Genomic DNA, 57,671 nt, shown 5'->3' with positions numbered 1-57,671 from the left:
GCGAGTGCCGCGACGGATAGGGAATCTGGGAGGCCGTTTGTGAGGGCCCATCCTCCCCGGGGTGGCCCCTCGGGGAGCGGCGCAGGACACCCGCCTGTGTCCGGAGGGACGCCGCGTGACGTGGGACGGGAGCGCGCTACTCCGCGCCGCCAGCGCCCTGGGCGACCTTGCGCTTCGGTCGCGCCTCCAGCACGCCCTTCACCTTCAGGTCGTCGAACGAGCACTCCAGGTTGCGGCACCCGAGCGCCACCTTGCCCACGCGGTTCTCCAGCCCGGGCAGGAGCTTGCGCGCGAAGCGCTCGTTGTTCAGGAAGGCCTCCACCAGGACGCCACCGTTCTTCATGCGCTGCATCTGCAGGCGCACCAGATAGGGGCCATGCACGGGCAGCGGCATCTCGTCCTCGACGAGGTTGTCCGTGTCCAGCGCGCTGTTGCCCACCACCTCCTGGCCGTCGTCCGTGAAGTAGCGCCACGCCAGCCGCATCCCCGCCTCGGGGATGGCGAAGGCCGACAGCTGCAGGTCCTTGATGCGGAACGCCAGCTCGCCGTAGTGCTGCGCGTTCGGCTCCTCGGAGTACTGCTTCCCGAGGGGCTTCACATTCATCAGCACCTCGGCCCGGAAGTCGTTGATGGAGAAGTAGCGGTGCGCCACGTATGCGCGAGGCACCAGCCGCTGCCCATCCGATTGCTTCCCGCCCTGGATGGCCTGGAGCTGCCCGTCCACCAGCTTCCACTGGCCGCTGTGGACGTTGATCTCCTCCTCGCCCTTGTCGAAGCCCACCTCGAAGCGCGACAGCCCGCCGGGCTTCGCCGCGTCCACCAGGTTCACCGAGGCGAAGACCTCGCCGTAGGTATTCGGAGGCCAGTGCTGCTCGCCGGGCGTCACCTGCCCACCGTGGGTGCCGACGACGCCCCGGTCGTCCTCGCCCGACTCCAGGCCCACCGACCCCACGAACCCGCGCACCGCGAAGCCCAGCAGCGCCAGGCCGCCCACCACCGACAGGCCGGTGCGCACCCGCCGCCAGCCCAGCTTCACCCGGCGCGACAGCTGGCTCCTGGCACGCGGGCCCGTCGGCACCACGCGCCCCTCCACCTCGCCGTCCGCCATCCCCGGCGCGGACGAGTTGGAGGTCATCGCCTCCAGCGCCGTGCACAGCTCGCCCGCCGTCGCGTAGCGGGCCGCGGGGTCCGTCTCCAGCAGCCGCTCCACCACCGCGTCCACGCGCGGGTCCAACCCCGGCACCTTCACGGACGGCAGCTTGAAGCGCCCCAGCGGCAGCTCGCCGGTGAGCACCTCGTACAGCATGACGCCAAGGGAGAAGAGGTCCGCGCGCCCGTCCACGTTCTTCGCGTCGCGCCGCTGCTCCGGGGCCATGTAGTTCAGCGTGCCCATGGCCACCGCCGTCGCGGTGAGCTGCAGGCGCGTGTTCGGCCCCTGGATGCCGGCCAACCCGAAGTCCGCCACCTTCACGTGGCCGCGCCCGTCCAGGAGGATGTTCTCCGGCTTCAGGTCGCGGTGGATGATGCCCTTGTCGTGCGCGCACTCGATGGCGCGCGCCACCGACAGGAGAATCCTCAGCGCCCGCTCCGGCGTGACGCCAGCCGCCATCGCCTCGCGCAGCGAGCGGCCCTCCACGTACTCCATGACGAAGAAGTAGTGCTCGCCCGCCACGCCCCGGTCGATGATCTGGATGATGTGCGGGTGGTTGAGGGCGGCCAGCGCCGTGGCCTCCTTCTCGAACCGGGTGACGAACTCCGGGTCCTTCGCCAGCCGCGGCGGCAACAGCTTCACCGCCACCGTGCGCCCCAGCGACTGCTGCCGCGCGAGCCACACCTCGCCCATGCCGCCCCGGCCCAGCACCTCCATCAGCTCGAAGCCCGGCAGGTCCACCTTCTTGCCCGTCAGGAACGTGCTCACCTCGTGCACGTTCACATCCGAGTGCGCGGTGCCAACCCCCGTCTTCACCGATGAACGCACCACCGTCGCCTCCACCGGCCCGTCCCCGCCCGCGAAGTCGGAGGGCAGCGCCACCCCGCTCGCCACGTCCGAGGGCACGGCCACACCTGGCAGCGGCAGTGCGCTCGGAGGCAGCGGCGTCTGGCCGAGGGCTTCCGCCCGCACGGCGTCGGACTCCGGCTCGTCCGGGGAAGAAGCCATCGCCTCATGAGAGGCCACCGCCGACGGGGCCGGCGAGACGCTGCCCGGCGCGGGCGTCGCCTGCCGCGAGGCCACCACCGACGCCGGCGCGGCGACTCCCGGCGGTGTCTCCCGCGAAGCCACCATCGAGGCCGGCGCGGCGACTCCCGGCGGTGTCTCCCGCGAAGCCACCATCGAGGCCGGAGCCGCGACTCCCGGCGGTGTCTCCCGCGAGGCCACCACAGACGCCGGAGCGGCGATTCCCGGCGGTGTCTCCCGCGAGGCCACCACCGAAGCCGGCGCAGCGACACCCGGCGCGGGCGTCGCCCGCCGCGAGGCCACCACCGACGCCGGAGCCGCGACTCCCATGGCAGACGACGCCTGCCGCGAGGCCACCATCGACGCCGGCGCGGCGACACCCACCGGCTCCGCACCCGGAACGAAGGTGATGTTCTCCGCCGGGCGCGCGGCCCCGTTCGCCGCCATGCCCGAGCCCGGCACCGCCGTCACGGCAGGGCCGACGCGCGACTGCCGCTCGAAGACACCGCTGCCGCCCGGCACCACCGTGTTGCGCAGGGCCCCGGCTGCTCCGGCGGAGTCGCCGCGACGCACCTCGAACCGGATGCCGCAGCGGCAGGTCACCTTCTGCCCGCTGACGTACACCCGGATGTCGTGTTGCGTCCCGCAGTTGGGACAGGCCTGCGTCGTCATCATGCGCGGCGCGGGGAAGCGGCGGTGGTGTATTCCACGCCGTGGACGCGGTACGTCGGGACGGCCTTCTCCTTCCCCTTCACCTGCATCGCCGGCAGGCCCTCCACGTCGAAGCCATTGCCCGCCTTGCGCACCGTGGACTCGGAGGCGAGCACCTCGCCGCTCTTGGCCATGCCGCACAGGCGCGAGGCCGTGTTCACCGTGTCGCCGATGGCGGTGAACTCGTGCCGCTCGGCGCTGCCCATGTAGCCGACAACCGCCTGGCCGGTGTTCACACCGATGCCCACTTCAATCGGCTGCTTGCCCTCGGACACGCGCGCCCGGTTGAGCGCGGCCACCGCGTCCTGCATCTCCAGCGCCGCGCGCAGCGCCCGCGCCGCGTCGTCCGGGTGCGACAGCGGCGGGCCCCACACGGCCATGACGCAGTCGCCAATGAACTTGTCCAGGTTCCCCTCGTAGCGGAACACCACGTCCGCCATCGCGGTGAAGAAGCCGTTGAGCATGTTCACGACTTCCTGCGGCGACTCGTTCTCCGAAATCGTCGTGAAGCCGCGGATGTCCGCGAACAGGCAGCTCACCTCGGCCAGCCGGCTCTGCGCCAGGTCCTCGGCCTCGCCGGCAATCACCGCGTCCGCCACCGCCTTGGACAAAAAGCGGCTCAGCTCCGCGCGCGTCACCGCCTCGTTGCGGATCTGCTCGGCCAGCACCGAGTTCTCCAGGGCGATGCCCGCCTGCGCGGCGATGCCGGAGAGGATGGCGAGGTCCTTCTCCGAGAAGGCGTTGATCTGCTGCCGGCTGTCCAGGAAGAGCACCGCTTGAATCTTGTCGTTCACCATCAGCGGCACCGCCATGGCGGAGCGGATGCCCTGCGCGACGATGCTCTCCGCAGCGGAGAAGCGCTCGTCGATGATGGCGTCCGCCGTCAGCACCGCCTTGCGCGTCTCCACCACGCGCTTGAGCACGGTGTCGGACAGCATGACGTTGACGGCCTTGCCCGTGCGGTGGTGCACCGCCGCGGGGATGAACTGGCCGTCGTCCGCGACCTTCAGGATGACGCCGTGGTCCGCGGCCAAGAGCTTGAAGGCCACCTTGAGGATCTGCTCGAACAGGCCCGTCTGGTTGCCCTGGAGGCTGACCTCGCGGTGGAACTCGTGGGCGATGCGCAGCTTCTCGTAGTCGCGCTTCAGCGCCTCCACGTCCGTCACCATCTCCACCGGACGGAAGTTCTGCGGCACCTGGTCCATCTGCGCCAGGAAGGCCGGCATGGACACCGACTGCGCCACCACCGTCACCCCGGGCGCGGTGGGCGCGCTGTGGTTCACCGCCGGCTCGCCGCTGTGGAAGATGAGCCGCGAGGAGCCCAGGGCCACCTCGTCCCCGTCCCGCAGCTTCAATTCCTTCACCCGGCGGCCGTTGACGAACGTGCCGTTGGACGAGCCCAGGTCCTTGAGGACGAAGTCCTTGCCCACACGCTCGATGATGGCGTGTTCCTTGGAGACCTCGCGGTCCACCAGCCGGAGCGTGTTGGACGGATGCCGGCCCAGGGACGTCAACGGTCCCAGGGGGAACTCCCCGAGGCTGCCATCCGCGAAGCGTCCCGTCAGGCGGGGGCCGCGGATCTGCCCGGGTTTCGGAGCGAATGGGGCGGGGGCCTGGGTCACGCGCGAATCCTCACCGGGGCGGACAGTACCAGAGCCGCCCGAATCCGGGGAACGCTCGACGCCGCCTCCTCGTTCCACCCGACAACCGGAGGACTGCACGGCCGGTCAGCATCCGGCCCCGGCGAAGGCCACTCAGCGCCCATGCCCCACCCGCTCCCGGTCCGGGCCCCCCGTCCGGACGGCCAGGCCGAAGGCCGGGTAGAAGGTGACGCCACCCAGTTGCCGCTCCGCGCCAAAGAGGTTCGGCTTGCAGAGGACATAGCCCCCCGTCAGCTCCGCGAAGAGGTGGACATACCGGTAGCCCAGGGCCAGCCCCACCGTGGAGCCCACGAAGTGGCTGCCCACCGTGGCCGGAAGCGACGCGTCGAAGCCGGACACCGGCTTGCCCTGCTGGGAGTAGTCCACCAGCCGGGCGTCCAGCCGGGTGTGGCTGTAGACGTACTTGGGGGCACCGTAAAGCTTGAAGATGTCCCCGAAGTCCGCGCTGACGTACAGGGGGACCTCCACGTCGTAGCGGCTGAAGTCGCCCATCTGCACCACCTCCAGCACGTCCAACACCGGGCTGGAGAAGAAGTGTCGCGCCGCGCCCACCCCCAGGGCCACGTCGTAGGAGCGCTGCCCCGGCTCCATCCGCCCCCCGTCCGAGTCCCCGCCGTGGAACAGCAGCACCTTGGCGTCCGCCCGCAGGGAGATGCCGCTGTAGCGCAGCCCCACGTCCACCCGGTCCACCACACCCACCCGCACCATCAACTCCGGGTTGGCGCCCGGGGGGGCGACCATCAGCGCCACCCCCGCCGTGAGGAGCTTCTGCTGGGCCTCCTCGGAGAGCGTGTACGGCCGGTCGTCTTCCACCGCGTCCCGGGCCTCCCGGCCCTGGTCCTTGCCGGTGTCCACCACCCGGATGAGGTTGCCCACGGGGAGGAAGACGCCCATGCCCCCCGAGACCTGCACCTGCCCGGGCGCCAGCGTCCGGGCGGTCTGCATGGTGGAAAGCGTGGTGGCACAGCCGGGGGCGAGGGCGAGCGCCAGGGCGAGCAGCGGGACGGGAAGAAGCCTCATGGCGTCCGACGTTAACCCTTCCTGGCGCTCGCGCTTCAATAAGCGGGCCCACGCTGCTAAGGGGGGCCCGTGAGAATCAAACAGAAGCCCGAAGACTTCTCCGTCAAGGAGTCCTACCGTTTCGACGAGGTCGAGACGGGACGCCACCGCGTCTACCTCATGGACAAGCAGAAGCTGTCCACGTTCGACGCCGTGACGCGACTGAGGGACGCCTTCGGCCTCAAGCCCGGCGCCATCAGCTACTGCGGCCTCAAGGACAAGCAGGGCCGCACCGAGCAGATCATCGCCGTGGACGGCGCCGACGTGGACATGCAGGAGCCGGATTTGCGCCTGAAGTACCTGGGCCGCACGGACAAGCCCCTGTCCTCCGCCAACATCACCTCCAACCGCTTCTCCGTCACCGTGCGCTCGCTGAGCCCCCAGTCGCTGGGGCCGCTCAACGTCGCCACCGCCGAGGTCAACCGCCTGGGCGTGGTGAACTACTTCGACAGCCAGCGCTTCGGCTCGCTGAAGCACGGCCAGGGCTTCATCGCCAAGGACCTCATCCGCGGCGACTTCGAGGCGGCCCTGCACAACTTCCTCGCCGCCCCCTCGGAGCTGGACCGCACCGAGGACGCCAAGGTGAAGGCCTTCTGGCGCGACAACTGGGGCCGCTGGGACGCACGCGTCCCCTACGAGGGCACGCGCAAGTACCACCGCATCCTCAAGTCCCTGCGCGACTACCCGAAGGACTTCGTGCGCGCCTTCATGCAGATCGACTCGGACTACCGGGCGATGCTGCTCTTCACGTACCAGAGCTACCTCTGGAACGAGGGCGTGCGGCGCTACCTCCAGCTGCTGCTGCCGCGCGAGCAGCTCTTCCCGATGCGCTACCAGGCCGGCACGCTGCTGTTCCACCGCGACGCCAGCGCGGAGGTGATGCGCACCCTGCGCGAGGCCACCTTCCCCCTGCTCGCCCCCGACTCCACCTTCACGGACCCGAAGGTGGAGGAGGCCATCACCTGGGTGCTGGGCAAGGAGAAGCTCAAGCTCTCCGACTTGCGCATCGAGGAGGAGCCGCGCCGGCTCTACTTCAAGCACGAGGAGCGGCCGCTGCTCGTCTTCCCGCACAAGCTCGTCGTCGGCCGCACGCAGGCGGACGACATCAACCGCGGGGAGGTGAAGGTCAACGTCGCCTTCACCCTGCCGCCGGGCGCGTACGCCACCCTCGTCATCAAGCGCCTCTTCCACTTCGAGTACACCGAGGACACCCCGGAGGTCATCCGCGCCTCCCAGCGCCCGCGCTTCGTGGAGATGGAGCAGGCCGCGAGTGACGGCGAGCGCGAGGAGCGGGGCTCGGCGCCTCGTGGCCGCGCGCGCCCGCCCGCCGGACGTGACGAGCGCCCGGCCCCGCGAGGCGGCCGCGCCTCCGGGGACCGCGAGGAGCGGGGCGCCCGGGGCTCCCCGGACTCCCGCCGCCGGGGCAGCGAGGCCCGCGAGCCGCGCGCCACGGAGGGGCCGTCCCGCCACCGCGACCTGGCCACCCAGAAGCAGGCGGCCGAGGGGCCGAAGGAGGCCCCGGTGCCCGTGGGCTTCCGCGAGCACCAGCGGCAGCGAAAAGCGGCGCGCGAGGTGGCCCGGGCGGAAACGGCCGCCAAGCAAGCGGCCAAGGCCCCGAAATCACGGAAGAAATAGAGATGTCGCGGCCGGACGCAATGGGCGGACGGGCACGCCGTAGACCAAGGCGTGAACGCTCTTGCCCTCGACGACGTGCCCGGGTCGCTCGCCCATGCCATCGGGATGCTGATGGCTGAGGAGGCTCCCCCGCTTCCCTGGAAGGCGGACGTGCAGGCCGCCCGCCGCGGCGACCCGTCCGCTTTCGAGTCCCTGGTGCGCAGCGTGCAGCGCCCGGTGTACGGCCTGGCGCTGCGGCTGCTGCAGCGCGAGGCCGAGGCCGCGGAGGTGGCGCAGGAGGCCTTGCTGCGCGCCTACCAGAACCTCCACCGCTACGACGACTCGCGCCCGTTCGACCTCTGGGTGCTCGCGATTACGCGCAACCTCTGCCTGGACCTGCTCCGCCGCCGCACCAAGGTGAAGACGGAGGAGCTGGAGCCCATGAAGGAGGTGCTCCCCAGCGGCGACGCGTCGCAGCTGGACCGCGCCATCGCCACCGAGGAGCGGCAGTCGCTCGAGGAGGCGATGGCCACCCTGTCCGCCGAGGACCGGGAAGTGCTCGCGCTCTACTACGTCCAGAAGCGCACGACGAAGGAGATCGCCCAGGTCATGGGGTGTGCCCCCGGCACCATCATGGCCCGCCTGTTCCGGGCCCGCGAGAAGCTCCGCAAGAAGATGACCCCCACCCCCGAGGAGGCCGCCCGATGACGCCGCACCTGTGCCCGGACCTGGAGGTCCTCTTCGCGGAGCTGGAGGCAGGTGAAGGCGCCGCCCTGGACCATGCGGCCGAGTGCGCGGCGTGCAGCGCCGTCCTCGAAGAGCACCGGCTGATGGAGCAGGACCTGTACCGGCTGGCGGATCCGCTCCCGCCCCCCACGCTGGTGGCGAGCGTCATGGCCCGCGTGGCCGCCGAGCCCATCCCCCAGCGGCGCGAGGTCTGGTCCGGCGTCGCCATCCTGCTCACCTCGCTGCTGGGGGGGCTGGGCTACCTGTTGATGAACGACCGGGCGCTCGGCCGCTTCGGCACCGGCGTCGCGTCCTTCGTGGTGGAAGGACGGCTCTTCGCCGAGGGCATCCTCAGCGGGGCGCACGCGCTGTGGTCCACGGCGGGGCTCGCGGTCGCCACCACCCTCGCCTTCCTCCTCCTGACGTCCCTGCTGGGCCTGAAGCGACTCGCCGGCACCGTTCCCACCCCCTCCGAAGCCTGAGCGAACCATGAAGATCTCCTCTCGAATCCTTCTTCCCGCTCTGCTCCTCGGCGCTCCCCTCGCGCTCGGCGCGGAGTCCGCCACCGCCCCCCAGGCCGTCAGCGCGCCGGCCGACCGCACCATCGACGTCAGCTTCCGCGGCAGCCTGCGCGACGCGCTGAAGACCATCGCCGACAAGGGCGGCCTCAACCTCGTCGTCACCGGCGACCTGGACACGCCCGCCGAGGTGCACCTGCGCGGCGTCACCGCGAACCAGGCCCTGCGCACCGTGGCCCGCGCCTACTCGCTGCGCCTGGAGCAGGACGGCTCCATCTTCACCCTGCGCCCCATGACGGCGAAGGAGAAGGACGCTGCCGCCTCGGGTGACAGCGCCCCCGCCGCGGCGCCGGCTCCCGCCGAGGCCCCGCAGGCCGCCGCCGCGCCGACGCCGCCCGTCCCGCCGATGCCGCCCACGCCGGCGGAGCCCTCCGAGGAGGAGGCGGAGGACATGCAGGCGGCACAGGAGGAGGCGCAGGCGGCGCGGGAAGAGGCACAGGCGGCGGCGCACGCGGCGCGGGAAGAGGCGCGCGAGCAGATGGATAGGGCCAAGGAGGAGATGCGCAAGACGCGCGATCAGCTGCGGCGCAACCGCCGCGGCGGCCGCGACGTGGTGGCGCGGGGCCAGTCCCTCGAGGTGAAGGAGGGGCAGGACGTCGAGAGCGCGGTGGTGTACGGCGGCAACCTGGTGGTGAAGGGCCACGTGGAGGATGACGCCGTCGCCTTCGGCGGCAACCTGGAGGTCCATGGCCACGTGGAGGGAGACGCGCACGCCTTCGGCGGCAACGTCATCCTCGGGCCGGACGCTCGCGTGGACGGCGACGTGTCCGCCTTCGGAGGCACCGTGGAGCGCGCGGACGGCGCGCAGGTGGACGGCAGCGTGGAGACCTTCGGCGGCGCCGGCATCGGCCGCCTGGTGGCCGGTGAAATCAAGAACGGGATGCGCGAGGCCCGCAACGAGGGCCGGCACTCGCACGACGAAGGGGACGAGGGCGACGAGGACAACGACGGTGGCGGCCTGGCCGGCTTCATCCTCACCTTCGCGGTGCTCTTCGGCCTGGGCTTCCTGGGGCAGATGTTCTTCCCCGCGCGCATGAAGCAGCTGGGCGACGAGGTCCGCCGCAGGCCCGTGCAGACGGGGCTCACCGGCTTCCTCGGCCTGCTGGCCATGGTGCCCCTGACGGTGGTGTTGTGCGTCACCATCATCGGCATCCCCGCGGCGCTGGTGCTCTGGATGGCGGCGCCCCTCGCGGCGGCGCTGGGCTACGCGGCGGTGGCGAGCGAGCTGGGCACGCACCTTCCGCTGCTGCGCGGCCGCAAGACGCAGGCGGTGGTGCTCGCCCTGGGACTGCTGGTGCTGATGGTGGTGGGCGTCATCCCCGTGCTGGGCACCCTCGTCTCCCTCCTCATCGTCCTGATGGCGCTGGGCGCGGTCATCCGCACCCGGTTCGGCTCCAACCGCCCGCGCGGCATGCCCGAGCCCCTCATCAACTCCACCGAGCAGCCCGTGTAACGGGGCCGTGCCGGGCGGCCTGCCCGGCCGCCCACTCCTTCGGGGACCGCTCGCGAGCCCACACGGCCCGTGACGGTCCCCGAGGTGTTTTCAGGGCCCTTGCGCGTACAAGCCCTTAGAGAAGCTCGCACGCTCCATCACCGGCACTGTCGGCTGACGCGCATGGCCATGGTGCGTCATGCACTGAGAGGCTTTGACCCCCCGGGCGCGGTGCGCCATTTTGGGCGCCCCATGCGACGCCTCCCAGACGCACCCCCGCGCGGCAGGGCCATCACCGTGGACCTCGACGGCGAGAGCATCCCCGCCATCGAAGGCGAGCCGGTGGCGTGCTCCCTGGTCGCCGCGGACGAGCCCGTCCTCGCCCGTTCCATCAAATACCACCGGCCCCGGAGCCCGTACTGCTTCGCCGCCGCCTGCTCCCACTGCCTGATGCGGGTGGACGGCATGCCCAACGTCTACACGTGCCGCACGCCGGCCCGGGACGGCATGCGGCTGGAGCGGCAGAACGCGTACCCCTCCGCGAAGGTGGACGTCTTCGAGACCATCGACTGGTTCTTCCCCAAGGGACTGGACCACCACGAGATGTTCGCCGGCGTGCCGGTGGCCGAGCAGGTGATGGCCAAGGTGGCGCGGCAGCTGGCGGGGCTCGGCTTGCTGCCGAAGGAGGAGGGGCCCGTCACCCCTCCGGCCCGCACGCTGCGCACGCGCGTGGCGGTGGTGGGCGGCGGCGCGGCGGGGCTCGGCGCGGCGCGGGTGCTCGCCGACAAGGGCGTGCCCTTCCTCCTCTTCGAGCGGGACGACCACCTGGGCGGGCGCCTGGCCCACGGCGTGCCGGAGCAGGACGGGCCCGCGGTGCAGGAGGCCGCCTCGTTCCCCAAGGGCAGCATCCTCACCCGCGCGACGGTGCTGGGCCTGTATGACGACGAGGCCGGGCGCTACCTCGCGGTGGGCGCGCTGGAGCCGGAAGGCCCGCGGCTGTTGAAGGTCTACGCGGAGCGCTTCCTGCTCGCGCCGGGCGGCCACCCGCCGATGGTGCCCTTCGAGAACAACGATTTGCCCGGCGTGTACGCGGGCCGCGCGGCCAGCCTGCTGCTGCGCCGCTACGACGTGGCGCCGGAGATGGCGGCGCTGGTGGGCTGGGGCGCGGAGCTGCACGCGCTGGCGAAGCTGATGCAGGAGCGCGGCGTGAGGCTGACGGCGGTGGTGGACCTGAAGGGCCCGCCTCCGAAGGACGCCCACCCGCTGGCGGTGCAGGGCTCGGAGCCCAAGGCGCACGGGCTGCGGCGGGTGAGCGCGTTCAGCTACACGCAGGCGGGTGGCGGCAGGAAGAAGGTGTCCTGTGACGCCGTGCTGGTGTCGGTGCCCGTCAGCCCCAGCTTCGAGCTGGCGCGGCAGGGCGGCGCGAAGGTGACGTTCGACGCGGGGCGCGGCCTCTTCGTGGTGGAGGCGGACGCGGACGGGCGCACCCAGGCGACGGACGTGTTCGCCGCCGGGGACCTCACCGGGGGCGGCACCGCGAGGGAAGCGGAGGCCGCCGGCCGCCGCGTGGCCGAGGCGCTGGTGGGAGGGCTGTCATGAGCAAGGCAATGGTCTGTTCGTGCGAGGACGTCACCGTCGACGACGTCAAGCACGCGGTGTCCCGCGGCTTCTGCGACGTGGAGTCGGTGAAGCGCTACACCGGCTTCGGCACCGGCATCTGCCAGGGCAAGAGCTGCCTGGCCGCGGTGGCCTCGCTGCTGGAGCAGGAGAAGGCCCTGAAGCCCGCGGCCGTGGTGCCCTTCACCCCGCGCCCGCCGCTCTACCCCACCGAATTGCGGCTGCTCGCCTCCGCCCCGGTGGACATGTCCGTGCCGCCCGCGGGCGGCGTGCCCCAGGAGGTGGACGCCTTCCCGCCCTCGCTCCGGCCGGAAGGCCCGGTCCCCGAGAAGGCGAAGGTGGTCATCATCGGCGGCGGCATCATGGGCCTCGCGCTGGCGTACAACCTGGCCCTCGCGGGCGAGACGGACGTGGTGGTGCTGGAGCGCGGCTACCTCTGCGCGGGCGCGTCCGGCCGCAACGGCGGCGGCGTGCGCATGCAGTGGGGCACCCCGGCGCTCGTGGAGCTGGCCAAGCGCTCCATTGATTTGATGAAGAGCTTCGCCAGAGACCTCGGCATCAACGTGTGGCTGCGCCAGGGCGGCTACATCTTCCTCGCGAAGACGAAGCCGGTGGCGGAGCGGTTGGATCGCAACGCGGCGCTGCACAACAAGTTCGGCGTGCCCACCCGCATCATCAGCGCGGACGAGGCGCGCGAAATCGTCCCCGGCCTCACCATGAAGGACTGCCTGACGGCGTCCTACAACCCGGAGGACGGCGTCATCTTCCCCTGGCCCTTCCTCTGGGGCTACGCGCAGGGCTGCAAGAAGAAGGGCGTCCGCGTGGAGACGTACACGGACGTCACCGGCTTCGAGACGAGCAACGGCCAGGTGCGCAAGGTGAAGACCACGCGCGGCGACATCGCCTGCGACACCGTGGTGCTGGCCGCGGGCGCGTGGAGCCCGGAAATCGCCAGGATGGTGGGCGTACAGCTGCCCAACGAGCCGCACCGCCACGAAATCCTCAGCACCGAGCCCCTCAAGCCCTTCCTCGGGCCGCTCGTCTCCGTGCTCGACACGGGCCTGTACTTCAGCCAGTCCATGCGCGGAGAGATTGTCGGCGGCATGGGCGACCCGCTGGAGCCCGCGGGCCTCAACATGGGCAGCACGCTGCGCTTCGTGACGCGCTTCGCCCAGGCCCTCATGGAGCAGCTGCCGCAGGTGGGCCACGTGAAGGTGCTGCGCCAGTGGGCCGGCTGCTACGACGTGACGCCGGACAACAACCCGGTGCTGGGCCGCACGCCGGGCCTGGACAACCTGCTCCAGATGTCCGGCTTCGTGGGCCACGGCTTCATGATGGCCCCCGCCGTCGCCGAGCGGATGGCGAAGTGGATGGCCACCGGCGAGTCCGATGAGCTCTTCACCCGCTTCAGCCTGCGCCGCTTCTCCGAGGGCACCCTCGAGCGCGAGGACATGATCATCGGCTGAAAAGCCCCCTGCTCCCCGCTGCCCCTTCCGGGCCGCGCCCCGGGCCCCTCACCGGCCCGGGCCGCGGCCCTGTACTTTTCCGGAGCCTGTCCTGGCCGGCGACAGGACACGGCCCGGGGCTGCCCGGGGAAGAGACACTCCCAGGAAAACAAGCAAACCACGATTATCACTGCGAGTGCGGGCCGCCGACGTGAAGCGCCTTTACGCGCGCAACCGAGTTGCAGGAGCGGCCGCGCACCACTCCGGGGAGCGCTCCCGGGGAGAGACGCGGTGGCACGGGGCGTGCCTGGGCCCACGCCGCGCAATCCCGCGCGAGGAGGTGGTCCGATGTTCGCGAAGAGCGTTCGTGCGTTGTTCCTGGTGGGTGCCCTGTCTGCCTGCGGTACCGAGGCTCCGCCGGATGTTCCGGACGTGGAGGCCCACGAGCCGCTGGCGTCGCAGGAGTCCAACGTCATCGTGGGCACGGTGAACTGGGTGAGCGCCACGTCGCTGTCGGGCACGCAGCGCACGCGCTCGCTGGCGGTGGGCTACCTGTCCATCCCCGCCGTGGGCACCCGCTGCACCGCGTGGCTGGTGTCGCGCGACGTCATCATCACCAACAACCACTGCATCGGCAGCGCGTCGCAGGCGGTAGGCGCGCGCGCGTCCTTCAACTACGAGGACGGCGTCAGCTCCACCAGCCGCATCTATTACAGCTGCGCCACCTTCATCAAGACGTGGTCCACGGACGACATGACGGCGTTGCGCTGCAGCGCGCTCAACGGCCAGCTCCCCGGTGACGTGTACGGCTGGCTGACGGTCTCCAGCACCAACGCGGCCACCAACGCCAGCATCTACGTCGTCCACCAGAACTGCGACTACTACACGACGAGCGGCTGCGCGCCGACGAAGAAGTCCTCGCCGGGCGTGGTGAAGAACGCCAACTACAGCACCACGGACCTGTCCTACGACGCGGACACGCTGGGCGGCTCGTCGGGCTCGCCGGTGCTGTCCTCCTCCACGCACCAGGTGGTGGGCCTGCACCACATCGGCCTGGGCGGCAACTCGTCCGGCCGCGGCACCGCCAACACCGGCGTGAAGGCCACGCGCGTCAAGGCGCGCCTGGCGGAGATTGGCCTCTAGTCACGCCTCACGCCGTCGAGGGCTCGCCGGCCAGCAGCACCGGCCGTTCGTGCCCCAGCCCGGGGGCCTGTGGCGACAGCAGCGACTCGCGCCGCAGGCCCCGCAGTGCCAGCCGCCCCAGGCTCCGCTTGAGCCCGCGCGGCAAGAGCGGCAGCAGCCGCATCACCCACCGGTGGCCGAAGCCCGGGTACACCAGCGGCTCGCCCCGCTCGAAGCCGGCCAGCGCCTCGCGGGCGCACCGCGCCAGGGAGATGCGGAGGAACGGCGCCACCTCGCCCGTGACGTGCTCCGCGCCCTCGTCCCACAGCGGGCCCGGGGCCACGCGGGTGACGGTGATGCCCTGGCCCTCCACCTCCAGCCGCAGCGCCTCGGTGAAGCCGTCCAGGAAGCGCTGCGTGGCGGCGAAGGTGGTGGAGCCGGGCAGGAAGAGCTGCGCGGCGCCCGAGCCGATGTTGAGGACGCCCCCTCGCCCGCGCGCGAGCATGGGCCCGAGCAACCGGTGCGTCAGCAGCGCGGGCACCCACACGTTCGCCTTCAGCATCTCCTCCACGTGCCCCCAGCCCTCGTCGGCATAGAAGCCCCGGGCGGCCACCGCCGCGTTGTTCACCAGCACGTCCACCCGGATGAAGTGCGCCTCCAGCCAGGCCAGCAGCGCATCCACCTCGCGCGGCCGGGCCACGTCGCAGTGCTGGAGCAGCACGCCGAGCGTGGGGTTGTGCGCGAGCAGCTCGTCCCGCAGCGGCTCCAGACGGTCGGCGCGCCGGTCCACGAGCACCAGGGTGCGCACCCGCCGGGAGAGCAGCCGGGAAAGCTCCCGGCCGATTCCTTCCGTCGCGCCGATGATGAGGACGGTACCTTGATCGATGGGAGGAGGAAGCATGGGGGGGTCCTCGGCTTCGTTAAGTTGCCCATGCTGCGCACGGTCTGCGTCGCATGCCTCCCCTCATGCAAAGTCTGCACGCCCGCGCGCCGGCCGGCCGTGCAGGCGCCGGCACGCTTCTTCCAATGAGGGCGCCCAGACCCCAAGTCAGCAAGCGGGGGGCTCCCCCGCAAGGAGAACACCCGATGTCCGCTCCCACCCGCATCCTCGTCCCCGTGGACCTGTCCGAGGGCTCGCGCGCCGTCATCGACTACGCCGTGCAGCTCGCACGTCCCTTCAACGCCGCCGTGCACGTGGTCCACACGTGGGAGCCGCCGCAATACGTGGCGCCTGACCTGCTCGTGGCCGCGCCCGGGTGGAACTCGCTCTCCCTGGAGCAGGTGGCGGTGGAGACGGCCACCAAGGATTTGACGGCGCTCATCCACGCGCTGGAGAAGCCGCCGGTGCCGCTGACGCACAAGGTGCTGGTGGGCGAGGCCGCGTCCACCATCCTCGACCTCGCCGAGCAGGGGAAGTACGACCTCATCATCATGGGCACGCACGGCCGGCGCGGGCTGCCGCGGCTCCTGCTGGGCAGCGTGGCGCAGAAGGTCGTCTCGCGCTCGCACTGCCCGGTGCTGACGCTGCACGTCGCGCCGGAGAAGTAGCCTCCGCTGTGGAAGCGGCCTGTCCGCCGCTCGATGTCCAGCAACAATCCCTCCGGGGGCCGAATGGCTTGTGGTTGGCGAGGGTTCGGGGACAGAGTGGCCGGGAGTCACCCTCCTCGGCCCCAGGAGCCCCACCATGAGCGTGCGCACCCGTAACAACGTGAAGGTCCTCGGCCAGGGGGACCAGGCGATGCTCTTCGCCCACGGCTACGGCTGCGACCAGAACATGTGGCGGTTCATCACCCCGGCATTCCTGAAGGACTACAAGGTCGTCCTGTTCGACCACGTGGGCGCCGGGCGCTCGGACACCACCGCGTACAACCGGGGCCGCCATGGCAGCCTGAAGGGCTACGCGGACGACGTGCTGGAGCTCTGCCGCGAGCTGGAGCTGACCCGGAGCATCTTCGTGGGCCACTCGGTCAGCGCCATGATTGGCGTGCTGGCCGCCGTCGCCGAGCCGGAGCGGTTCGACAAGCTGGTGCTGATTGGCCCCTCGCCCTGCTACATCAACGACGGCGACTACGTGGGCGGCTTCTCCCGGGGAGACATCGACGGGCTGCTCGACTCGCTCGACAGCAACTACCTGGGGTGGTCCAGCGCGATGGCGCCCGTCATCATGGGCAACCCGGACCGGCCGCAGCTGGGGGAGGAGCTGACCAACAGCTTCTGCCGCACGGACCCCGAGATTGCCCGGCACTTCGCGCACGTCACCTTCCTCTCGGACAACCGGGCGGACCTGCCGAAGGTGAAGGCGCGCTCGCTCGTCCTCCAGTGCTCCCAGGACGTGATTGCCCCGGAGGCGGTCGGGCGGTACGTGCACCGGAACATCGCCGACAGCCAGTTCGTGCTGATGAAGGCGACGGGCCACTGCCCGAACCTCAGTGCGCCCGAGGAGACCATCGCGGCGATGAAGCTCTTCCTGTAGACCCGGGCGCGCTTTGGAAAACACGTCCCGCCCCCTGAGCAGCCCGCCGCAGGACCTGCTCGAGGAGAGCGCCGAGGACCTGTACGAGAACGCGCCCTGTGGCTACATCTCCACGCTGCCGGATGGCGTCATCGTCAAGGCCAACCAGACCTTCCTGAACTGGATGGGCTACACGCGCGAGGAGCTGCTGTCGGGCAGGCGCTTCCAGGAGCTGCTGTCCGTGGGCGGGAAGATCTTCCACGAGACGCACTTCGCCCCGCTCGTGCAGATGCAGGGCTTCATCAACGAGGTGCAGCTGGAGCTGGTGACGCGCGCGGGCGTGTCGCTCCCCATGCTGGTCAACACCGTGCAGCGCAAGGACGCCGCCGGGCGGGCCGTGGTCAACCGGACCACCCTCTTCAACATCTCCGACCGGAAGAAGTTCGAGCGGGAGCTGGTGCTGGCGCGCCGCAAGGCGGAGCAGGCCGCGAAGGCGAAGGCGGACTTCCTGTCCATGGTCAGCCACGAAATCCGCACGCCGATGAACGCCATCATCGGCATCGCCAGCCTGATGCAGCGCACGGACCTCTCCGCCCAGCAGCAGAAGTACGTGCGCATCCTGTCGTCGTCCTCCGAGAACCTGCTGGGCCTCATCAACCACATCCTGGACTTCAGCAAGCTGGACGCCGACAAGGCGACGCTGGAGGAGCGCAACTTCGACCTCCGCCAGCTCGTCTACGGCACCATCTTCGCCCTCAACGTGAAGGCCGAGGAGAAGAAGCTCGCCGTCGTCGCGGACATCGACGAGCACGTGCCAGCCTTCGTCCTCGGGGACCCCGTCAAGCTGGGCCAGGTGCTCACCAACCTGGTGGGCAACGCCATCAAGTTCACCGAGCTGGGCGCGGTGACGGTGTCGGTGCGGCTGAAAGAGGCGCTCCAGGACGCGGTGTCGCTCGACTTCGCCGTCACCGACACGGGCATCGGCATCCCGGAAGACAGGCTGGGGCGCATCTTCGAGGAGTTCACCCAGGCCGACTACGACATCGGCATGAAGTACGGAGGCACCGGGCTGGGGCTCGCCATCAGCCGGAAGCTGGTGGAGCTGCACGGCGCGCGGATTGGCGTGAAGAGCACGCCGGGCAAGGGCTCGTCCTTCTACTTCACCCTGCGCCTGAAGCGCGGCTGGGCGGAGTCGGAGCAGGAGGAGTCGCCGGAGAGCCGCGCCAGCACCCTGCCCATCCAGGGCCTGCGCATCCTGGTGGCCGAGGACAACGACATCAACGTGTTCATGCTGTCGCAGTTCCTGAAGAGGTGGGGCGCCGACTTCGACGTCGTCGGAGACGGGCGCCAGGTCGTCCAGCGCGTCCAGGAGGCCGACTACGACCTGGTGCTGATGGACGTGCGGATGCCCGTCATGGACGGCTACGAGGCCACCCGCGCCATCCGGGAGCTGCCCGGAGCCCACGCCTCGCGCATCCCCATCATCGCCGTGACTGCGTCCACCCGCATCGGGCTGGAGCACCGCATGAGCGCCGCCGGCTTCACGGACTTCATCGGCAAGCCCTACAAGCCCTCCGAGCTCGCCGCGCTCATCGTCCGGCATTCCACGTGGAAGCGCGACGCGGCGGGCACGCCCGCAGGGCCGCCGGTGTCCGAGCCCGCGAAGCCGGTGGGGCCGCCGTTCAGCCTGCGGCGGTTCCAGCGGATGCTCGACGACGACCGGCAGGCCATCGTGGAGCTGAGCACCATCACCGCCGGGAGCTGCGAGCAGTACAAGCTCGACTTCCAGCAGGCGCTCCAGACAGGCAACCGGGAGGCCTTCGACTACCAGGCCTACAAGATACGGCCGACGCTGGAGCTGCTCGAGGCGCGCGCCCTGCGCGAGGCCCTGGAGCAGGGCCGGGCCGCGCTGCAAGAGGCGTCAGGCCCGCCGCGCGACGGGGCCTCCGTCCTCCAGGCCATCCACCGCGAGCTGGACGTCCTCATCGCGGCGCTTCGGGACGTGGCGCGCACGGCGTAGCGGCCCCGTGCGCGGGACGCGCGCTCACCGGGGCTGGACCTGGGCGGCGCTGGCTTCGCGGCGGGCCCGGGCGCGCGCGGCGAGCAGCGTGGGCAGGGCCAGCACCGTCATGGCGATGATGACGAGCGTCGCCCCGGCCAGCTCCCGCCCGCCGACACCGGGCAGCCCCACCCATGCGGCGAGCCCCCACGAGGCCACCACGCCGGCCAGCACGCTGGAGGCGCGGTTCACCGGCACGGTGAAGGAGTTCTCCCGGGCGTCCAGGAGGATGAGGCCGCCGAAGATGCCCGTGCCCTGCGACAGCACGCCCACCAGCACCTCCTCCAGCAGGTGGCCGCGCGCGAGCAAGCCGGTGAAGCCCTCGCGCAGCTCCCCGAGGATGCCGTCCCCGCCCACGAGCGCAAGCAGCGCCAGCGTGCCCACCAGCGCGGGCGTGGCCACCATCTGCTCCTCCACGAAGTAGCGGATGGACACGGCGGGGTCTCCGGACTTGGCCAGGTGGCTCATGGCGCGCAGCCGGAAGAAGTAGCCGGTGAGGTACACGCCCACGTCCACCGTGGCCACCAGCGTGAGGGTGCCGCTCACCTCCGTGCCGGTGGCGGCCACCACCGCCCCCAGGCTCAGGGCCAGCGCCACCCACGAGGGCCAGCGCACCCGCCGGCCGCTCAGCACGTCCACCAGCGGCGCGAGGACGAGCACCCCACCCCGCATCAGCAGCATCATGAAGACGATGGACGCGCCCGGCAGGGTGTACGCCAGCGTGGTGGTGCCGATGATGGCCGCCGAGCACAGCCCCGACATCAGCGTCCACCGCCCCGGCACCGGCACCCGCAGGCCGAGCACCTCGCGGTGCCCCGCGTACCGCCACCACCCCTTGAGGGTGAGGAAGAGGAACATGCCCACCAGCGAGGCGGTGGTGCTCACCGGCAGCAGCGTGAAGCCGGAGATGCCATGCGTCATGCCGGGCAGCGAGCCGCCGGACAGGGCCTTGGTGAGCGCGCTGTACGGGGCATACGCCGCGAAGTAGCCGAAGGCGTACGCCCAGATGGTCAGGTCATGCGAGTCATCGTGCGGCGTGGCGGCCAGGGGTTACCTCCGGGAGTGGAATCAGGACGCTGCAAGGAGCGCGCCCCCGCACCATCCCACGTTGTCACGGTCCGCACCCGCCTCACCGCGCGCAGGAACTGCGTCCTCCTGCAATCAGGTTGAGACAGGCCCGTAGGGAGGAGGTCCCTGAAATTCAGGAGCCGTCCATGCGCCTGTCGTCCCTCCCCGCCCTGGCCCTCACCTTCACCCTCGCCGCCCCCGCCTTCGCGGCGGATGACGCCGGGAAGAAGCCCAACGACTGGAAGGTGGTGTGCGCCAACAACTCCAAGGACGGCAGCCGCGCCGTCCAGGGCACCGACCTGGTCATCGAGGCCGGGGAGAAGGTGAAGGACGCCGTCGCCGTGGAGGGCAACGTCATCATCCGCAAGGGCGCCGTGGTGGAGGACGCCATCGCCATCCGCGGCCGCGTCATCCTGGAGGCGGGCGCGCACGTGAAGGGCGACGCGGTGTCACTGGGCGGCGAGGTCCGCGTCAAGGACGGCGCCCGCGTCGACGGGGACGCCGTGGCGCTGGGCGGCCGGCTCAACCTCGACAAGGAAGGCTCCGTCGCGGGCGACAAGGTCAGCCTGTCCTTCGAGATTGGCGGCAAGGACGTGGTGCGCGGCCTCATCGAAGAGGCCCTCGACGAGGACATGCGCTGCCACATCATCGACAACGACGACAAGGACGTCTGAGTCCCCTGCTCCGGGGACGTCTGAGTCCCCTGCTCCGGGGACGCCTGAGTCCCCTGCTCCGGAGACTACGCGGCGGAGGCGGTGCTGTCAGGCGCGGCGCCTCCGCTCGTGTGGGGCATCAGCCCGGCGCGCAGCGCGAGAATCTGCGCGCGCGCCAGGTCCTTCAGCCGCTCCACGTCCGCCAGCGTCATGCCCTTGGTGGAGATGGGCGTGCCCACCGTCACCAGCCCGCGCGACGTGGCGAAGCGCCACGAGTGCTTCGGCAGCGCCCGGCGCGTCCCGCTCACCGCGAGCGGCAGCACGTCCGCCTGCGCTTCGATGGCCAGCCGGAACGCGCCGTCCTTGAAGGGCAGCAGCTCGTCCGTCTTCGAGCGCGTGCCCTCGGGGAAGATCATCACCGGCATCCCCTTCGCCAGCCACTCCTTGCAGCGGGCCATGGCGCCCGTCGCGGAGTCGCGGTCCCCGCGGTGCACCGGGATGTCGCCCGCCATCCACATCATCCAGCCGACCACCGGAATCTTGAAGAGGCTGGCCTTGCCCAGCCACTTCATCTCCCACGGCAGGTGCGAGATGAGGAACGGGTCCGCGTTGGACTCGTGGTTGCTCACCACCACCGTGTTCGGCGCCACCCGCTCGGGCACCGGGCCGTGGACGCCGAAGCGCCAGAACGGCGTCAGCTTCGCCGCCGTGACGCCTATCAGGCGGAAGCAGCGTCCCGTCACGTAGCGCACGCGGTCGAACGGCCAGGTGATGATGGCCAGCGCCAGTTGGACGAAGAAGCCGGTCAACGCCACCAGGCCGATTTCAATCCACGTCCAGATGGAGAGCAGTGCGTTCATGAGAGCCTCGAGCAACCGTCAACGGACCGCCGGGTCCAGGTCCACACTCACCGGGCAGTGGTCCGAGCCTGACACATCCGGGTGGATTCCGGCCTTGCGCACGTACGCCATGGCCGCCGGCGTGGCCAGCACGTAGTCAATCCTCCAGCCGATGTTCTTCTCGCGCACGCCGAAGCGCTGGCTCCACCACGAGTAGTGCCCACCCGCCTTGTTGAAGTGGCGGAAGGTGTCCACCCAGCCCGCGCGAATCCAGCGGTCGAACTCCTCGCGCTCCTCGGGGCGGAAGCCGCTCGTCTCGCGGTTCTCCCGGGGCCGGGCCAGGTCGATGTCCTGGTGCGCGGTGTTGAAGTCCCCCACCACCAGCACCCGCCCGCCGTCGCGCAGCGGCTTCTCCAGCCGCGCGAAGAGGTGCCGGTAGAAGTCCAGCTTGTAGGGGATGCGGCTGAGGTCCCGGTCCTTCCCGTTCCCATTGGGGAAGTAGCCATTCACCACGGTGAGCTTGCCGAAGCGGGCAATCTGCAGCCGCCCCTCCACGTCCATCTCACTCACGCCCAGCCGCGTCACCACGTCATCCGGCTCCAGCCGGCAGAACAGCCCCACCCCGCTGTAGCCGGGGCGGTCCGCGGACACGAAGTGCGTCTTCCAGCGCGGCGGCGTCCGCACCTCGTCGGGGAGCTGGTCCGCGCGGGCGCGCACCTCCTGCACGGCCACCACCTGAGCCCGGGCCCCCGCCAGCCATGGCAGGAAGCCCTTGCGGTGCACCGAACGCAGCCCGTTGACGTTCCAAGAAACGACTCGCACGAGAGGCTTATGGCCCGGCCCGCGCGGTATTTCCAGCCCCTCTCGCGCGCACTCCCGGTGGGAGTGCGCGCCTGCCCGGCTACCGGGGCTCGGTCGGGCTCGCCTTGTTCTGCGGCTGGCGCCCCGTCCGCAGGATGAAGTCCGAGGCGTTGTTGTCCGAGTCGTGCCCGTTGCCCGCCAGCGCATCCGCCCCGCTGCCCTGCATGGTGTCCGCGGTGGAGGAGGCGTTGGCCTTGCGCTCGAAGCTGCCCGCCGATGACGGGACGGGCTGGATGGGGGCGCCGTCCGCCTGGTTGGCGGTGCCGTACCCCACCAGGTCCACGGCCCTCGTGTCGGAGGAGCTGGTGCTCAGCTCGGGCGGGCCGACGCGCACGTGGCCACCCGCGCCGCCCATGGCCCACGTGGTGCCCCAGCTCGCATCCCGCGTGGCCCCCGAGCCGGCCGTGTAGCCCTGGCTGCCCACCAGGAAGTAGCCCCCCGGCGCGATGCTGGAGCCACTGGGCAGGTCGAAGCTCAGGAAGGTTTCTCCCGTCGCGGCCTTGTACTGCACCTTCCAGCCGGACAGGTTCACCGCGCTCGCGGTGGGGTTGTAGAGCTCGATGAACTCGTCGTTGTCACCGGCCGAGCCAGTGGCCGGGCCGCGGGGAGCGAGCTCGCTGATGACGATGTGGTTCGCGGTGGAGCCCATGACCTCGAGGCTCGACACGGCGGTCTGTGCCCCGAGCGTCGCGACCAGTTGCCCCCTGCCGGCCACGTTGCCCGCGGTGAAGTCGAACTTGGCGGACAGCATGTTGGCGGGCACCGTCACCCGCGCGGCCACCGTGCCCAGGGACGCGGGCTGCAGCGCGAGCTGAATCTCGGTGTCCACGGACGGAGGCACGTCGAGCATCACGGTGAAGGTGTGCGTCTTGCCGCCCGCCACCACCGCCGCCTCGGGCGTCAGCACGGACAGGGACACCGGCTGGTCCACCGCGATGACCCGCACCGTGGCCTCGCGCGAGTCGTTGCCGAGCGTGGCCGTCAGCACCGCCTTGCTCACCCCCGGGTCCGCGGCCAGGTCCGCGCTCACCAGGATCAGGGCGGACGTGGTACCGGCCGGGACGCGGACGAGGTTTCCGCCCTCCACCACGACAGCGCGGCTGGAGGACGCCATCTCCACCCAGACGTCCGTCGGCGCCGGCTGCTTCAGCGTCACCCGGAGCGCCTCCGGGAACGTCCGGCCCGTGTAGCCGGAGCGAGCGAAGTTGCCCGTCGGGCCGAAGTCGGCCAGCGCCACCTGCGCCGTGCCCGCGTCGATGGCCGTGCCCGCATCCGTGCCGGCGTCCGTGCCGCCCGTGCCAGCATCCGTGGGGCCGGAGCCCGCGTCCATGGGGCCCGCGTCGGTGCCGGTGCCCGCGTCCGTGCTGCCCGTGCCCGCGTCCACGTCCGGTCCCGGGCCCGCGTCGACGTCGGTGCCCGCGTCCGTATCCGAGCCCGCATCCGGCGCGGAGCCCGCGTCCGTACTCGAGCCTGCATCCGGCGCGGAGCCCGCGTCCGTCGGAGAGCCGGCGTCCGTACCCGAGCCTGCATCCGGCGTGGAGCCCGCGTCCGTCGGAGAGCCGGCGTCCGTATCCGAGCCCGCATCCGGCGCGGAACCCGCGTCCGTCGGAGAGCCGGCGTCCGTATCCGAGCCCGCGTCCGTCGGAGCGCCAGCATCGGTGCCGGAACCCGCGTCCGTCACGGTGCCAGCGTCCGTCGAAGTGCCAGCATCGGTGCCAGAACCCGCGTCCGTCACGGTGCCCGCGTCCGTCGGAGCGCCAGCGTCAGTGCCAGAACCCGCATCCACCACGGTGCCCGCGTCCGTCACGGTGCCCGCGTCCGTCACGGTGCCCGCGTCCGTCACGGTGCCCGCGTCGGTGTCAGAGCCTGCATCCACCTCGGAGCCAGCGTCGGTGTCGGAGCCCGCATCAGCCTCCACGCCCGCGTCGCCGTCACTGCCCCCGTCCTCCGGCGGCAGGCCCGCGTCTGTCCCGGAGTCCGTCGGCAGCTCGGGCGTGACGGTGCAATCGTTCTCGCAGCCGTCGCCCGATGCGCGGTTGCCGTCGTCACAGCGCTCGGTCCCCTCCACCCGGCCGTTTCCACAGACCGGGCCGCCACCATCCGTCTCCGGAGCAGGCTGGCAGTTGGCCGGGCAGGTATCCCCGTCGGAGGTGTTGCCGTCGTCGCACTGCTCACCGGGCTCCACGACGCCGTTGCCACATTCCGGGTCATCACCGCATGCGGACAGGATGAGGAGCAGCGCCGAGAGCGGCGCCAGAAGCTGCCGGAAGGACCAGGGCATGAAGAGACGACTCCGTTGCGGCCTGCGGGGGCTTCCCTGAATCCCACAAATGTCCACTGGTACGCAAATAGCGGCAGACTACAATCCCACCAGAACCTACGGTTCCAAATCTGTCCCGTCTTCCAGTGATTTCAGGAACATGTGCCACGCAGCCCCGGGCGCTCCTGTTCCAGGGCTACACCTGCCTCGGGAAGGCACCAGCCACCTCATGGCCCTTCTCCGCCTCCCGTGGAACGTCTTGGGCGCCGCCCCGGGCTTCGCACCGGACGACGCGGAGGCGCGGAAGCGGGAGTGAGAGGTGAGCGTCGGGCCCCGGACACGCCGTCCTCCACCAGCACGGATTGCCGGCACGGGAGGCCACCGCCACCGTGCGCCATTCCCGAAGGAGGACGACGTTGAAGACGCTTCGCCCGGGCCGCTGGCCCGCCATCGCCACGCTCGTGCTCTCCGTCGTGCCCTTCGGCGGGTGCGATGACGACGATGATGACGAGCCCTCGGAGTCGCAGAAGGCCACCGAGGCCCTGCTGCGCATCTCCGACGACGCTCCCACCGACCTGCCGGACAACGTGCCGGAAGACCTCCGGCGGGTGACGCTCGGAGGCACGCAGTACGACCTCCTCGAGCTGCTCGGCCGTCCCTCCGGCTCGCGGCCCTCCGCGCGCATCGTCTCCGCATTCCAGACAGTCGACACACCGGCAGACCCGCCGCCCCTGGGAACCCCCTCCACCGCCGTCCCGCCGGACTCCACGCGGTCGGCGCCGGCGGCCCAGGTCTACGAGTGCCGTCAGACGGGGCTCGCCTTCGCCTGGGCCTTCGTCCAGCCGGAAGCAGGGCTGATGCCCCTGACCACCGCGCCCGTGCCCGGGCTGGAGACGCTCGTCCTCGACCACTTCCGCTACCCGGGCGGCATCGACTACGGGCCCCCCACCGGAACGCCTCCCGTGGGCCCGGCGTGGCGGGTGTCCGCCCCGGCGTTGAATCAGGGCACGCCCACCTTCGCGCAGACGCTCTTCATCGGAGCCGCCGAGGTCACGGTGCCCAACGGGGCCGGCAACGTCCCGCTGCTGAGGCTCGCCAACGCCGCGCGAATCGACCAGGGGCTCCCCTCCGACGTGTTCTCGCGGACCACGACCGATGGCAGCCAGCTGGGCTACGTGCTCCGGCTCGACACCGTGGGCGGGGTTGCTCCCACGGCGGGCTGCGAGGACTCCGAGGACGTGGGCAAGCGGGAGCGGGTGCCGTACTCGGCGGGCTACTACTTCATCGAGGTCCTCACGCCGCCTTGAGGGGGGCGTGGGCCTCTCGGGTCCACGGCGCGGGGCCGGGGCGCCGCGCGCATGACGAGCCGCGGGGCTGCTCGCGCCTTCGCCTCACGGCCCCGGCTGCTCCGACAGGATGCGCACGTTGAGCGCGCCGTTGGCGAAGAACTGGATGTTCTGCCCCACGCGGTGCTGCTCCAGGCGGCGCTGCAGGCCGAGGTCGTAGCGGCCGAGCTTCATCAAGCCGTCGTTGAACCAGCCGTCCCCGCTCCCGGAGCCGTCGACGTATTCCGCGTACGTCCCCTCCTCGGGCCAGATGACGGTGTCGAGCGTCGCGGTGAAGCGCCGGAGGTCGTCATCCGTCCACGTGAGACCGGCGTCGTGCGCCTCGACGAGGAACGCGAGCACGCCGTTCGCGTGCGCCACGTCCTGCCCGGGCGGCTCATGCGAGCCCCACCTGTCGCTCCAGAACCACGCGTCCGGGTGGCGGGGATGGGGGCCGAGCTGCGCGCGCAGCGAGGCGCTGACGTTGGGCAGGTCCTGGTTGATGTTGTCGAAGACGGCCTGGTAGGTGGGCCGCGCGGCGGTGTCCGCCGTGATGAGCGCCAGGTCCATGGCGATGAAGGCCCAGTGCGCGGCCAGGTGCGTGCGGCTGCGGTAGATGAAGGCGTCCGCCCCGCGCACGTACCACTTCTCGAAGATGTTCTTCTCGGTGAAGGCCAGCAGCCGCTCGTACTGCGAGCGATAGGCGGCGTCTTCGTAGAGCCCGGGCGTTTCGCGGATGACGCGCAGCAGGCGCGTGACGTAGCGCCAGCAGTAGCTCTCGTACAGCGGCACCTCCTGCCCCGCGGGGTCCGACAGCGTCGAGGCCCAGCCCAGGAAGCCGTCCTGGAACTGGCTCCGGGGGAGCGCGCGGGAGACGCGGGCCGTGCCGACCAGGTTGTTGACGTAGAGCAGCGCGCGGTCGAGGTACACGGTCCGCCCGGTGGCCCGGTACATCGCGGTGTGGGCGTCGATGGCGTACGCGAGGCTGTAGAAGTCCCAGCTGTCCGTCGAGTTGCTCCGGGGCAGGTATTCCATCCGGTGCTCGCGCTCCCAGCTGTTCAGGAACAGCCGCTCCCACGCCTCCACGGTGCGCAGCCCGGGCGGTGCCGTGGGCACGGGCGGCGGCGGCGGAAGAACGGGCGGCGGCGCGGGGACCGAGGCATTGGCGACCGTGAAGCTCGCGGTGGCCTCGTCCACGAGGAAGCCGGCGCCGTGGACGACCACCGTGAGGGAGTGGTCCCCGTCGGCGAGCTGGCGCGTGTCGTAGAGCGTGGCCCTCCCGTCCGGCGCCGTCCCCGCGAAGTCGAAGGGAACGCTGAGGTCCAGGGACAGCGGCGAGCGCTCACGGGTGGGCGCGTCCAGGAAGAACTCCACCCCGGTGATGACGCCTCCAGCGCCGGGGGCCACGAAGATGGCAACGCTGCCCTGGAGGGTGCTCCCCGCGAGCGCCTGTCCTTCCGCGCGGTCCTCGGAACGGCTGACCTTGAGCGCGGAGGCATGGAACAGGCCCGGCCGCTCCTCGGGGGGCGGGGGCGCGGGGGGCTCCGAGGCGTCTGGCTCGCTCCGCCCCACGGGGCCCCCGGGCGGCTTGCCTCCCTCACACGCGCATGCAGGCAGGAGGAGCAGCAGCAGGACGGCGCACATGGCGCGGCCACGGAGGCGTCGACCTCGGGAGTTCGACATGGGCATGTCGAGGGTAGGTGCGGCCGTCGCCTCCCCCAATGGCGCCACGGGACAGACGTGTGCTCAGCACCGGACGCGACACCGAGCGCCGCGACGACACGGACGCAGGCGAAGCGCGCGGGGCTCACCCGCCGCAGACGCCGCAGTCCGGCCGGCAGCTGTTGTACCAGTTGGCGTTCCCGCACGACTCGGTCACCTGGCAGACGCCGTCACCGCACCGGTAGAGGTCCTGGTCGCGCACCCGCGTGACGAGGGGCCTGTACGTGACGTTCGCGTAGGAGCAGCGGGAGTAGAACAGCCCCGAGGCATCCAGCGTGCAATGCGTGGCGCACTCCCCGACGAAGTAGAGGGGCAGGCACTGCTTGCGCTGGCTCCCCGTGCTGTCCACCACGGCGCACGCCCGCGCACTGCTCAGGCCCTGGTTCAGCAGCGTCCCCCGGCTGCCCGCGTAGATGCCCTGCCCGGTGAAGAGGTTGCCGAAGAAGCAGGACTCCTGCTTCGGGAAGGTGTTCAGCTCATCGTACGTGTACGGGATGACCTGCCCCTGCGCGTGCCGGCCCAGCACGGAGATGGGGACATTCACGCCGTAGGGATTCACATGGGCCGCCAGGCACGCGGAGACGAGCTGCTGCTCTATCTCCGGCGCTGGCGAGCCACCGGCCCACACCGGCGCCAGGCCCAGCGCCCCCGTCCAGGTGAATGTCTGCCCTGAATCCGGCCGCGTGTACGTGCGCGTCTGTCCCGCCGCCACGGCGCAGCGGACGATGTAGCGCATCACCTCGTCGGCCTTCGCCGGATTCGACTGGAACCACGAATGGAAGGACTGCGTCGACAGGCCGTTGAACGACAGCCCGTTGAACGACAGGCCATTGAAGGACAGCCCGTTGAATGACAGGCCATTGACCGACAGGCTGTTGCCGCTCCGGATGTCCTGGACCTGGGAAGCAAGCGGAGGCGGCTCGGCCGATGGCGCCTCCCCCAGCCCGCAACCGCCCGTCCCCAGCAGCAGGACGCACGACACCAGGGCCCACGACGCAACACGACTTCCCACGCCGCGGCAGCGGCCGGACTCGACGGTCTGCATGTGCTTCCCCCCAGGGGACCGCGGACTCACACCGGGCGGAACAAGACGTCATCCGCCCGGGAGGGGAAGCAAGGACGACCGGGCCGGGTGCCCCTCACATCCACAATGGATGTAAAATCACAGTACCTGAACGGCCCCGGCTCCGCCCCGGCCGCCCCGCATCCATTCAATGACAGACAGTCCATCCATCCGCTGCTGAACACGGACGGGCGCCAGCATCCAGAAGTGGATGCCCTGATTCAAAAGGATGTGGCCGGCTTTCTTCAGCCCGGGAGCGGCTCCGCGGGTGAGCCCGGACGGGGCGCCTCCATGCCGTGCTGCACGAGGAAGCCGCGGACGGCGTCGGCGATCTCCGTGCCCGCCTCCAGGAGCCCCGCGTGGCCGGCGTCATCCACCTGCATCCAGTGCGCGTGGGGCATGGCGTCGCGCATGCGCACCACCTCGCTCAGGGGCACCAGGGTGTCATCTCTCGCGGCGATGATGAGCGTGGGCACCTTCACGCGGCCCACCACGTCCCAGGCGTGGCCCTCCGTCAGCCCGAGCAGCGTGTACCAGTACGCCTCCGGGCTCATCCGCCGCAGCGCCTGCATGAACTCGTCGATGTCCGCTCGCGGCGCGCGGGCGCGCAGCGCGCCCACCGCGCGCCCCAGCGGATAGGCGAAGCGGCTGGCCATCACCGCGTGCGCCACCGGCGCCGCCAGCGGCAGCGCGGGCGTGGTGGCCCGGAACAGGCCCCGGGTGGCGGACAGCGCCATGCGCGCGCGCAGGCTGTCCTTCCCCGAGCCCGGCGCTCCGGGCGTGCCGGCGATGAGCGTCATCGCGGGCACCAGGTCCGGCCGCTTCCGGTACAGCTCCAGCAGGACGCGCACCCCCATGGAGAAGGCCACGTGCAGCGGCGGCCGCCCGTTGCCCCGGGCCATGACGGCCTCGGTGACGCGCTCCAGGTCGTCCACGTGCACGGGCACGCGGTAGTCGCCGCTGATGGAGTTCTCGCTGCTGCCGTGCCCGCGGTAGTTCCAGTGCACCACCCGGTGGTCCTGCTCCAGGTTGGCGACGATGTAGCGCCAGAAGTTCTCCGACGTGCCAATGCCGTTGGTCAGCAGCACCGTCGGCCGCGCCACCAGTTCCAGGTCGGCGGAGTCCTCCATCAGGTTGCCCTGGTGCGTATGCCAGGCCACCCGGGTCCCATCCGGGGCGGAGACGAAGCGCGTGGAGCGGCGGTAGGGCATGCCACTTCCAACCATGGGGCGCCCCGACGGGTGGCGCAAGGTCTCCCTGCCACCAGGCGGGCGCCTCGCGACGTGAGGGGCCTTCGCGGGCACCCCTCCGTGACGCTCCCCGCCCAGGCCAGGGCCGGGTTATGAGTGGGGCGCATGCTCTGCGTGGACGCGGAACAGTTCGATATCAGCCTGGCGCTCGCGCACTACGCCGAGCACGGCTACGCGCGGCTGGGCCGCGTGCTCGGTGACGAGGGCCTGGAGGCCCTGCGCGAGCGGGCGGACGACCTCATGCTCGGCCGTGTCGTCCACGAGGGCATGTTCTTCCAGCCGGACGCCGCCACGGGGCGGTACGAAGACGCGCCCCTGGGGCTGGGCTGGCAGGGGCCGTCACTGGACTACCGCAAGCTGGAGAAGCTGGAGAAGGACCCGCGCTTCCTGGCGTGGCTGGAGAACCCGCTGTTCGAGCGCATCGCCCGCGCCCGCATCCGCGGCGACGTCGTCCTCTACCGCGCCATCCTCTTCCACAAGGGACAGGCCGGAGGCAGCAACCTGCCCTGGCACCAGGACGGAGGCCGGCTGTGGGGCCTCACCCGCGAGCCAGATTTGCAGATCTGGACGGCGCTGGACGACGCGCCCGAGGACGGCGGCTGTCTGGAGGTGGTCCCCGGCAGCCACCGGGACGGACTGGTGACGGCGCTGGGCGGCGTCATCCCCCCGGACGCGGTGGCCAGAGCCGACGCCGAGCGCCGCGTCCTGCCCCTGCCCGTCCGCGCCGGCGAGTCCATCCTGGTCCACAACCACGTGTGGCACCGCTCCGGACGCGGCCGTCCCGGGCTGCGCCGCCGCGCCTTCTCCGCCTGCTACATGGGGGCGGACGTCCGCTGCCTGAGGAAGAAGAAGGCCCCGCGCGTCTTCCCGCCCGTGTTCCGCCGCTGACAGGCTCAGGTCAGCAGGTGCAGGTGCTTGGGCGACGCCACCAGGGGCACGTCGCGGCCGCGCTGCGCCACCGGGAGGACGACGCGGAAGGTGCTGCCCCGTCCCTCCTCGCTCTCCACGGTGATTTCCCCGCCGAAGCCGGTGACGATGCCGTGGCAGATGGACAGCCCCAGCCCGGTGCCCTCGCCCACCGGCTTGGTGGTGAAGAACGGGTCGAAGATGCGCGCGCGCACCTCCGGCGGCATGCCGACGCCGGTGTCCTTCACCTCGACGACGACCCGGTCTCCCGCGTGGCGCAGCACGAGGCGCACCTCGTGCTGGTCCGGCTTGCCCTGCGGAATGGCCTGCGCCGCGTTGATGAGCAGGTTGAGGAACACCTGCCCGAATCTCCCCTCGTTGCCCTCCACCAGCGGCACCTCGCGGTACTCGCGGACAATCTGCGCGCGCATCTTCAATTCGCCGCGCGCCATCGTAATCGCCGACTCGAGCACCGCCTGCACGTTGACGGCGGTGGCCACCTCGTCGTCCCCGCGCGAGAAGGTGCGCAGGTCGCGGACGATCTGCCGCACGCGGTGCGCCCCGTCGGACGCCTCGCGCAGCACCTCCTCCATCTCCGCGGTGCGCCCCGGTGGCAGCTCGCGCGACACCCCCTGCAGCTCACCGGAGAGGAAGGACAGGTTGGACAGCACGAAGGCCAGCGGGTTGTTGATTTCGTGCGCCACGCCGGCCGCCAGCGTGCCCACCGCCGCCAGCCGGTCCGCCACCACGAGCTGCGCCTGCATGGCCTTGCGCTCGGTGACGTCCAGGGACACGCCGCCCAGCAGGCGCCGCCCGGAGCGGTCCTTCACGATGAAGCGGTAGGTGAGCCAGTAGCGCTCGCTGCCGTCCCGCGCCGGAATCATGCCCTCGCTGACGTTGGGCTTGCCGGAGACGAATACCGCCTGCTCCTCCCGGCGCACGTACTCCACGGACGCCGCCGGCATCAGCGCCGCGTCATCGACGAGTGACAGGTCCACGCCGCTCGGCAGCTGGAAGAAGCGGAGGTAGGCGTCGTTCCCCCAGATGCGCCGGCCCTGCTCGTCCTTCATGAAGGCGATGACCGGGCTGTTGTTCATGAAGGAGGAGAACAGCTCCTGCGAGTCCTGCAGCGCGGCGAGCGCGGCGGTGCGCTGCGCCATCAGCTCCTGGCGCGCCGTCGCCTCCGCGGCGTTGCCCATGGCCGCGCCGAGCAGGCCCGCCATCAGCTCCAGCGTGCGCACGTCCCGGTCATCGAACGCGTTCGGCCGGCCGGAGATGACGTTGAGCGCCCCCACCGGCCGCGCCTCGCGCCACAGCGGGACGCAGATCATCGAGCGCGCCCCCACCTGCCGCGTGGCGCGCACGTTGACGCGCACGTCGTCCTCGGTGTCGTCCGTGCGCATGACCTCGCCGCGCAGCAGGCTGGCGCCGGTGAGGCTGCCCTCCACCTTCAGCCTGAAGCCGGTGTGCGGGGCCACGCTGCCGGTGGCCACGCGGTACTCGACAATCCCCTCCTCCATCAGCGCCACCGCCGCGCCGTCCGCGCCGCACAGCACCCGCGCGCGCTCGCACAGCAGCCGCATGATTTCATCCAGGTCCAGCCCCGCCAGCGCCACGTCCGCTTGCGTCTGGATGATGGCGGCCAGCCGCTCCATCTCCCCACGCGCCGCCTCCTCGGACGTCCGCCGCTGACGCCGCGCAGCGCAGCGTCGCTCCAGCATCAGCCGCCGCGCGCGCACCTCGCGCGGAGCGAAGGGCGCCACCAGGTACTCGTCCACGCCCGCCGCCAGCAGCGGCTCCAGGTCCGCTTCCGAGTCCGTCCGCGCCAGCCCCAGCACCAGCGGCTCTTCCGGCCGAGCCCGCATCCGCAGCGAGTCCAGCCACCGCGCGTCCGCCGCCAGGTCCCCGGACTCCACCACCAGCACGTCCACCGGCCCATGCACCAGCGCCGACCCCGCCTCCAGCACCGTCGAGGCCACCGTCACCTCCTGGCCCTGCCGACGCAATTCCTCCGCCACGGGGTGCCGCGACTCCGTGCTGACGCAGAGGAACCTCATCCCGCCCTTCCTGCCTCCCCCAAGGAGGCCGTGCACTTGAAATGTTACAGCCCCGCAGTACGAGAATCCAGATCCACCCTGTCCCTCCGGGTGGGGTCCTGCCTGCCCTGCGTCCTTGCCGGCAGGCTGTAAACAAGTGACTCCATTGGAGAAATGTGGATCACCGGCAGGCGCGGCGGGCGCATATCATCGAATGCGTGCCGGGTATCCCTGGAATCCTGGTGGCCGAGCAGCCGCACTACCTGCCGTGGGTGGACTTCTACGAGCAGGTGGCGCGCGCGGGCACCCTGCTGGTGCTGGACAACGTGCAGTGGCTGCGGCGCGGCTGGCAGCGGCGCACCCGCGTGGCGCTGCCGGCCAACGTCCCCCTGCCCCCACCCACCGAGCCCGGCTTCCAGTGGCTGTCCATCCCCCTGGAGGACCCGCACCGGGACACGCTCATCGGAGACCTGGCGGTGGATTCGCGCCAGCCGTGGGCGCGCAAACATCTCCAGATGCTGGTGACGCTGTACGGGCGGCGGCCACACTTCGCCACGCAGGTGCTGCCGCTGGTGGAGCCCTTCTACGACGCGGCGGCGCGCGAGCGCGGGCCGGGCTCGCTGCTGCGGGTGCTGCTGTCGAGCATGGCGCTGTTCCACGAGCCGCTGGGACTCGAGCCCCGCGTCCTGCTGGCGTCCACGCTGGAGCGCCAGGGCGAGGACAAGTCGGGGCGGCTGGTGGCGTACTGCCAGCAGCTCGGGGCGCACACCTACTACTCGGGCCTGGGCTCGTCGCTGTACCTGAAGACGGGCCTGTTCCGGGACGTAGGCGTGCGCGTGCTGTGGCAGCGCTTCCGGCACCCGCCCTATCCGCAGGGCCGCGAGGGCCGCTTCGTCCACGGCATGTCCATGGTGGACGTGCTGGCCAATGTTCCCGTGGACGAGGTGCGCCAGTGGCTGGAGCCCTCGCCCTGGGGCCCCTTCGCGTCGGCGCTTTGAGTGAGGCTGCGGCTCAGGGCTTCTTGTTCTGGTCGAAGCGGACGAAGTAGCCCCGCACCGCGGCGTCGAGGAGCGCGGGGTCCAGCCGGGGCTCGATGCCCTGGTAGTGGGCCATGTCGATGACCTGGTCGAGCAGGTCGCGCGGCTGGCAGGCCGCGAAGGGACGGTTCACCGGGCGGTAGTGCGTGTCGATGAGGTAGTCCACGGCGGCCGCGTCGTAGACCACGCCGCGCTTCTTGCACATGATCTGGAAGATCTCGTGGAACTGCTCCTCGTCCGGGCGCTGCACCTCCAGCTTGTAGCGGACGCGGCGCAGGAAGGCGTCGTCCACGAGGTCGCTGGGGTCCAGGTTGGTGGAGAAGGCGGCGAACACGTCGAAGGGCACCTGCACCTTCTTGCCGGTGTGCAGGGTGAGCATGTCGATGTCGCTCTCCAGCGGGACGATCCACCGGTTGAGCAGATCCTTGGGCGACACCTTCTGCCGGCCGAAGTCGTCGATGAGGAGCATCCCGTTGGTCGCCTTCATCTGGAACGGGGCCTCGTAGTACTTCACCTCCGGCGAGTAGACGAGGTCGAGCATCTCCAGCGTCAGCTCACCGCCCACCACGACGAGCGGACGCCGGCAGCGCACCCAGCGCCTGTCGTACGCGTGCCCGCCGTCGTCCTCCACGGGCTTGTGGAGGTTGGCGTCGAAGATCTTCACCACGAAGTCGTCGATGAGCAGCGCGTAGGGGATGAAGACGTCCCCGTCGAAGCAGTTCACCATCCCCTGGCAGATGGCCGTCTTGCCGTTGCCGGGCGGGCCGTAGAAGAAGATGGCGCGGCCGGAGTTCATCGCCGGGCCGATGCCGTCGAAGATGTAGTCGCGGATGACGAGCTCGCCGAACTTGTCCTGCATCCGCGTGCGGGTGATGCGGGTGCCGCGGACGGTCTGCTTCTTCACCGCGGCCACCCACTCCTGGAAGGGCACGGGGGCGGGGCCGTTGTAGCGGTTGCGGTCGTTGATCTGCCGCAGCACGTCCGTCACGAACGGGGTGAGCTGGTAGATCATCGTGGACTTGCCCACGCCGGACGAGCCGCCGCCGCGGATGTCCACGTACTTCTGACGGCGCAGGCCCTCGATGATGTCGTCGACGATGGCCGTGGGGAGCTGGAGGCGGGCGGCCAGGTCCATGCCGCGCATCTCACCGGCGGCGAAGAGGGCCTTGAGGACCAGCTCCTCGATGAAGGTCGCCGTGAGGCCCGTCTCGTCCAGGCCGCGCGGCTGCTGGGGCCAGAAGCGGTCCCCGGTGATGGCGGGCATGGAGCCGTCCGTGTTCCGGCGCGGCATGGCACGGCGCTCGGGGCCCGGGGGCGGCGCGGCGGCGGCACGGCGCTCGGGGCCGGTGTACGCGGGGGTGGAGACCTGGGGGGCGGCGGACGGGGCGCGGCGCTCGGGGGGCGGCGCGGTGGGAGGGGCGCGGCGCTCGGGCGGAGGGGCGAGCGGAGCCGGGGCGCGGCGCTCGGGGATGGCGGCGTCCGGGGAGACGACGACGGAGCGGCGCTCGGTGGGGAAGTCGGGCGCCCCCTCCTGCGGGGGCGGTGGCGGGCGCTGGGCGGCGGGAGCCGGCGGCCGGGGCGGGAGCGCGGGGCTGGTACCGGTGAGCCCCGTGCGCGCGCGAGGCGGGCCGGAGAGCACGGAGGGTGCGGCGGGGACCGCGGGCGTCTCCACGGGGGTGACGCTGCGGTTGTCTTCGTCGGCCGGCTCGCCTGCGGCCGGGGGGGACGGCCTCCTGAACAGGGACATGGGCGCTCGTTCGAGGGTGTTGGCCCCGGAGCCTACCGCATGGCCGCTGTTTGAACGAAACACGACGGTGACGGGGTTGGGTGGAATTCCCGTGGGAGCGGGTTTTCCGTGCCGGAGGGTTGTGGCATGGATGCGCGCCCCTTCGCCCCCGCCGGAGGGCCCTACCGCCTCTCCGGAGAGACACCCATGAAGCGACTGCTGTCCCTGCTCACCCTCCCCTTGCTGCTCGTCGGTACCGCCGCGGCGGCGCAGACGACGACGCCCGTCATCACCTTCAACGCCAACTGGACGCTGTCCGAGTCCGCGCCGCTGGTCGCCGGAGGACAGGTGCAGGTGGCCTATGACGCCAGCCGCCTGCCGCAGTGCCGCACGACGCTCCCGGACGGAAGCCCGGGCTGGAGCCTCACCGGGTACTACCGGCTGAACGGTGGCGCCGTGGGGAGCTTCGACGTGGCGGGTGCTCCGAGCACGGGCGCCACGCCCGTCATTTCGCTGCCCGTGGCGGGCCCGCTGGAGGTGTGGTTCCGCGTGGCCAGCGCGGGGTGCGAGGCGTGGGACTCGAACTACGGGACGAACTTCCGCTTCACGGTGAATCCGGCCGGGACGGCCGTGACGCCCACGATTGTGTTCCAGGAGGGCTGGGTGGAGTACGTCGTCGGCACGCTGACGGCGGGCCAGCCGTTCGTCGTGGACTATGACATCGACCGGCTCCCCGAGTGCCGGCTCCTCTACAACGGCGCGCCCACGTGGGAGGTGTGGGTGTACTACCGGTTCGACAACGGCGTGACGGGGAGCAAGAGCGTCACGGCGGTGTCCGGGTACTCGCGGTTCGGGGTTCCGGTGACGATTACGCCTCCGGCCGGGGCGCGGTCGGTGTCGATGTGGTTCGAGAACTGGGACCGTGGCTACTGCCGTCGGTGGGACTCGAACTACAGCGCGAACTACGGGTTCACGCTGAACTGAGGGTTCGCTCGTGAGGCTCCCGGCTTTGCCGCTGCTGGGAGCCTCGTTTCCGGGAAGAGGCTGTGAGGCATGACGTAACGAATCGCCGCTTCTTCCGACTCGACTTCGACGTGGACGTACCGGGGCGCTGGTATCTGCGCGAGCCCACGAATCTCGAAGGGCAAGAGGTCTCTGACATCTGGGCGTTCATCGAAGGGAAGCCAGTGGACGCCCCCGGGCCGCTGCGCATCCCCATTTCGCGGCCCGGCAAGCCCCTGGACTTCGACAAGACCACCGTCGCCGGAACCCCCATTGTGCGCGCGGGTCGCCGCTGTGTTCCGCGAGATGGCTCCCCATGACGTGCAGTTCTTCCCCGTAGAGATCGAAGGACAGGTCGAGTCCCATCACCTCCTCAACGTCGCGCGCACCGTTCGATGCATCGACGACGCAGCATGTGAAGAGGTCCAGCTCTACACTCCGGAAGATGGACACCCGGAACGTGTAGGTGAGTACCACTCGGTGTCCGGTCCCCGCATCGACAAGTCGAAGGTCGGCGACGCCCGCGTGTTCCGGTTGTGGGGCTGGCATCCGCCCATCATCGTGGACGGTGACATCAAGGAAGCGCTGGAGCGAACCGGGATTGTGGGGGGACTCTTCGACGAAGTCTGAAGAGTCCCGCAGGGCTGTGCGATGTGCCCATCCGCGAGAGCGGGTGTTAGCTTTGGCGCATGAGCTTCTTCCAGGACCCGCCTCGACTCGGGAACCAGTACGACGACGACACGCTCCTGCAGAGCTACCTGGTGCGCACGCTGCCGGAAGATCTGCACGGCTCGCTGAACGATGAGTTCCGTGAGCTGGGCGACCTGGGCGGCGGGTACTTCTACCAGTTCCAGCTTCGCGACCGGCTGAACGAGCCCGAGCTGACGCAGTGGGATGCGTGGGGCCACCGCATCGACCACATCGAGGTATCGCCGCTGTGGAAGGAGGCGGAGGTCCTCGCGGCGAAGTGGGGGCTGGTGGCGACGGCGTACGAGCAGAAGAACGCCGAGCTCAGCCGCGTGCACCAGTTCGTCCTGAACTACCTCGTACAGGCGTCTCTCGATGTGCACTCGTGTCCGCTGGCGATGACGGATGGGGCGGCAAGGTCGCTGCTCAATCTGGGGAACCGGGAGTTGATTGACCGCGCCCTGCCCCACCTGACGTCGAGAGACCCCGCGAGCTTCTGGACGTCGGGCCAGTGGATGACCGAGCGGACGGGTGGCTCGGACGTGGGCCTGACGCAGACAGTGGCGCGGCGGTCTCCCGAGGGATGGCGGCTGTCCGGGACGAAGTGGTTCACGTCCGCGACGACGGCGCAGATGGCGCTGACGCTGGCGAGGCCCGAGGGCAACGGCCCCGGTGGCAAGGGATTGGCCATCTTCTACGTGGAGACTCGGGATGCCGCGGGGAAGCTGAATGGCATCCAGATCAACCGGCTGAAGGACAAGTTCGGGACGCGGAAGGTGCCCACAGCGGAGCTGACGCTGGACGGGACGCTGGCGGTTCCGGTGGCCGGGCTGACGGATGGCATCAAGAACATGGCGTGGATGCTCAACGTGACACGCACCTGGAATGCCATGGGCTCGGCGTGGAGCATGAGGCGCGCGATGGCGCTGGCCCGTGACTATGCGCAGCGGCGGGTTCAGTTCGGCGCGAAGCTGGCGGAGAAGCCGCTCCACGTGGACACGCTGGCGGGCCTGGAGGCGGAGTTCCAGGCGGGCTTCATGCTGGCGTTCCGCGCGGTGGAGCTGTTGGGGCGGATGGAGGCGAGGGTCGCCACGGAGCAGGAGCTGCTCCTGCAGCGGTTGGTGACACCGCTGGCGAAGCTGACGACGGGGCGCCAGGCGGTGCACGTCACGTCAGAGGTCTCCGAGGCGTTCGGCGGCGCGGGGTACGTGGAGGACACGGGAATCCCGCGGCTCCAGGCGGACTCGCAGGTGCTGTCCATCTGGGAGGGCACGACGAACGTGCTGTCGCTGGATGCCCTGCGCGCGCTGGCGAAGGAAGGCACGCTGGAGGCGTTCTTCCACGAGGTGGAGGGTCAGCTGGCGAAGGTGCGGGACCCGGGCCTGCGCCCCTGTGTGGAGGCGGCGAACAGCGCGCTGGAACACTCACGGGCGTGGGTGGCTGGGGCGATGGGAAATCCCGTGACGCTGGAGGCCGGGGCCCGGCGGTTCGCACTGACGCTGGGGCGGACGCTGGAGCTGGCGTTGCTGAGCGATCACGCGCAGTGGTGCCTGGACCAGGGGCACGGTCCGCGAAGCAAGGCCGCTGCGCGAAGGTTCGCGCAGCATGGGGTGGACCTCATCCGGGACGAAATGGATGTGGACGACGCGCGCCTGCTGGGGTGAGCCTGGTCGCGCATCCAATGCATTCTTCAGCGTCCGGGGACATCCAGACGATCAATCAGCCGTTGTGTCCAATGGCCCGGAGCTGGAGTCCTGCGCAGCGCAGACAGTGCTCTCATTGCCCTTGAGCAAGGTTTCCACGCTCACAACAGGCTGGGACACGCAGGCATCGTATTCGTAGATACACTCGAGCTGCCTGCCGTCGCGTGCCCTCTCGTCCGTTTCGAGCGAGGCTCGGTAATAACATTCTTCGAAGACATCCTCACACCAGCCCGCCAGCGCGGGAGTGCTCCACAGGACCGTCGCGAAGATGGAAGCAACGAAAGACCGACCCAGGACCAATGACATAGAACTCCCTTTCATGAACAAAATACAGACCAGCCATATATCACATAGGCCGACGCGAACAAAACGAAAGAGCCGCACCCTTGGTGAATCGATATCACCCGTGAGTGAATGCGCTGCACACAGCCGATTCCCATGTTCACCTTCACTCACCTCCACCCCGTCTGCCTTCACACGTCCGGTTCACAACCGTTGCATCGGAAATACTGTAAAGTTAGTCCATATATATTATTTGCATGTACGACTTTGTTTTCCATTTCAGTCGGCCTTTGCGTTCGCATAGGTTGAGTCTCGCGACATGATGTCGCTTCTGGAGACTCAATCCATGCACAAGAATGCACTTGCCGCCTTCGCCGCCGTTGCTGTGATGGGGCCTGTCGGTGCCGCGTCGGCCGCGACCAGCTATGACTTCGTGATCTTCCACAACAACACGACGTCGGCATGGACCCGGATCAGCGAATCCATCATCAACGGTACGGACTCGTACTCGTCGCAGCCAAGCTTCAATCCGGCTGGCGGGATGAAGTCGGGCTACTACAAGTCGACGAGCGGCCACACGACCTACTATTCCGCCACCTGGGAGGATACGAGCGACGGCACCCGCTGCACTTTCAATTCACGGTCCTATGTGAATGCATACGGGAACATGGCGTTCTCCTACTCCATCACTACGTCGGGGCCGCGCGCCAGCACGGTCATCTGCACCGGAAATGTGCCGACCACGTCGAATCTCGACGGTAGCTACGACTTCAACTACTACGCGTCCTATTGAGCACGACGTAACTGGCTGTTCCAGGAGATGAAGGGGTGAGCGCCTGACCTTGCCGCCCCTTCGTGTCACTCACGCCTGGGACAGGCTATGAACGCGCCGGGTTTTCACGTTCGTCACCTTTCCCGAGCGCTCCAGCACGCCCTGTCCCACGATGAACAGGGCGCCGTGGATCTGCTTCCGGCACGCCTCGTACACGTCCGGAGGCACGATGAGATTGGCAATGCCCGTCTCGTCCTCCAGCGAGATGAAGCAGATGCCCTTCGCCGTCGGTGGCCGCTGCCGGCAGATGAGCATTCCTCCCACGGCCACCTGCTGCCCGGAGCGCACCTTCTTCAGCCCCTCCGCCGTCACCGCGCCCAGCTTCTTCAGCGTGGGCCGCAATAGCTCCAGCGGGTGCTTCTCCAGCGACAGCCCCACCGTGTCGTAGTCCGCGACCACGCGCTCGTAGAGGCTCATCGACGGCAGCTCCACCTCCGTGCCGTCCATCGACATCCCGAAGAACAAATCGTCCGAGTCCAACGGGCCCAGCGCCTGGATTTCCCACAGCGCCTTGCGCCGTGAGCCACACAGGCTCGCCAGGGAGCCTGCCAGCGCCAGCCGCGTCAGCTCGTGCCGGGGAATCCTCGCCCGCCTCGCCAGGTCTCCCACGTCGCGGAAGCCCTCCCCCCGAGCCGCCTCCACCCGACGCCCCGCGGACTCCCCCATCCCCTTCACCATCCGTAAGCCCAGTCTCAGCGCCTTCCCGCCCTCCTCCAGCGTGCAGTCCCACCGCGAGCGCTGCACATCCACCTCCCGCACCTCCACCCCGTGACGCTGCGCATCCGCCACCAGCGTGTGTGGCGCGTAGAACCCCATCGGCTGGGAGTTCAGCAGCGACGCCGTGAAGGCCGCCGGGTAGTGACACTTCAGCCAGCTCGACGCGTACGCAATCAACGCGAAGCTCGCCGAGTGGCTCTCCGGGAACCCGTAGTGCGCGAAGCCACGGAAGTTGTCGAACCACTCCTCCGCCTGCCCCTGCGAGTACCCACGGGAAATACACCCCTCCACGAACCTCCCCCGGTACTGCAACAGCATCGACTCCGCGCGCTTGTGGCTCAGCACCCGCCGCAGCCCGTCCGCCTCCCCCGCCGTGAAGCCCGCCGCCACCATGGCCAGCTTCATCGCCTGCTCCTGGAAAAGCGGCACCCCCAGCGTCTTCCCCAGAATCTCCTTCACCGCCTCGCTCGGGTACTGCACCTGCTCGATTCCGTTCCTCCGCCGCAGGAATGGGTGCACCATGTTCCCGACAATCGGTCCCGGGCGGATGAGGGCAATCTCCACCACCAGGTCGTAGAACGTCCTCGGCCGCAGCCTCGGCAGCATGTTCATCTGCGCGCGGCTTTCAATCTGGAACACCCCCACCGTGTCCGCCTCGCACAGCATGTCGTAGACCTTCGGGTCCTCCGCCGGAATCGTCGCCAGCGACAACTCCCTCCCGTGGTGCTCCCGAATCAGCGCGAGGCACTTCGACAGCGCCGTCAGCATCCCCAGCGCCAGCAGGTCCACCTTCAGCAGGCCAATCGAGTTGATGTCATCCTTCTCCCACTGGATGACCGTGCGGCCCGGCATCGCCGCGTTCTCCACCGGCACCAATTCCGTCAGCGGCTCCCTCGTAATCACGAACCCACCCACGTGGATGGACAGGTGTCTCGGGAAGCCCTCCATCTCCATCGCCAGGGACAGCGTCTTCTGCACCCGGCTGTCAAAGGCAGACAGCCCCGCCTCCAGCAGCACCTCCGGCGTCACCTGGAACCCGTTCGCCGCCGCCACCTTCGACAGCTTGTCCACCTGGTCCAGCGACAGCCCCAGCGCCTTGCCCGTCTCCCGCAACGCCAGCCGGCCCCGGTAGCAGATGACCTCGCACACCATCCCCGCTCGCTGCCGGCCGTGCTTCTCGTAGACGTACTGGAGCACCTCCTCGCGCCGCTCGTGCTCGAAGTCCACGTCGATGTCCGGCGGCTCCTTGCGCTCCATGCTCAGGAAGCGCTCGAACAGCAGCCCCATCCGCACGGGGTCAATCGCAGTAATCTGCAGCGCGTAGCAGACCGCCGAGTTCGCCGCGCTCCCCCGCCCCTGGCAGAGAATCCCCCGCCTCCGCGCGAACCCCACGATGTCCCACAGCGCCAGGAAGTACCCCGCGAAGTCCAGCGCGGCGATGAGCTTCAATTCATGCTCAATCTGTTTCACCACCTCCGGCGGCACACCCCCCGGATAGCGCACCACGAGTCCCTCGTACGTCAGCGCTCGTAGATGTGCGTTCGCCGTGCGCCCCTCCGGCAGGTCCTCCTCCGGGAAGCGGTAGTGCAAGTCATCCAGCGAGGCGTGGCACCGCGACGCCAGCTCGAGGGACCGCTCCAGCGCCTCCGGCCGGTCCGCGAACAGCCGCCCCATCTCGTACGGCCCCTTCAGCGTCCGCTCGGCGTTGGGCAACAGCCGCGTCCCCGTCTTGTCCACGGTCGTCCCGTGCCGAATCGCCACCAGCACGTCCTGCAAGGGCTGCCGCCGACGGTGGTGCGTGTACACGTCGTTGTGCACCACCACGGGCACGCCCAGCTCTCGCGCCAGCGCATCCACCCGGGCCTCGCGCGCCTGGTCCCCCGCGGACAGCGTCCGGCACAGGCCCACGTGGAAGCGCTCCGGGAAGGCCTCCGCCAGCGCCGCCACCCGCTCCACCGGGGCCGGCTCCGGCAGCAGCGCGAGCAGCCCCGCCGAGCGGTCCGCCAGCGCCCGCCACGGCAGCCCCGCCTCCCCCTTCGGGTGCGTCATCCGGCTCTGCGACACCAGGCTGCACAGATTCGCGTACCCGCCCGCGTCCGCCGCGTACACCACCACCGGCGGGGCGTCCTCCAGCGTCAGCTCGGCCCCGAGGATGAGCTTCAGGCCGTGCTCCTTCGCCGCCAGGTGCGCCTTCACCACCCCGTACAGCCCGTCCGCGTCCGTCAGCGCCAGCGCGCGCACCCCGAGCCTCGCGGCCGTGGCCACCAGCTCCTCCGGATGCGAGGCGCCGCGCAGGAACGAGAAGTTGGAGCGGCAGACGAGCTCGGCGTAGTCCACAACCGATCAACATACTGAGCGGGCGTTCAGGCGCTAGGTTGGATCGACACTCGACGAGAGAGGAGACGTCATGGGTTGATGCCACTCAGGACGATCCGGGTACACGCCGTCCCACCCCATCCCGCCAGGCCAGGACGGCGGCGTGACGACAGAGGCCTTCGGACGTGCCCTCTCCCAGGAACTTCCTCGCCAGGGTGCTCGGCGCCCTCACCGGCACCGGGGGCTCCCGCGAGCCCCCCAGGCCAAGAGGCCGAATCGCCGCGCCGTCGAGCTCGCCTTCTACCTCCGCTCGCTGGACCGCTACCGCGTCTACGTGAGCGCCAGCGCGGCGGCACCGGTGCGGTGGCTCCGGGTCGCCAGCTTCGAGAACGGCCTCATCCAGACGCGCAATGGCACGTCGCTGGAGCCAGCCTCCGTCCGCTGCTACGCGGTGACCTACCCCAGCGGCGTGCTCACCACCGTGGAGCCCGCCGATGCGAGCCCTCTGCCGTCAGGCGCCCACTTCCAGCCCTCCGACTCGCCGACGACCGACGTCCTGCGGGACTCCGACCTCGAAGCGGGCCGGGCCTGGGCGCGCATCGACTTCGCCACCTCGGGCCCGAAGCTCCTCCGCATGCGCGGCGCCTCTTCAGGAACGAGAATTCGGAGCAACACGCTTCGGTGATGGGCTGACAACGCCCCAAAAGCCATCGCACCCGACAGGCATGCGGCCGCAACGAGCGCTCGTCACACACGGCGTGGCCGGCGCTCGTGCGCGGCGGTGCCCGACAGCAGGCAGGGCTCTCTTGAAACACCTCGACCGCGAGCGACCGCACGAGGGAGTTCCGCCCACCCAGCCGGCAGTGACGCGACTTGACGCTCGACAGTCACGTCTTCAGCTTGAACTCATGCCGGTAACACGGCGGGGAGACAGCATGGAGCGCGATCTCAAGCCCGCGGCAATGGCACTTCCGAAGCAGGACGACGCCTGGCCACAAGGGAAGTACGGCCCGATCTGGCCCCGCACTCCCGCCTGCCATGGCTTCACCATCATCGCCAAGGTCAAGCCGGGCCGGGCGGACGTCATCCGAAGCCACGGCGAGAAACTGGCAAAGACGCTCGAGGCAGACCCGAGCGTCCTCGCACCGCTCAAGCTCCACTACCTGAGGTGGGTGCTCTTCGATAACGACACCCGCTTCATGTACCAGGGCATCTTCGACACCGACTTCGACAAGTACACCGAGGACGCGGTCGTGCTGTTCAAGAAGGTGGGTGTCGATACCGTCTTCGAGAACCTGGAGGACTTCCCCTCGGACTGGAAGTCCAACCCGGAAGCCTTCGTCCGCTTCGTCCGGGAACACCAGTGCCCGAGCTTCCTCGAGTATGGCGAGTACCCCTACGTCACGGCCGACGAAATCAAGAAGGCCTTGAGAGTCAAAGACGCGCTCTCGGACATGCTCGACCAGCTCCAGTGAGCAGCCGCGTCCCGCGCCAGGCCTTCCCGGCCGGAGGAATAGAGATGCAGACCGAACCCGCTCGGACCTACAACCAGAACCACGTGCCACGGAAGTACGAGCGCGGGCGGCGGCGGGTCAGCGTCTACGTCTCCTGGACGTACCCCGGCGAGTCGAACAGGGACCTCACCGTCATGGACAACCGCTACTCGACCATGACGGAGGTGCGCCGCGTGCTCTGGCCGGAGTATGAGAACCCCCGCTTCTCGGACCCGATGCGGTTCCAGCAGGGCATCGCGGGCGCGCTGGAGCTCTTCTTCTGGGCCTGGACCCGCTTCCAGCAGGTGGCCGGCGAAGTCACGGGGCACACCGTTCCCGTCTTCCAGCGCGTTGACCAGGCCGGCTTCTCCCTGCCGCTCGACGAGCGCGTCCTCGGCGACACCGACACCCTGCTCCTCTTCGGCCTGGACCACATGGCGACGGAGCAGGAGGCCTCGGCCGGAGAACTCGAGGCGCTGCGGGCCTTCCTCGCGCGGGAGGGCACCTGCCTCGTCATCGGGCCGCATCACGACGTGGGGGCGTCCTCCAACCTGGAGGAGCGCGCCATGGAGTATGCCCACCATGGCGATGCCCTGGTGCCCCGGCAGCAGCGCTTCGGCCTGTTCTGCCGTTCCATCCTGAGGAGCCTGGGCATTCCCGTCGAGAACCGCTTCGGCCTCCGCCCCGCGACCTCCGGCAAGCGAATCGCGCCGCTCACCATCCAGCGGGATCTGGATACGCGGGGCTACCTGACGGGGGTGACGTCCTTCAACCTCCACTTCCACCTGCCGCACTACGAGGTGTTGGACCCGCAGGGAAAGGCGGCCCGCGTCCTCGCCCGCCAGCCCATCGACCTCACCCGGCCACCCCACCCGTTCACCGCGGCCGGCAACCGCGAGTTCAACACCTGCGTCTGGGTCCCGCCCGAGGGCAAGCGCGCGGGCGACGTGCTGGTCGTCGACTCCACCGTCTTCTCCACCCTGTTCGGCGTCGACGAGAGCCTCGAGCGCTTCTGGAAGAACATCTGCCTGGCCCATTGAGCGAGCGAGCACCATGTCCGGACGCGGCGACAGCCTGCTGGAGCTGGAAGACATCCAGGCGGGAGTGGTCCGCCCCCGGCCCACGCCCTATGCCGCGACCTACGTCCTCTTGCGAGTCGACGAGCGGGCCGCCGGCCGTGAAGTCCTGGGGCGGCTCAGCGAGGTCGTCGCTTCAGCCGCCAACCCCGACCGCCTCGCGGGCCGGGCCTGGGCGTCCGTGGCGCTCACCCGCTGGGGGCTCGAGGCCCTGGGCCTCCCTCCGGAGTCCCTGCGGAGCTTCTCCTGGGAGTTCCAGCAGGGCATGGTCGCCCGCGCGAGCGCCCTGGGCGACACCGGTGAGAGCAGCCCGGAGCATTGGGAGCGTCCGCTGGGCACCTCGGAGGTCCACATCGTCGTGGTGGTCGTCGCCCCGAGTCGCCAGCTGCTCGACGGCGAGCTGGCGAGGGCCCGGAAGGCCTTCGAGACGCTTCCCGGCGTCACGCCCATCTGGCGCCAGGACTGCCACGCGCTGCCCACCGAGACCGAGCCCTTCGGCTTCCGGGATGGCATCAACCACCCCGCGATAGAGGGAAGCGGCATTCCAGGCACCAACCCGCATGAGCCACCGCTCAAGCCCGGTGAGTTCGTGCTGGGCTACCCGGATGAGCTGGGAGGCCTCAGCCCCCTGCCCCAGCCGGAGGTCCTGGGACGCAATGGGACGTATGCGGTCTTCCGGAAGCTGCACCAGCGCGTCGCGACGTTCCGGCGGTACCTGAGGGAGAATGCGGCCTCCGCCGAAGATGAGGAGTGGCTCGCGGCCAAGATGATGGGCCGCTGGCGGAGCGGGGCCCCGCTGGCCCTCTGCCCCTTCGCGGATGACCGCGCCCTGGGCGCGGACCGCGCCAGGAACAATGCCTTCCAGTACGCGGACGACCCGACCGGGTACAAGACACCGGCGGGCTCACACATCCGGCGCACGAATCCACGCGACACCCCGGTGGCCGGAGTCGTGAGGCTGCACCGGATGATTCGCCGCGGCACCGCGTATGGCCCCCTGCTCCCCGAGGGCGTGCTGGAGGACGACGGTGTCGACCGGGGATTGATGTTCGCGTTCATCGGCGCCCACCTGGGCCGGCAGTTCGAGTTCGTGCAGTCGGAGTGGGTGAACGCGGGCGCGTCACTCGGCCTGGGGGATGCGCGGGACCCCGTCGCCGGGCCCAACGCGGGGACCGGCTCGTTCTCCATTCCCAGGCGTCCCGTGCCCAGGCGCCTTCGGGGCCTCTCCCAGTTCGTCGTGACGCGCGGTGGCGAGTACTGCTTCATGCCCGGCCTTCGCGCGCTGCGCTGGCTCGCGGGGCTCAAGTCTTGAAGCGACACGCTCGGCGTCTAGCAGTGCCGTGCAATCGCCGACACCAGTTCCTCCAGCCGGGGCGGCTTCTTGATGAAGGTGGCGGCATTGAGCTTCTCGGCGTTTTCCTGCACGTCCCGGTACGCGGACACCACCACGACGGGAATGTTCGCGAGCACCGGGTCCTGGCACTGCGCCTCCCGGAAGGCATGCCCGTCCATCACCGGCATCATCAAATCCAACAGGATGAGGCAGGGCAGCACAGCCGCGCTCTTGAGGTACGCCAGCGCCCGCTCCCCGTTGGACGCGCCCACGACGTCACAGCCCTGCTCCTCCAGCAGCTCCAGCAGGGCCTCGCGGATCTCCGTGTCGTCCTCGACCACCAGCACCTTGTGCCGCTTCACGAGGCCACCCCCGCTCCCGCGGACGCCCCTGGCGCCGCCGCCGGCCTGGGCGTGCGTGGCAGGGTGACGATGAACCGGGCCCCGTGGGGCTCCACCTTCTCGACGGCGATGGTGCCCCCATGGGCCTCGGTGATCTGCCGGGCGACGTACAACCCCAGGCCCATCCCTCCATAGTGACTCATCGAGGCCGCCCGCTCGAAGCGGTCGAAGATCCGCGCATGCTCGGATTCCGGCACCCCCGGCCCCTTGTCGGCGACCGTGAGGACCGCGGTGTCTCCCTCGGCGCGCACCGACAGCTCCACGGGCGTTCCCGCCGCGTACTTGAGGGCATTGGCCAGCAGGTTGGTGATCACCTGCTCCACGCGAATCCGGTCCCACTCGCCCGTGACGGACTCGCCGACGTGGAGCGACAGCTCGCAGCCCTCCTTGGCGGCCTGCTCACGGAAGCGGTCCACGACGTCCTCCACGCTCCGGGCCAGGTCGAGCCGCTCGGGAGACAGGACGAACCGGCCGGTGGCGATGCGGGATACGTCCAGCAAGGTTTCCACCAGCGCGGTCAGCCGCTCTCCCCCCTTGAATGCACGCTCCGCCTTGTTGCGCAGCTTCGGCTCCAGCGTCTGGCTCCCATGAAGCAGGCTCTGGAGCTGGAGCTGGATGGCGCTCAGCGGGGTCTTCAGCTCGTGCGACGCGATGGAGAGGAACTCGTCGCGCAGGCGGATGGCCTCCTGGGCCTGGGCGAGCCGCAGCCGCTCCTGCTCCGCGTTGCGCCGGTCCGTGAGGTCGCGCGTCACCTTCGCGAAGCCGAGGAGCTTGCCGTCGAGATCCCACATCGGCTGCAGGACGACGGTCGCCCAGAAGCGAGTGCCGTCCTTGCGCACCCGCCACCCCTCCTCCTCGAAGCGTCCGTCCCGGACGGCGACCTCGAGCTCCATCTCGCACTTGCCGCTCGCCACTTCCTCGGGCAGGTAGAACCGCGAGAAGTGCTGGCCGATGATCTCCTCGGGCGTGTAGCCCTTGATGCGAGCGGCGCCCGTATTCCAGGTGGCCACGTGGCCCTGCGGATCCAGCATGAAGATGGCGTAGTCCTTCACGCTCTGGAGGAGCAGCCGGAAGCGCTGCTCGCTCTGGCGAAGGGCCTCCTCCGCCGCGCGCCGCGCCGTCAGGTCCCGAGTCACCTTGCTGAACCCGATCAGCTTTCCTGACTCGTCCCGGAGCGCGGTGATCACCACGTCGGCCCAGAAGCGCGTGCCGTCCTTGCGCACCCGCCAGCCCTCGTCCTCGACCCGTCCGTCCCGGACGGCGATGGAGAGGAGCCGCTGGGGCCTTCCGTCCGCCACGTCCTCGGGGGTGTAGAACCGGGAGAGGGAATGGCCGACGATTTCCTCCTTCGTGTAGCCCTTGATGGCCTGGGCTCCCGAGTTCCAGGTCTGGACCTGGCCCTCCGGGTTCAACATGAAGATGGCGTAGTCCTTCACGCTCTGGATGGCGAGCCGGTAGCGATGCTCCTCATTCTGGCGGAGCGCTGGGGGTTCGGATTCATCCTTCGAGGATGGCTGGACGGGCTGAGGGGTGATGCTCACGGATGACGCTCCAGCGGTAGGGGGACCCAAGGCCAATGAAGCAGCCTACGGAATAAGGACTCGACCCCCACATGTAACCTGTTGAGGCCCAACAAACTGTTCAGTCATGTACTTGCCGGCCGGGCCGCGAAACCGCGACCGAGCCTGCGGACGGGCAACCGCCTCGACGGCGACTCCAGCAGGGGGGCAGCCCGGGGGGAGTGGCGAGAGGGCTTCTCCCTCCCTTCCATTGCTCATACCGCCTGGAGCTGCGCTCCGCACACCTCGTCCAGGAACGAGGAGATGGCGGCGTTCACCGCCTCCGGCTGCTCCAGGTTGCTCATGTGCCCGCCGTGAGGCAGCCGCAGCAGCCGTGAGCCGGAGATGCGCTCATGCAGCCGGTCCGCCATCTCCGGCAGCGTCACCGCGTCCTCCTCGCCCACGAGGATCAGCGTCGGGGTGACGATGCGGTGCAGCTCGTCCTCCACGCTGCGCCGGTGGATGACGCCGTCCATCGCCCGCCATACCCCGCGCGGGTTGCGGGCGAGCTGCCGGCGCAGCGCTTCCCGCTCCGCCCGCCGCGCCGGGTCCTTCATGAACGTGGGCCCGAAGTAGATGCGCATGATGCGGTCCACCACCGGCCCCAGCCCCAGCCAGTGCGTCACCGCGGAGAGCAGGCGGTAGCGCGGCAGGTTGCTCGGCAGCTCCGCCCCCGCGGACGTGTCCAGCAGCACCAGCGAGCTCAGGAGCTCCGGGTGACGCGCCGCCACGCGCAGCCCCACGAAGCCTCCCATGGACAGGCCCACGAAGTGGCACGGCGCCAGCCGCAGCGCCTGGATGACGGACACCGCGTCCTCGTACACCGTCCTCAAGTCGATGGGCTTGCCGTCCTCGGGCGCCTCGCTGAGGCCCTGCCCCCGGTGGTCGTAGCAGATGCACCGGTAGCGGCCCTTCAGCGCCTCCACCTGCCGGGAGAACAGATGCGAGTCCCACAGCAACCCATGGCTGAAGAGCACGGGCTCACCGGGCCCTCCAGAGTCCTCGTAGTAGAGCTTCGCGCCACGGATGGACAGGAACGGCATGGATATCCAGGATGGGGCGGTGGTCCGGAGCCGAAACCCTGGCTCCAGGACGATTGTTTCCTGCCCCCTCCCATGCCCCCTCCCCTGGTTTGACAGGACGGCGAGGCGGCTGCCAAACAGGGGGACCATGGACCTCTCCCCCACTGCCTGGCAGCTCTGGATGGTCGCGGCGCTGGTCTGCGGAGCGCTCGAAATCAAGCTCTCCGGCTTCGTGATGCTCTGGTTCTCCGCGGGAGCGCTGGCCTCCTCGCTCGCCGCGGCGCTGGGCCTGGGCATCAACGTCCAGCTCTTCCTCTTCACCGCCGTCTCCGCCGGCCTCTTCGCCGCCTCGCGCACGATTTTCAAAAACGTTTTCATGCGCACCGCCTCGCATTTGAAGACAGGCGTCGAGGCGATGCTCGGCCAGGAGGCGGTGGTGGTGGAGACGCTCGGCGAGCCCCACGGGGGCACCGTGCGCATCAACGGCGAGCTGTGGACGGCGCGCTCCCTGTCGGGGCTCGTGGCCGAGGGCGAGCGCGTCACCGTGGAGCAGGTGGAAGGTCTCAAGCTTTGGGTGCGCCGCCCTTCGGCGTCGCTGTCGGTTCCCGTCGCGGAACACAAGAAGGAGAGGGCCTAGTGGACTTCGTAACCGTGCTTCTCATCATCGCGGCGGTGGCGGTGGGCTTCGCCCTCATCACCGGCATCCGCATCGTCCCCCAGGCCAAGGTCATGGTGGTGGAGCGGCTGGGCAAGTTCCACAGCGTGGCCACCAGCGGCCTCAACATCCTGATTCCCTTCCTCGACAGCCCCCGCGCCATCGAGATGCGCGCGGGCAACCGCGTCATGCGCAGCAACCTGGTGGACTTGCGCGAGCAGGTCATGGGCTTCGAGACCGTGCAGGTCATCACCCACGACAACGTCAACATGGAGGTCGGCTCGGTCATCTACTACCAGATCGTCGACCCCGCGAAGGCGCTCTACCAGGTGGAGAACCTGGCGCTGGCGATTGAGCAGCTCACGATGACCAACCTGCGCAACGTCATGGGCGGGCTGACGCTGGACCAGACGCTCACCAGCCGCGAGACGGTGAACACCAAGCTGCGCATCGTGCTGGACGAGGCCACCGAGAAGTGGGGCGTGAAGGTGACGCGCGTGGAGCTGCGCGAAATCGAGCCGCCCCAGGCCATCAAGGCCGCCATGGCCAAGCAGATGACGGCCGAGCGTGAGCGCCGCGCCGAGGTGACGAAGGCCGAGGGCGACAAGTCCGCCGCCATCCTCCAGGCCGAAGGCGAGAAGATTTCGCGCATCTTGCGCGCCGAGGCCGAGCGCGACGCCGAGGTGGCTCGCGCCGAGGGCCACAAGCGCGCCGTCATGCTGGAGGCCGAGGGCAAGGCCGAGGCCACCCGCCTCGTCTTCGAGGCCATCCACCAGGGCCGGGCCACCCCCGAGGTGCTCGCGCTGCGCTACATGGAGACCCTCCAGGAGCTGGGCAAGGGCGACAACAAGATGTTCATCCCCTACGAGGCCACCGCCGCCCTGGGCGCCGTCTCCGCCATCAAGGACCTCTTCGCAGAGAGCCTTCCCAAGCAGCGCGCGCCCGCCCAGGCCCCCGCCCCCGCCGCTCGCGCCCCCTCGGCCGCGGCGCTGAGCGCCCAGGCCATTGCCCGCGGCGCCTCCGTCCCCGAGGCGGCCACGCTCGTGGGCACGCCCGCCGTCCCGGTGCGCCGCCCGCGCCCGCCCGTCGAGTCCCAGGACGACTGACGCACCGTCCTTTCCGGGCCCGGCGCGGGAACCCTTTCCGCGCCGGGGTGTCCTTGAGGCCGGACACCGCAGTCACCCGGAGACACCATGAAGGAAGCCTTCATCGCTGGCGGTTGGGGCATGTACCCCACGTTGCTGGCCGGACTCGCCCTCATCGCCACCTGCCTCCTGTACGCGCGCCGGCCCGAGGCGCGCTACGTGCCGCTGATGCTGGCGCTCGGCCTGTTCACCCTGATGGCCGGAGCGCTCGGCTTCGCCTCCGGCCTCATCTCCATGATGCGCTTCGCGGACTCGGACGTGCCGGCGTCCGTCTTCCTCATGGGCTTCGGTGAGTCGCTGCACAACGTGGCGCTGGCGCTGATTCTGTCCACGATTGGCACGCTGCTGGCCTCCGTCGGCGCACTGCGTCTGGCGCGCGGGGCGGCGGGGGTTTCGCGTCCCGTGGTGGGCTGAAGCCGGCAGCGGGAGCTCCCCCTGTCAGGGCGCCTGCGTGCGCCCCGTCCAGCCGGGCCCGAGGGTGTGCCGGGGTTGCATTCCGGCGCGCCGCTTGCCATAGATTGCGCTGCTGATTCCACCGGAGGGCCTGACACCCCCTCCCTACGCGAGGTCTGACGCACCCTTGAAGCTGAGCCGCTGAAATCCAAGGCCGTTTGGGTCTCTCCCGCGCTGAGCCGCCTCGTGGCGGGCTCGCGCCCTGGATTCAGGAGCTCGCTTCTATGTCATCCGCTCGCGCGCACCGCGTGTCGTTCGCCTTTTCCGACGCCGTCCCCGTCCTCTCCGAAGTCGACTTCCACCTGCCCTCCGGCTGGACGGGGCTCGTCGGCGCCAATGGCGCTGGCAAGTCCACCCTCCTCCGCCTGCTGTCCGGAGAGCTGTCGCCCACCGAGGGGCACCTCCAGTTCGAGCCGCCCTCGCCCACCGTCATCCTCTGTCCCCAGGAGGTGGAGACGCTGACGCCCGGCATCACCGCGTTCGCCGAGTCGTGGGACTCGCTCGCGCGGCGGCTGCATGGGCAGTTGGGGCTGGACGTCACCGCGCTGGAGCGCTGGCCCACGCTGTCCCCGGGAGAGCGCAAGCGGTGGCAGGTGGGCGCGGCCCTCGCCGCCGAGCCCCACGTGCTGCTGCTGGACGAGCCCACCAACCACCTCGACGTGGAGGCCCGCACCTGGCTCATCTCCGCGCTGCGGCGCTTCCGGGGCATCGGCGTCGTCGTGTCACATGACCGCTCGCTGCTGGAGGCCCTCACCACGTCCACCCTGCGCGTGCATGCCGGCGGCGCGCGGCTGTGGCCGGGTGCGTACTCCGCCGCCCAGGGCTACTGGGAGGCCGAGCGCGAGGCGGAGGTGGCCGCGTACCAGGGGGCTCGCGCCGAGCAGCGGCGCGCGGCGCAGCTGCTGGACCAGGCCCGGCGAGAGCAGCAGGCCGTCACCGCCAACCGGCAGACGCGCAAGCGGATGAAGGACAAGAACGACAACGACGCGCGCTCCATGGGCGCCAAGGTGGTGGCCGGCTGGGCCGAGGACGGCGCCGGCAAGCGCGTGGGCGTGGCGCGCCGCGAGCTGGAGCGCGTCAGCGCCGCGGTGGGGGAATTCACCGCGGACAAGACGGTGGGCCGCTCCGTCTTCGTGGGCTACGTGCGCTCGCCCAACCCGTGGCTCTTCACGCTCGACGTGCCCGCCGTGCGCGCGGGGGACGTGGAGCTGCTCGGGCCGGTGAACCTGTCGGTGGGCCGCGAGGCACGCGTGCGCGTCGAGGGACCCAACGGCGCCGGGAAGAGCACCCTGGTGCGCGCGCTGCTGGAGCACGCCCGCGTGCCCCTGGAGCGCGTGCTGTACCTGCCCCAGGACGTCGGCGCCGGGGAGGCCCGGGCCACGCTGGACGCGGTGCGTGCGCTGCCTCCGGAGGAGCGTGGGCGCGTGTTGTCCCTGGTGGCCGCGCTCGGCGTGGACCCGGAGCGGCTGCTCGCGTCGGAGCAGCCGTCCCCCGGCGAGGCGCGCAAGCTGCTCATCGCGCGAGGCCTGGGGCAGCACGCGTGGGCGCTGGTGCTGGACGAGCCCACCAACCACCTGGACCTGCCGTCCATCGAACGGCTGGAGGCGGCGCTGCGCGAGTACCCCGGCGCGCTGCTGCTCGTCACCCATGACGCCGCGTTCGCCCGCGCGTGCACCACGGAGTCCTGGCGCGTGGAGCATGGGCGGGTGGAGGTGAGCACGGGATGAAGCAGGTCCTGTTCTCCCGGCCCCTGGCGTGATTGTCTTCAGCACCAGGGGCCGCCGAATCAGGGGAAGCGCACATGGGGGATGAAACCACGCGAGTGGGAGCGCGGAAGGCGCCGGTGCCTTCACGCGCCCCCGGCCGCCCGAAGGCCTCACCCATCCTTCCCCAGAACGAGGCCGCCGCCGCGCGCGACGAGCTGCGACGGGCGCTCCAGGACACTTCGTCGCCCACCATGGACGTCGCACCGATGGACGCGGGCATGTCCCTGGACGTGGCGGGTGACTCCGGATGGGCGCCCGCCCCCGACGCGTCGGCGCCGCGCGGCTCGCATGAGGGCCAGCGCGCCGGCGTCTGGGGCACCTTCGCGCCGTCCGCCCTCGTGGCCGGGGAGACGCGGGGCGCCTTCGCCTCGGAGGCCGCCGCCATCGCGGCGGCCAAGGCGCTGGGCACCCCCGCCGTCATCTACCTGGAGACAGGGCGCTTCTTCGTCCACACGCTCCTCGTCGACTCGGTGTTCGACTTCACCTACGACGAGCTGCGCATCAACCGTGGCGGCACCGCCACCAGGGTCCGGAGCGAGCTGGACGTCTGGGCGGTGGTGACCGAAGACGGCGTGCCGCTGCGGCCCGGCGTGGAGATGGAGCGCGGCGCCACGCACAACATCCTGGACGGCGCGGATGCGCGGGGCTCCCGGAACGCGGACCCGTTCGAGGGCTACCGCGAGGCGCTGGGTCCCGGGCTGGGTGGCGTGAAGGAGCGGGACGCCTTCCTCACCGCCTTCCAGGCCGCCATGAAGGACGGGGCACTGGCCGTCCTGGAGCGCAGCCAGGACGAGGTGCGCCGCAAGCGGGACGCCTTCGCGCGCGGGACTCGTGGCATCGGTCCGTCCGAGGTGGAGACCGTCCACCGCACCGCGTCCGAGCTGGCGGACCTCGACGCGCGCATCGACGCGAAGGTGTGGGAGTTCGGCGCCGCCTCCATCCAGCGGACGGAATCCATCGACCTGCGCCGCGAGGAGCGCAAGCTCGCCCTCGACCGGGAGATTACCGCCCTGCGCCAGCAGCGCCGGGAGGCACTCACCCGCTACCCCATGCTGGGGCGGGTCGGCGACACGAAGGCGTTCGCCGCGAAGGACACCTCGGACAAGCTCGCGGCGCTCGGCACGGACGCGGAGCGAATCCTCCAGGACATCGTCGCCACCCGCGCGGACGTCATCAGCGGAGACCTGAACCTGTGGGGCGTGCCCTCACTCGTGGACGCCACCGTGGCCGGCCTGGGACTCTCCGAGGAGGGCCTGGCGTGGGTGAAGGAGAAGGTGACATCCGAGGCCCGCTGGAAGGCGGTGACGGACGCCACCCTCGCGGTGTTCGGCCTCGCCTTCGGGATTGCCGCCGCCGTGGCCTCCGGCGGCACCGCGGTGGCCTTCGCCGCGGGCGCACTGGGCACGGGTGTGGTGGACGCGGTGCGGACCACCAACGCGTACCTCACCGACAGCTCCGCCGCGAACACGGCGCTGGACCCGAACCAGGCGCTGGTGCCCAAGGACCTCGGCGGTGACTGGGCCTGGCTGGTGCTCGCCTGGGTGGGCGTGGGCCTGGACGCGGCGGACGTGGTGAAGGCGGTGCGGGCCGTCAAGGCGGGCGCGGGCCTGGGCGACGCCGCGCGGCGCCTGGCGCGCAACGAGAAGGAGCTGGAGAAGCTGCTGGCCGCGGCCGGCGAGCTGGAGCCGGGGACGCTCGTCACCGAGGCGAACCGCGCGGCCCTGTCCCGCCGCCTGGGCGCCTCCATCGACGTGGACCCGACGCTCGGCTCCGAGGTCCGCGTCCACTACACGCTCGACGCGGAAGGCCGGGTGACGGGCACCTTCGTGAAGGTGGGCTCCGAGGCCTCGGCCGTGGACGTCCTCCTGCACCGGCGCACGGTGCAGTTGCTGGAGCGCTACTCCGGCCTCACCGGCAGGCTGCGCGAGTTGTGGGAGCGGCTGGCCTCCTTCGCCACGGGCCGGGCCCGCGACGTCAACCCCTTCCCTCCCGGCTCGCGCGCGTACGAGTCCTGGCTGGAGCTGCAGAAGCTGCCCCTCCTCATGGAGGCGCGGCGCCGCAGGCTGGGCACGGCCGGCACCCTCACCCGCGAAGCCGAGGCCCTGCTCCAGGACGACGTCCGCTTCCTGGAGTCGGAGCTGGCGCATCACCGAGAGGTCGTCGAGGCCCTCGCGACGGAGAAGGGCTCGGGCTTCATCGCCAAGGCGGCCCGCACCAACAAGGCGGCCCTCAAGGCGGGCTACCCGAAGCCGCCCAACATGGACTGGTACTATTACGTCCAGCCCGACGCCACGGACAGGAAGCGCTTCGTCCTCCGCCGCTACGTGGACGCTCCCGAGGAGGCCCTGCCGCTCCGGCCCGAAATCGTGGATGGGAAGCCCACCGGGAAGTTCGTCTCCGGAGAGCTGACGCGCGCCGAGGAGGCCGAGGCGCTCGTGAAGAGCTGGCCCCAGGCCGCACAGGACGCCTTCCACGCCGCGGAGGCCGGCGCGAAGAAGAAGTTCGGCGACAACTTCTACAGGCTCGTTCCCATTGAAGGCATGTCGCGCACGACGACGAAGCTGGGGACGCTGTTCACACCGGACCAGCTCGACGAGCTGCGGGACATCCTCCGCGAGACGCTGCGGCGCGAGGGACGGCCCCACAACAAGGCGGCACTGGACGCGGCGCTGGCGCCCGTGCTGGGCCATGAAATCACCGTCGTCCGCGGAACGGACCAGCTCCGTGCCTTCAACTACCGCGGCTTCTACGAGAAGGGCGGCCTGACGGCGGAGGGTGACCTGCACCACCTCATTCCCCTGTACCTGGGAGGCGACCACCGGCGCCTGCTGGACATGGAGCCGGACCTGCACCAGCAGCTCCACGCCCTGGTGGACGCCGTCAGCTACAAGAAGGGCACCCTGGCCCCCTATTCCGTGGTGCAGTCCGTCCGTGACGCCTTCGCTCCCGCCATGGCCGCCCTGCTCAAGGACGGCCGCATCGTCATCAAGCGTGTCACCGAATCGTTCTAGCCAGTGCTCTCGGAGAAGACGCCTCATGTCCGCCGACACCGCCGTCCCTGAACTCCCGCTGCGAGCGCTCTGGAAGCTGGAGCTCGCGGCCCGTGGGCGCACGCCCCATGCCCCCGTGGTGCGCGAGGGCCGCGTCGCCGCCCGCTGCAACAACGACGTCGTGGCCGCCGACGCCGCGACGGGCAAGCGCCTGTGGAGCACGCGGGTGGACCCGGAGCCCCTGACGGGGGAGCTGTTCATCGACTGTGGCGGGTGGCTCGTCACCGACCAGCGGCGGGAGGCGGACCACACGACGACGCTCGTCGCCCTGGACTGGGACGGGCGGCAGGTGTGGACGCGCGAGCTGGCGGTGCTCGCCTCACGTGGCGCGCTCGCCTGGGATGCGCGGGGACTCGTCGTCGCGGGAGTGGAGCCACAGACGGGACGGCCCTTCCTGCTGGAGCTGGCCCCCCGGACGGGGGCCCTGCTCGCGAAGTCGCCGCTGCCCTGGGGCGCGGACGCGCTGACGCTCCTCGGCGAGGGGGGACTGCTCGTCGCCAACCGCCATGCGGGCGATTCTGCTCCGGGGCTCTACCGCCTGGCACGCACGGGTGGCGACGCCACGCCCGTCAGCCCCCGGCCGGTGGAGCGGGTGCTGATGACGGAGCGCTCGGTGCTGACGCTGGGCGCCGCCACGGAAGAGGAAGGCGCAGCTCCGCCCGCCGTGGAGGCGCGCGATGCGGACACCCTGGCGTTACGGTGGTCCGCCTCCGCGGCCGAGGCCGCGCTGGGCGCCGAAGGCGGAGAGGTGGCCCATGTGGAGGCCGTGGGCGGGCAGCGC

45 protein-coding genes (1 of these 45 only partly in view) are annotated in these 57,671 nt (G+C 70.3%); 28 read left to right on the top strand and 17 right to left on the bottom strand.

Annotated features, from left to right (window positions below; genetic code table 11):
- Positions 1–136 precede the first annotated feature (136 nt).
- From ACX9TP_RS22415 to ACX9TP_RS22405, 3 genes are all read right to left on the bottom strand, one after another.
- The gene (locus ACX9TP_RS22415; protein ID WP_482982207.1) at positions 137–2,848 is read right to left on the bottom strand and encodes a serine/threonine-protein kinase; all 2,712 of its coding nucleotides are present in this window, start codon (positions 2,846–2,848) and stop codon (positions 137–139) included.
- Positions 2,848–4,509, bottom strand: a complete 1,662-nt coding sequence (locus tag ACX9TP_RS22410; protein ID WP_482981766.1) for an adenylate/guanylate cyclase domain-containing protein — start codon at positions 4,507–4,509, stop codon at positions 2,848–2,850. Before ACX9TP_RS22410 ends, ACX9TP_RS22415 begins: the two co-directional genes overlap by 1 nt.
- A gap of 132 nt (positions 4,510–4,641) precedes the next feature.
- Complete coding sequence (locus tag ACX9TP_RS22405; RefSeq protein ID WP_482981765.1) at positions 4,642–5,568, bottom strand: type II toxin-antitoxin system TacA family antitoxin; 927 nt, start codon at positions 5,566–5,568, stop codon at positions 4,642–4,644.
- A gap of 69 nt (positions 5,569–5,637) precedes the next feature.
- On the opposite strand from ACX9TP_RS22405, the gene truD reads away from it, so the two are divergent.
- From truD to ACX9TP_RS22370, 7 genes are all read left to right on the top strand, one after another.
- The gene (gene truD / locus ACX9TP_RS22400) at positions 5,638–7,242 is read left to right on the top strand and encodes a tRNA pseudouridine(13) synthase TruD (RefSeq protein ID WP_482981764.1); all 1,605 of its coding nucleotides are present in this window, start codon (positions 5,638–5,640) and stop codon (positions 7,240–7,242) included.
- Between the two features lie 111 nt (positions 7,243–7,353).
- Positions 7,354–7,929: an RNA polymerase sigma factor gene (locus tag ACX9TP_RS22395; protein ID WP_482982206.1), complete on the top strand. Its 576-nt coding sequence runs from the start codon at positions 7,354–7,356 to the stop codon at positions 7,927–7,929.
- Positions 7,926–8,429 carry an anti-sigma factor gene (locus tag ACX9TP_RS22390; RefSeq protein WP_482981763.1) on the top strand — a complete coding sequence of 168 codons (504 nt, stop codon included), beginning with the start codon at positions 7,926–7,928 and terminating at the stop codon, positions 8,427–8,429. Before ACX9TP_RS22395 ends, ACX9TP_RS22390 begins: the two co-directional genes overlap by 4 nt.
- 7 nt (positions 8,430–8,436) lie before the next feature.
- Positions 8,437–9,978 carry a DUF8173 domain-containing protein gene (locus ACX9TP_RS22385; protein WP_482981762.1) on the top strand — a complete coding sequence of 514 codons (1,542 nt, stop codon included), beginning with the start codon at positions 8,437–8,439 and terminating at the stop codon, positions 9,976–9,978.
- 231 nt (positions 9,979–10,209) lie between these two features.
- Positions 10,210–11,556, top strand: a complete 1,347-nt coding sequence (locus tag ACX9TP_RS22380) for a 2Fe-2S iron-sulfur cluster-binding protein (RefSeq protein ID WP_482981761.1) — start codon at positions 10,210–10,212, stop codon at positions 11,554–11,556.
- Positions 11,553–13,040 (top strand): FAD-dependent oxidoreductase, encoded by a 1,488-nt coding sequence (locus ACX9TP_RS22375; protein ID WP_482981760.1) that lies wholly within the window; start codon positions 11,553–11,555, stop codon positions 13,038–13,040. Before ACX9TP_RS22380 ends, ACX9TP_RS22375 begins: the two co-directional genes overlap by 4 nt.
- Positions 13,041–13,367: 327 nt before the next feature.
- Entirely contained in the window at positions 13,368–14,162 is a 795-nt protein-coding gene (locus ACX9TP_RS22370) for a trypsin-like serine peptidase (RefSeq protein WP_482981759.1), read from the top strand.
- Between the two features lie 7 nt (positions 14,163–14,169).
- Here the strand turns inward: ACX9TP_RS22370 and ACX9TP_RS22365 are convergent, their stop codons facing one another.
- Positions 14,170–15,042 carry an SDR family NAD(P)-dependent oxidoreductase gene (locus ACX9TP_RS22365; protein WP_482981758.1) on the bottom strand — a complete coding sequence of 291 codons (873 nt, stop codon included), beginning with the start codon at positions 15,040–15,042 and terminating at the stop codon, positions 14,170–14,172.
- Between the two features lie 185 nt (positions 15,043–15,227).
- On the opposite strand from ACX9TP_RS22365, the gene ACX9TP_RS22360 reads away from it, so the two are divergent.
- The 3 genes from ACX9TP_RS22360 to ACX9TP_RS22350 all read left to right on the top strand — a co-directional run bounded on the left by ACX9TP_RS22360 (position 15,228) and on the right by ACX9TP_RS22350 (position 18,613).
- Positions 15,228–15,689 carry a universal stress protein gene (locus tag ACX9TP_RS22360; protein ID WP_482981757.1) on the top strand — a complete coding sequence of 154 codons (462 nt, stop codon included), beginning with the start codon at positions 15,228–15,230 and terminating at the stop codon, positions 15,687–15,689.
- A 136-nt stretch (positions 15,690–15,825) separates the two neighbouring features.
- Positions 15,826–16,614, top strand: coding sequence for an alpha/beta fold hydrolase (locus ACX9TP_RS22355; RefSeq protein WP_482981756.1), 789 nt, complete (start codon positions 15,826–15,828; stop codon positions 16,612–16,614).
- A gap of 13 nt (positions 16,615–16,627) precedes the next feature.
- A complete protein-coding gene (locus tag ACX9TP_RS22350; protein WP_482981755.1) occupies positions 16,628–18,613 on the top strand; it encodes an ATP-binding protein in 1,986 nt (661 codons plus the stop codon).
- A gap of 24 nt (positions 18,614–18,637) precedes the next feature.
- Here the strand turns inward: ACX9TP_RS22350 and ACX9TP_RS22345 are convergent, their stop codons facing one another.
- The gene (locus ACX9TP_RS22345) at positions 18,638–19,573 is read right to left on the bottom strand and encodes a hypothetical protein (protein WP_482981754.1); all 936 of its coding nucleotides are present in this window, start codon (positions 19,571–19,573) and stop codon (positions 18,638–18,640) included.
- Positions 19,574–19,866: 293 nt separating this feature from the next.
- Between ACX9TP_RS22345 and ACX9TP_RS22340 the strand changes: the two genes are divergently transcribed.
- Positions 19,867–20,394 carry a hypothetical protein gene (locus ACX9TP_RS22340; RefSeq protein WP_482981753.1) on the top strand — a complete coding sequence of 176 codons (528 nt, stop codon included), beginning with the start codon at positions 19,867–19,869 and terminating at the stop codon, positions 20,392–20,394.
- Positions 20,395–20,459: 65 nt separating this feature from the next.
- Here the strand turns inward: ACX9TP_RS22340 and ACX9TP_RS22335 are convergent, their stop codons facing one another.
- The 3 genes from ACX9TP_RS22335 to ACX9TP_RS22325 form a co-directional block, all read right to left on the bottom strand.
- Entirely contained in the window at positions 20,460–21,233 is a 774-nt protein-coding gene (locus ACX9TP_RS22335; protein ID WP_482981752.1) for a lysophospholipid acyltransferase family protein, read from the bottom strand.
- Positions 21,234–21,251: 18 nt separating this feature from the next.
- A complete protein-coding gene (locus ACX9TP_RS22330) occupies positions 21,252–22,034 on the bottom strand; it encodes an exodeoxyribonuclease III (protein ID WP_482981751.1) in 783 nt (260 codons plus the stop codon).
- A 79-nt stretch (positions 22,035–22,113) separates the two neighbouring features.
- A complete protein-coding gene (locus ACX9TP_RS22325; protein ID WP_482981750.1) occupies positions 22,114–24,354 on the bottom strand; it encodes a lamin tail domain-containing protein in 2,241 nt (746 codons plus the stop codon).
- 395 nt (positions 24,355–24,749) lie between these two features.
- On the opposite strand from ACX9TP_RS22325, the gene ACX9TP_RS22320 reads away from it, so the two are divergent.
- Complete coding sequence (locus ACX9TP_RS22320) at positions 24,750–25,640, top strand: DUF3455 domain-containing protein (protein ID WP_482981749.1); 891 nt, start codon at positions 24,750–24,752, stop codon at positions 25,638–25,640.
- Between the two features lie 84 nt (positions 25,641–25,724).
- Here ACX9TP_RS22320 and ACX9TP_RS22315 read toward each other — a convergent pair whose 3' ends face one another.
- The 3 genes from ACX9TP_RS22315 to ACX9TP_RS22305 all read right to left on the bottom strand — a co-directional run bounded on the left by ACX9TP_RS22315 (position 25,725) and on the right by ACX9TP_RS22305 (position 29,654).
- A complete protein-coding gene (locus ACX9TP_RS22315; protein WP_482981748.1) occupies positions 25,725–27,302 on the bottom strand; it encodes a hypothetical protein in 1,578 nt (525 codons plus the stop codon).
- Between the two features lie 163 nt (positions 27,303–27,465).
- Positions 27,466–28,425, bottom strand: coding sequence for a hypothetical protein (locus tag ACX9TP_RS22310; protein WP_482981747.1), 960 nt, complete (start codon positions 28,423–28,425; stop codon positions 27,466–27,468).
- A 263-nt stretch (positions 28,426–28,688) separates the two neighbouring features.
- Entirely contained in the window at positions 28,689–29,654 is a 966-nt protein-coding gene (locus ACX9TP_RS22305) for an alpha/beta fold hydrolase (protein WP_482981746.1), read from the bottom strand.
- Positions 29,655–29,798: 144 nt separating this feature from the next.
- On the opposite strand from ACX9TP_RS22305, the gene ACX9TP_RS22300 reads away from it, so the two are divergent.
- Positions 29,799–30,581, top strand: coding sequence for a phytanoyl-CoA dioxygenase family protein (locus ACX9TP_RS22300; protein ID WP_482981745.1), 783 nt, complete (start codon positions 29,799–29,801; stop codon positions 30,579–30,581).
- Between the two features lie 5 nt (positions 30,582–30,586).
- On the opposite strand, the gene ACX9TP_RS22295 is transcribed toward ACX9TP_RS22300, so the two are convergent.
- Complete coding sequence (locus tag ACX9TP_RS22295; RefSeq protein WP_482981744.1) at positions 30,587–32,656, bottom strand: ATP-binding protein; 2,070 nt, start codon at positions 32,654–32,656, stop codon at positions 30,587–30,589.
- 197 nt (positions 32,657–32,853) lie between these two features.
- Between ACX9TP_RS22295 and ACX9TP_RS22290 the strand changes: the two genes are divergently transcribed.
- Positions 32,854–33,633, top strand: a complete 780-nt coding sequence (locus tag ACX9TP_RS22290) for a WbqC family protein (protein ID WP_482981743.1) — start codon at positions 32,854–32,856, stop codon at positions 33,631–33,633.
- Between the two features lie 13 nt (positions 33,634–33,646).
- Here ACX9TP_RS22290 and ACX9TP_RS22285 read toward each other — a convergent pair whose 3' ends face one another.
- Positions 33,647–35,419, bottom strand: a complete 1,773-nt coding sequence (locus ACX9TP_RS22285) for an ATPase (RefSeq protein ID WP_482981742.1) — start codon at positions 35,417–35,419, stop codon at positions 33,647–33,649.
- Between the two features lie 186 nt (positions 35,420–35,605).
- On the opposite strand from ACX9TP_RS22285, the gene ACX9TP_RS22280 reads away from it, so the two are divergent.
- The 4 genes from ACX9TP_RS22280 to ACX9TP_RS22265 all read left to right on the top strand — a co-directional run bounded on the left by ACX9TP_RS22280 (position 35,606) and on the right by ACX9TP_RS22265 (position 39,865).
- Positions 35,606–36,382: a DUF6209 family protein gene (locus ACX9TP_RS22280; protein ID WP_482981741.1), complete on the top strand. Its 777-nt coding sequence runs from the start codon at positions 35,606–35,608 to the stop codon at positions 36,380–36,382.
- A 312-nt stretch (positions 36,383–36,694) separates the two neighbouring features.
- Positions 36,695–37,030, top strand: coding sequence for an imm11 family protein (locus tag ACX9TP_RS22275; protein WP_482981740.1), 336 nt, complete (start codon positions 36,695–36,697; stop codon positions 37,028–37,030).
- Positions 37,031–37,089: 59 nt separating this feature from the next.
- Positions 37,090–38,751, top strand: a complete 1,662-nt coding sequence (locus ACX9TP_RS22270) for an acyl-CoA dehydrogenase family protein (protein ID WP_482981739.1) — start codon at positions 37,090–37,092, stop codon at positions 38,749–38,751.
- A 667-nt stretch (positions 38,752–39,418) separates the two neighbouring features.
- Positions 39,419–39,865, top strand: coding sequence for a hypothetical protein (locus ACX9TP_RS22265; RefSeq protein ID WP_482981738.1), 447 nt, complete (start codon positions 39,419–39,421; stop codon positions 39,863–39,865).
- Positions 39,866–39,934: 69 nt separating this feature from the next.
- On the opposite strand, the gene ACX9TP_RS22260 is transcribed toward ACX9TP_RS22265, so the two are convergent.
- Positions 39,935–42,958 carry an error-prone DNA polymerase gene (locus tag ACX9TP_RS22260; RefSeq protein WP_482981737.1) on the bottom strand — a complete coding sequence of 1,008 codons (3,024 nt, stop codon included), beginning with the start codon at positions 42,956–42,958 and terminating at the stop codon, positions 39,935–39,937.
- A gap of 142 nt (positions 42,959–43,100) precedes the next feature.
- Here ACX9TP_RS22260 and ACX9TP_RS22255 point away from each other — a divergent pair, with 142 nt between their 5' ends.
- The 4 genes from ACX9TP_RS22255 to ACX9TP_RS22240 all read left to right on the top strand — a co-directional run bounded on the left by ACX9TP_RS22255 (position 43,101) and on the right by ACX9TP_RS22240 (position 46,818).
- Positions 43,101–43,622: a hypothetical protein gene (locus ACX9TP_RS22255; protein ID WP_482981736.1), complete on the top strand. Its 522-nt coding sequence runs from the start codon at positions 43,101–43,103 to the stop codon at positions 43,620–43,622.
- A gap of 250 nt (positions 43,623–43,872) precedes the next feature.
- On the top strand, positions 43,873–44,412 hold the full coding sequence (locus ACX9TP_RS22250; RefSeq protein WP_482981735.1) for a hypothetical protein: 540 nt from the start codon (positions 43,873–43,875) through the stop codon (positions 44,410–44,412).
- Positions 44,413–44,456: 44 nt separating this feature from the next.
- Complete coding sequence (locus ACX9TP_RS22245; protein WP_482981734.1) at positions 44,457–45,470, top strand: hypothetical protein; 1,014 nt, start codon at positions 44,457–44,459, stop codon at positions 45,468–45,470.
- Between the two features lie 13 nt (positions 45,471–45,483).
- Positions 45,484–46,818, top strand: a complete 1,335-nt coding sequence (locus tag ACX9TP_RS22240; RefSeq protein ID WP_482981733.1) for a Dyp-type peroxidase — start codon at positions 45,484–45,486, stop codon at positions 46,816–46,818.
- A 17-nt stretch (positions 46,819–46,835) separates the two neighbouring features.
- Here ACX9TP_RS22240 and ACX9TP_RS22235 read toward each other — a convergent pair whose 3' ends face one another.
- The 3 genes from ACX9TP_RS22235 to ACX9TP_RS22225 form a co-directional block, all read right to left on the bottom strand.
- Positions 46,836–47,201: a response regulator gene (locus ACX9TP_RS22235; protein ID WP_482981732.1), complete on the bottom strand. Its 366-nt coding sequence runs from the start codon at positions 47,199–47,201 to the stop codon at positions 46,836–46,838.
- Positions 47,198–48,781: a sensor histidine kinase gene (locus ACX9TP_RS22230; protein ID WP_482981731.1), complete on the bottom strand. Its 1,584-nt coding sequence runs from the start codon at positions 48,779–48,781 to the stop codon at positions 47,198–47,200. Before ACX9TP_RS22230 ends, ACX9TP_RS22235 begins: the two co-directional genes overlap by 4 nt.
- A 233-nt stretch (positions 48,782–49,014) precedes the next feature.
- Positions 49,015–49,842, bottom strand: coding sequence for an alpha/beta fold hydrolase (locus ACX9TP_RS22225; RefSeq protein ID WP_482981730.1), 828 nt, complete (start codon positions 49,840–49,842; stop codon positions 49,015–49,017).
- A gap of 127 nt (positions 49,843–49,969) precedes the next feature.
- On the opposite strand from ACX9TP_RS22225, the gene ACX9TP_RS22220 reads away from it, so the two are divergent.
- From ACX9TP_RS22220 to ACX9TP_RS22195, 6 genes are all read left to right on the top strand, one after another.
- On the top strand, positions 49,970–50,458 hold the full coding sequence (locus ACX9TP_RS22220) for an NfeD family protein (RefSeq protein ID WP_482981729.1): 489 nt from the start codon (positions 49,970–49,972) through the stop codon (positions 50,456–50,458).
- A complete protein-coding gene (locus ACX9TP_RS22215; RefSeq protein ID WP_482981728.1) occupies positions 50,458–51,582 on the top strand; it encodes an SPFH domain-containing protein in 1,125 nt (374 codons plus the stop codon). Before ACX9TP_RS22220 ends, ACX9TP_RS22215 begins: the two co-directional genes overlap by 1 nt.
- A gap of 87 nt (positions 51,583–51,669) precedes the next feature.
- Positions 51,670–52,035, top strand: a complete 366-nt coding sequence (locus tag ACX9TP_RS22210) for a hypothetical protein (protein WP_482981727.1) — start codon at positions 51,670–51,672, stop codon at positions 52,033–52,035.
- 263 nt (positions 52,036–52,298) lie between these two features.
- Positions 52,299–53,801, top strand: a complete 1,503-nt coding sequence (locus ACX9TP_RS22205; protein ID WP_482981726.1) for an ATP-binding cassette domain-containing protein — start codon at positions 52,299–52,301, stop codon at positions 53,799–53,801.
- 116 nt (positions 53,802–53,917) lie between these two features.
- A complete protein-coding gene (locus ACX9TP_RS22200) occupies positions 53,918–56,851 on the top strand; it encodes an AAA family ATPase (RefSeq protein ID WP_482981725.1) in 2,934 nt (977 codons plus the stop codon).
- Between the two features lie 25 nt (positions 56,852–56,876).
- Positions 56,877–57,671, top strand: the 5' portion of a protein-coding gene (locus ACX9TP_RS22195) for an outer membrane protein assembly factor BamB family protein (protein WP_482981724.1). 255 nt of this gene lie beyond the right edge of the window; only the first 795 of its 1,050 coding nucleotides appear in the window; its start codon is at positions 56,877–56,879; the stop codon falls past the right edge of the window.

This window comes from Pyxidicoccus sp. M15 (assembly GCF_056858435.1).
Note: the sequence above shows the minus strand (reverse complement) of the source record. Positions and strands in the feature narration are given on the sequence as shown.

Bases quoted from the DNA above. Each gene is read 5' to 3' on its own strand.
- ACX9TP_RS22415 (WP_482982207.1), bottom strand. From the start codon at position 2,848: ATGACGACGCAGGCCTGTCCCAACTGCGGGACGCAACACGACATCCGG.
- ACX9TP_RS22405 (WP_482981765.1), bottom strand. From the start codon at position 5,568: ATGAGGCTTCTTCCCGTCCCGCTGCTCGCCCTGGCGCTCGCCCTCGCC.
- ACX9TP_RS22395 (WP_482982206.1), top strand. From the start codon at position 7,354: ATGGCTGAGGAGGCTCCCCCGCTTCCCTGGAAGGCGGACGTGCAGGCC.
- ACX9TP_RS22390 (WP_482981763.1), top strand. From the start codon at position 7,926: ATGACGCCGCACCTGTGCCCGGACCTGGAGGTCCTCTTCGCGGAGCTG.
- ACX9TP_RS22385 (WP_482981762.1), top strand. From the start codon at position 8,437: ATGAAGATCTCCTCTCGAATCCTTCTTCCCGCTCTGCTCCTCGGCGCT.
- ACX9TP_RS22380 (WP_482981761.1), top strand. From the start codon at position 10,210: ATGCGACGCCTCCCAGACGCACCCCCGCGCGGCAGGGCCATCACCGTG.
- ACX9TP_RS22375 (WP_482981760.1), top strand. From the start codon at position 11,553: ATGAGCAAGGCAATGGTCTGTTCGTGCGAGGACGTCACCGTCGACGAC.
- ACX9TP_RS22370 (WP_482981759.1), top strand. From the start codon at position 13,368: ATGTTCGCGAAGAGCGTTCGTGCGTTGTTCCTGGTGGGTGCCCTGTCT.
- ACX9TP_RS22365 (WP_482981758.1), bottom strand. From the start codon at position 15,042: ATGCTTCCTCCTCCCATCGATCAAGGTACCGTCCTCATCATCGGCGCG.
- ACX9TP_RS22360 (WP_482981757.1), top strand. From the start codon at position 15,228: ATGTCCGCTCCCACCCGCATCCTCGTCCCCGTGGACCTGTCCGAGGGC.
- ACX9TP_RS22355 (WP_482981756.1), top strand. From the start codon at position 15,826: ATGAGCGTGCGCACCCGTAACAACGTGAAGGTCCTCGGCCAGGGGGAC.
- ACX9TP_RS22345 (WP_482981754.1), bottom strand. From the start codon at position 19,573: ATGACGCATGGCATCTCCGGCTTCACGCTGCTGCCGGTGAGCACCACC.
- ACX9TP_RS22340 (WP_482981753.1), top strand. From the start codon at position 19,867: ATGCGCCTGTCGTCCCTCCCCGCCCTGGCCCTCACCTTCACCCTCGCC.
- ACX9TP_RS22335 (WP_482981752.1), bottom strand. From the start codon at position 21,233: ATGAACGCACTGCTCTCCATCTGGACGTGGATTGAAATCGGCCTGGTG.
- ACX9TP_RS22325 (WP_482981750.1), bottom strand. From the start codon at position 24,354: ATGCCCTGGTCCTTCCGGCAGCTTCTGGCGCCGCTCTCGGCGCTGCTC.
- ACX9TP_RS22315 (WP_482981748.1), bottom strand. From the start codon at position 27,302: ATGTGCGCCGTCCTGCTGCTGCTCCTCCTGCCTGCATGCGCGTGTGAG.
- ACX9TP_RS22310 (WP_482981747.1), bottom strand. From the start codon at position 28,425: ATGCAGACCGTCGAGTCCGGCCGCTGCCGCGGCGTGGGAAGTCGTGTT.
- ACX9TP_RS22305 (WP_482981746.1), bottom strand. From the start codon at position 29,654: ATGCCCTACCGCCGCTCCACGCGCTTCGTCTCCGCCCCGGATGGGACC.
- ACX9TP_RS22300 (WP_482981745.1), top strand. From the start codon at position 29,799: ATGCTCTGCGTGGACGCGGAACAGTTCGATATCAGCCTGGCGCTCGCG.
- ACX9TP_RS22295 (WP_482981744.1), bottom strand. From the start codon at position 32,656: ATGAGGTTCCTCTGCGTCAGCACGGAGTCGCGGCACCCCGTGGCGGAG.
- ACX9TP_RS22285 (WP_482981742.1), bottom strand. From the start codon at position 35,419: ATGTCCCTGTTCAGGAGGCCGTCCCCCCCGGCCGCAGGCGAGCCGGCC.
- ACX9TP_RS22280 (WP_482981741.1), top strand. From the start codon at position 35,606: ATGAAGCGACTGCTGTCCCTGCTCACCCTCCCCTTGCTGCTCGTCGGT.
- ACX9TP_RS22270 (WP_482981739.1), top strand. From the start codon at position 37,090: ATGAGCTTCTTCCAGGACCCGCCTCGACTCGGGAACCAGTACGACGAC.
- ACX9TP_RS22265 (WP_482981738.1), top strand. From the start codon at position 39,419: ATGCACAAGAATGCACTTGCCGCCTTCGCCGCCGTTGCTGTGATGGGG.
- ACX9TP_RS22250 (WP_482981735.1), top strand. From the start codon at position 43,873: ATGGAGCGCGATCTCAAGCCCGCGGCAATGGCACTTCCGAAGCAGGAC.
- ACX9TP_RS22245 (WP_482981734.1), top strand. From the start codon at position 44,457: ATGCAGACCGAACCCGCTCGGACCTACAACCAGAACCACGTGCCACGG.
- ACX9TP_RS22240 (WP_482981733.1), top strand. From the start codon at position 45,484: ATGTCCGGACGCGGCGACAGCCTGCTGGAGCTGGAAGACATCCAGGCG.
- ACX9TP_RS22225 (WP_482981730.1), bottom strand. From the start codon at position 49,842: ATGCCGTTCCTGTCCATCCGTGGCGCGAAGCTCTACTACGAGGACTCT.
- ACX9TP_RS22220 (WP_482981729.1), top strand. From the start codon at position 49,970: ATGGACCTCTCCCCCACTGCCTGGCAGCTCTGGATGGTCGCGGCGCTG.
- ACX9TP_RS22210 (WP_482981727.1), top strand. From the start codon at position 51,670: ATGAAGGAAGCCTTCATCGCTGGCGGTTGGGGCATGTACCCCACGTTG.
- ACX9TP_RS22205 (WP_482981726.1), top strand. From the start codon at position 52,299: ATGTCATCCGCTCGCGCGCACCGCGTGTCGTTCGCCTTTTCCGACGCC.